The organism is Bacillus sp. FSL K6-1003 (assembly GCF_037964945.1).
GTDB lineage: Bacteria > Bacillota > Bacilli > Bacillales > Bacillaceae > Bacillus > Bacillus mojavensis.
On sequence record NZ_CP150176.1, the window covers coordinates 1324070 to 1381050 of the forward strand.

60 protein-coding genes, 1 pseudogene and 1 riboswitch (2 of these 62 running past the window's edge) are annotated in these 56981 nt (G+C 44.5%); of the genes and pseudogenes, 47 read left to right on the forward strand and 14 right to left on the reverse strand.

The window, feature by feature from the left end:
* The 20 genes and pseudogenes from NSU16_RS06865 to NSU16_RS06960 form a co-directional block, all read left to right on the forward strand.
* Nucleotides 1-1143 carry the 3' portion of a phage tail sheath family protein gene (locus tag NSU16_RS06865; RefSeq protein ID WP_326191926.1) on the forward strand. The gene continues 258 nt to the left of window position 1, outside the view, so the window shows 1143 of its 1401 coding nt (coding positions 259-1401); its start codon lies beyond the left edge, outside the window; the stop codon is at nt 1141-1143.
* Between the two features lies 1 nt (nt 1144).
* Nucleotides 1145-1588, forward strand: a complete 444-nt coding sequence (locus NSU16_RS06870; protein WP_003220592.1) for a phage tail tube protein — start codon at nt 1145-1147, stop codon at nt 1586-1588.
* A gap of 89 nt (nt 1589-1677) precedes the next feature.
* Nucleotides 1678-2124, forward strand: coding sequence for a phage portal protein (locus NSU16_RS06875; RefSeq protein ID WP_003327445.1), 447 nt, complete (start codon nt 1678-1680; stop codon nt 2122-2124).
* Between the two features lie 41 nt (nt 2125-2165).
* Nucleotides 2166-2306 carry a hypothetical protein gene (locus NSU16_RS06880; RefSeq protein ID WP_286059952.1) on the forward strand — a complete coding sequence of 47 codons (141 nt, stop codon included), beginning with the start codon at nt 2166-2168 and terminating at the stop codon, nt 2304-2306.
* A complete protein-coding gene (locus NSU16_RS06885) occupies nt 2307-7541 on the forward strand; it encodes a transglycosylase SLT domain-containing protein (protein WP_339192400.1) in 5235 nt (1744 codons plus the stop codon). It begins immediately after the preceding gene.
* Nucleotides 7534-8193, forward strand: a complete 660-nt coding sequence (locus NSU16_RS06890; protein ID WP_010333907.1) for a LysM peptidoglycan-binding domain-containing protein — start codon at nt 7534-7536, stop codon at nt 8191-8193. The genes NSU16_RS06885 and NSU16_RS06890 overlap by 8 nt, the downstream gene beginning before the upstream one ends.
* Nucleotides 8194-8208: 15 nt before the next feature.
* Nucleotides 8209-9186 (forward strand): phage portal protein, encoded by a 978-nt coding sequence (locus NSU16_RS06895; protein WP_286059950.1) that lies wholly within the window; start codon nt 8209-8211, stop codon nt 9184-9186.
* Nucleotides 9186-9452, forward strand: a complete 267-nt coding sequence (locus NSU16_RS06900; protein WP_168747512.1) for a DUF2577 family protein — start codon at nt 9186-9188, stop codon at nt 9450-9452. The genes NSU16_RS06895 and NSU16_RS06900 overlap by 1 nt, the downstream gene beginning before the upstream one ends.
* Before the next feature lie 57 nt (nt 9453-9509).
* On the forward strand, nt 9510-9935 hold the full coding sequence (locus tag NSU16_RS06905) for a DUF2634 domain-containing protein (RefSeq protein ID WP_286058662.1): 426 nt from the start codon (nt 9510-9512) through the stop codon (nt 9933-9935).
* The gene (locus NSU16_RS06910) at nt 9928-10974 is read left to right on the forward strand and encodes a baseplate J/gp47 family protein (RefSeq protein WP_286058661.1); all 1047 of its coding nucleotides are present in this window, start codon (nt 9928-9930) and stop codon (nt 10972-10974) included. Before NSU16_RS06905 ends, NSU16_RS06910 begins: the two co-directional genes overlap by 8 nt.
* A complete protein-coding gene (locus tag NSU16_RS06915; RefSeq protein ID WP_339192401.1) occupies nt 10958-11536 on the forward strand; it encodes a YmfQ family protein in 579 nt (192 codons plus the stop codon). The genes NSU16_RS06910 and NSU16_RS06915 overlap by 17 nt, the downstream gene beginning before the upstream one ends.
* Nucleotides 11533-11805 (forward strand): hypothetical protein, encoded by a 273-nt coding sequence (locus NSU16_RS06920; RefSeq protein WP_339192402.1) that lies wholly within the window; start codon nt 11533-11535, stop codon nt 11803-11805. Before NSU16_RS06915 ends, NSU16_RS06920 begins: the two co-directional genes overlap by 4 nt.
* A 2-nt stretch (nt 11806-11807) precedes the next feature.
* Nucleotides 11808-12071, forward strand: a pseudogene (locus NSU16_RS06925) (terminase); the annotation flags it as partial.
* 1859 nt (nt 12072-13930) lie between these two features.
* Nucleotides 13931-14260, forward strand: coding sequence for an XkdW family protein (locus NSU16_RS06930; RefSeq protein ID WP_198097780.1), 330 nt, complete (start codon nt 13931-13933; stop codon nt 14258-14260).
* Entirely contained in the window at nt 14257-14421 is a 165-nt protein-coding gene (locus NSU16_RS06935; protein ID WP_339192404.1) for an XkdX family protein, read from the forward strand. The genes NSU16_RS06930 and NSU16_RS06935 overlap by 4 nt, the downstream gene beginning before the upstream one ends.
* A gap of 43 nt (nt 14422-14464) precedes the next feature.
* Nucleotides 14465-15304 (forward strand): phage portal protein, encoded by an 840-nt coding sequence (locus tag NSU16_RS06940; protein WP_339192405.1) that lies wholly within the window; start codon nt 14465-14467, stop codon nt 15302-15304.
* A gap of 55 nt (nt 15305-15359) precedes the next feature.
* Nucleotides 15360-15629, forward strand: a complete 270-nt coding sequence (locus NSU16_RS06945; RefSeq protein WP_010333918.1) for a hemolysin XhlA family protein — start codon at nt 15360-15362, stop codon at nt 15627-15629.
* A gap of 11 nt (nt 15630-15640) precedes the next feature.
* Nucleotides 15641-15904 (forward strand): phage holin, encoded by a 264-nt coding sequence (locus NSU16_RS06950; protein WP_010333919.1) that lies wholly within the window; start codon nt 15641-15643, stop codon nt 15902-15904.
* Between the two features lie 12 nt (nt 15905-15916).
* Nucleotides 15917-16813, forward strand: a complete 897-nt coding sequence (locus NSU16_RS06955; RefSeq protein ID WP_339192406.1) for an N-acetylmuramoyl-L-alanine amidase — start codon at nt 15917-15919, stop codon at nt 16811-16813.
* A 75-nt stretch (nt 16814-16888) separates the two neighbouring features.
* Nucleotides 16889-17980 (forward strand): acyltransferase family protein, encoded by a 1092-nt coding sequence (locus NSU16_RS06960; protein ID WP_326217304.1) that lies wholly within the window; start codon nt 16889-16891, stop codon nt 17978-17980.
* Here NSU16_RS06960 and spoIISC read toward each other — a convergent pair.
* The 6 genes from spoIISC to steT all read right to left on the reverse strand — a co-directional run bounded on the left by spoIISC (nt 17977) and on the right by steT (nt 22464).
* Complete coding sequence (gene spoIISC, locus NSU16_RS06965; protein ID WP_268448623.1) at nt 17977-18129, reverse strand: three component toxin-antitoxin-antitoxin system antitoxin SpoIISC; 153 nt, start codon at nt 18127-18129, stop codon at nt 17977-17979. The genes NSU16_RS06960 and spoIISC overlap by 4 nt on opposite strands.
* An 84-nt stretch (nt 18130-18213) precedes the next feature.
* Nucleotides 18214-18384, reverse strand: coding sequence for a type II toxin-antitoxin system SpoIISB family antitoxin (locus NSU16_RS06970; protein ID WP_024121090.1), 171 nt, complete (start codon nt 18382-18384; stop codon nt 18214-18216).
* On the reverse strand, nt 18384-19130 hold the full coding sequence (locus tag NSU16_RS06975; protein ID WP_268471127.1) for a type II toxin-antitoxin system SpoIISA family toxin: 747 nt from the start codon (nt 19128-19130) through the stop codon (nt 18384-18386). Before NSU16_RS06975 ends, NSU16_RS06970 begins: the two co-directional genes overlap by 1 nt.
* Nucleotides 19131-19239: 109 nt before the next feature.
* Nucleotides 19240-20241: an inorganic phosphate transporter gene (locus NSU16_RS06980; RefSeq protein ID WP_010333925.1), complete on the reverse strand. Its 1002-nt coding sequence runs from the start codon at nt 20239-20241 to the stop codon at nt 19240-19242.
* Between the two features lie 12 nt (nt 20242-20253).
* Entirely contained in the window at nt 20254-20871 is a 618-nt protein-coding gene (locus tag NSU16_RS06985) for a DUF47 domain-containing protein (RefSeq protein WP_010333926.1), read from the reverse strand.
* Nucleotides 20872-21147: 276 nt separating this feature from the next.
* Nucleotides 21148-22464 carry a serine/threonine exchanger gene (gene steT, locus NSU16_RS06990; protein ID WP_168747524.1) on the reverse strand — a complete coding sequence of 439 codons (1317 nt, stop codon included), beginning with the start codon at nt 22462-22464 and terminating at the stop codon, nt 21148-21150.
* Nucleotides 22465-22858: 394 nt separating this feature from the next.
* Here steT and NSU16_RS06995 point away from each other — a divergent pair, with 394 nt between their 5' ends.
* The 3 genes from NSU16_RS06995 (at nt 22859) to NSU16_RS07005 (ending at nt 27229) form a co-directional block, all read left to right on the forward strand.
* Nucleotides 22859-23809, forward strand: coding sequence for a ring-cleaving dioxygenase (locus NSU16_RS06995; protein WP_339192409.1), 951 nt, complete (start codon nt 22859-22861; stop codon nt 23807-23809).
* Nucleotides 23810-24089: 280 nt separating this feature from the next.
* On the forward strand, nt 24090-26246 hold the full coding sequence (locus tag NSU16_RS07000; RefSeq protein ID WP_339192412.1) for a glycosyltransferase family 39 protein: 2157 nt from the start codon (nt 24090-24092) through the stop codon (nt 26244-26246).
* Between the two features lie 11 nt (nt 26247-26257).
* Nucleotides 26258-27229: a glycosyltransferase family 2 protein gene (locus NSU16_RS07005; RefSeq protein WP_168747529.1), complete on the forward strand. Its 972-nt coding sequence runs from the start codon at nt 26258-26260 to the stop codon at nt 27227-27229.
* Nucleotides 27230-27331: 102 nt separating this feature from the next.
* Here NSU16_RS07005 and NSU16_RS07010 read toward each other — a convergent pair whose 3' ends face one another.
* Both NSU16_RS07010 and htrA read right to left on the reverse strand, forming a co-directional pair.
* A complete protein-coding gene (locus NSU16_RS07010; RefSeq protein WP_339192415.1) occupies nt 27332-27523 on the reverse strand; it encodes a hypothetical protein in 192 nt (63 codons plus the stop codon).
* 155 nt (nt 27524-27678) lie between these two features.
* Nucleotides 27679-29034, reverse strand: a complete 1356-nt coding sequence (htrA, locus tag NSU16_RS07015; RefSeq protein ID WP_339192662.1) for a serine protease HtrA — start codon at nt 29032-29034, stop codon at nt 27679-27681.
* Nucleotides 29035-29215: 181 nt separating this feature from the next.
* Here htrA and proG point away from each other — a divergent pair, with 181 nt between their 5' ends.
* The 10 genes from proG to NSU16_RS07065 all read left to right on the forward strand — a co-directional run bounded on the left by proG (nt 29216) and on the right by NSU16_RS07065 (nt 39587).
* Nucleotides 29216-30034, forward strand: a complete 819-nt coding sequence (gene proG / locus NSU16_RS07020) for a pyrroline-5-carboxylate reductase ProG (protein ID WP_339192416.1) — start codon at nt 29216-29218, stop codon at nt 30032-30034.
* Between the two features lie 127 nt (nt 30035-30161).
* On the forward strand, nt 30162-30986 hold the full coding sequence (dppA, locus tag NSU16_RS07025; protein ID WP_339192417.1) for a D-aminopeptidase DppA: 825 nt from the start codon (nt 30162-30164) through the stop codon (nt 30984-30986).
* Between the two features lie 15 nt (nt 30987-31001).
* Entirely contained in the window at nt 31002-31928 is a 927-nt protein-coding gene (gene dppB, locus NSU16_RS07030; protein ID WP_339192418.1) for a dipeptide ABC transporter permease DppB, read from the forward strand.
* Between the two features lie 5 nt (nt 31929-31933).
* Nucleotides 31934-32896, forward strand: a complete 963-nt coding sequence (gene dppC / locus NSU16_RS07035; protein WP_339192419.1) for a dipeptide ABC transporter permease DppC — start codon at nt 31934-31936, stop codon at nt 32894-32896.
* A 4-nt stretch (nt 32897-32900) separates the two neighbouring features.
* A complete protein-coding gene (locus NSU16_RS07040; RefSeq protein WP_339192420.1) occupies nt 32901-33908 on the forward strand; it encodes an ABC transporter ATP-binding protein in 1008 nt (335 codons plus the stop codon).
* A gap of 18 nt (nt 33909-33926) precedes the next feature.
* Entirely contained in the window at nt 33927-35558 is a 1632-nt protein-coding gene (dppE, locus tag NSU16_RS07045; protein WP_326201977.1) for a dipeptide ABC transporter substrate-binding protein DppE, read from the forward strand.
* Nucleotides 35559-35665: 107 nt separating this feature from the next.
* On the forward strand, nt 35666-36601 hold the full coding sequence (locus tag NSU16_RS07050) for an LD-carboxypeptidase (RefSeq protein WP_339192421.1): 936 nt from the start codon (nt 35666-35668) through the stop codon (nt 36599-36601).
* A gap of 2 nt (nt 36602-36603) precedes the next feature.
* Nucleotides 36604-37704 carry an L-Ala-D/L-Glu epimerase gene (gene ykfB / locus NSU16_RS07055; RefSeq protein ID WP_339192422.1) on the forward strand — a complete coding sequence of 367 codons (1101 nt, stop codon included), beginning with the start codon at nt 36604-36606 and terminating at the stop codon, nt 37702-37704.
* Complete coding sequence (locus tag NSU16_RS07060; protein ID WP_339192423.1) at nt 37701-38591, forward strand: C40 family peptidase; 891 nt, start codon at nt 37701-37703, stop codon at nt 38589-38591. The genes ykfB and NSU16_RS07060 overlap by 4 nt, the downstream gene beginning before the upstream one ends.
* Before the next feature lie 12 nt (nt 38592-38603).
* Nucleotides 38604-39587: an oligopeptide/dipeptide ABC transporter ATP-binding protein gene (locus NSU16_RS07065; protein ID WP_339192424.1), complete on the forward strand. Its 984-nt coding sequence runs from the start codon at nt 38604-38606 to the stop codon at nt 39585-39587.
* Nucleotides 39588-39625: 38 nt separating this feature from the next.
* Here NSU16_RS07065 and NSU16_RS07070 read toward each other — a convergent pair whose 3' ends face one another.
* Complete coding sequence (locus NSU16_RS07070; protein WP_339192425.1) at nt 39626-40675, reverse strand: lactonase family protein; 1050 nt, start codon at nt 40673-40675, stop codon at nt 39626-39628.
* A gap of 89 nt (nt 40676-40764) precedes the next feature.
* Entirely contained in the window at nt 40765-41625 is an 861-nt protein-coding gene (locus NSU16_RS07075) for a dimethylarginine dimethylaminohydrolase family protein (protein ID WP_339192426.1), read from the reverse strand.
* A 186-nt stretch (nt 41626-41811) separates the two neighbouring features.
* Here NSU16_RS07075 and NSU16_RS07080 point away from each other — a divergent pair, with 186 nt between their 5' ends.
* Nucleotides 41812-42330, forward strand: a complete 519-nt coding sequence (locus NSU16_RS07080; protein ID WP_010333945.1) for an acyl-CoA thioesterase — start codon at nt 41812-41814, stop codon at nt 42328-42330.
* Between the two features lie 252 nt (nt 42331-42582).
* On the forward strand, nt 42583-43785 hold the full coding sequence (gene hmpA, locus NSU16_RS07085; RefSeq protein WP_339192427.1) for an NO-inducible flavohemoprotein: 1203 nt from the start codon (nt 42583-42585) through the stop codon (nt 43783-43785).
* A 76-nt stretch (nt 43786-43861) separates the two neighbouring features.
* On the opposite strand, the gene NSU16_RS07090 is transcribed toward hmpA, so the two are convergent.
* On the reverse strand, nt 43862-44086 hold the full coding sequence (locus tag NSU16_RS07090; protein ID WP_326197173.1) for a hypothetical protein: 225 nt from the start codon (nt 44084-44086) through the stop codon (nt 43862-43864).
* 159 nt (nt 44087-44245) lie between these two features.
* Between NSU16_RS07090 and NSU16_RS07095 the strand changes: the two genes are divergently transcribed.
* The 9 genes from NSU16_RS07095 to NSU16_RS07135 all read left to right on the forward strand — a co-directional run bounded on the left by NSU16_RS07095 (nt 44246) and on the right by NSU16_RS07135 (nt 51239).
* Nucleotides 44246-44977, forward strand: a complete 732-nt coding sequence (locus tag NSU16_RS07095) for a DUF421 domain-containing protein (protein WP_339192428.1) — start codon at nt 44246-44248, stop codon at nt 44975-44977.
* Nucleotides 44978-45088: 111 nt separating this feature from the next.
* Nucleotides 45089-45613, forward strand: a complete 525-nt coding sequence (locus tag NSU16_RS07100; protein ID WP_339192430.1) for a DinB family protein — start codon at nt 45089-45091, stop codon at nt 45611-45613.
* Complete coding sequence (locus tag NSU16_RS07105; RefSeq protein ID WP_229148011.1) at nt 45603-46118, forward strand: GNAT family N-acetyltransferase; 516 nt, start codon at nt 45603-45605, stop codon at nt 46116-46118. The genes NSU16_RS07100 and NSU16_RS07105 overlap by 11 nt, the downstream gene beginning before the upstream one ends.
* 32 nt (nt 46119-46150) lie before the next feature.
* A riboswitch (guanidine-I (ykkC/yxkD leader) is annotated at nt 46151-46263 on the forward strand.
* Between the two features lie 74 nt (nt 46264-46337).
* On the forward strand, nt 46338-46676 hold the full coding sequence (locus tag NSU16_RS07110; RefSeq protein WP_339192431.1) for a multidrug efflux SMR transporter: 339 nt from the start codon (nt 46338-46340) through the stop codon (nt 46674-46676).
* Nucleotides 46676-46993 (forward strand): multidrug efflux SMR transporter, encoded by a 318-nt coding sequence (locus tag NSU16_RS07115; RefSeq protein ID WP_010333953.1) that lies wholly within the window; start codon nt 46676-46678, stop codon nt 46991-46993. The genes NSU16_RS07110 and NSU16_RS07115 overlap by 1 nt, the downstream gene beginning before the upstream one ends.
* Nucleotides 46994-47063: 70 nt before the next feature.
* Nucleotides 47064-47966 carry a formyltetrahydrofolate deformylase gene (gene purU / locus NSU16_RS07120; protein ID WP_168747561.1) on the forward strand — a complete coding sequence of 301 codons (903 nt, stop codon included), beginning with the start codon at nt 47064-47066 and terminating at the stop codon, nt 47964-47966.
* A gap of 361 nt (nt 47967-48327) precedes the next feature.
* Nucleotides 48328-49425, forward strand: a complete 1098-nt coding sequence (proB, locus tag NSU16_RS07125; RefSeq protein WP_339192432.1) for a glutamate 5-kinase — start codon at nt 48328-48330, stop codon at nt 49423-49425.
* 11 nt (nt 49426-49436) lie between these two features.
* Nucleotides 49437-50684 carry a glutamate-5-semialdehyde dehydrogenase gene (gene proA, locus NSU16_RS07130; RefSeq protein ID WP_326197171.1) on the forward strand — a complete coding sequence of 416 codons (1248 nt, stop codon included), beginning with the start codon at nt 49437-49439 and terminating at the stop codon, nt 50682-50684.
* 129 nt (nt 50685-50813) lie between these two features.
* Entirely contained in the window at nt 50814-51239 is a 426-nt protein-coding gene (locus NSU16_RS07135; protein ID WP_010333956.1) for an organic hydroperoxide resistance protein, read from the forward strand.
* A gap of 29 nt (nt 51240-51268) precedes the next feature.
* Here the strand turns inward: NSU16_RS07135 and NSU16_RS07140 are convergent, their stop codons facing one another.
* Entirely contained in the window at nt 51269-51712 is a 444-nt protein-coding gene (locus tag NSU16_RS07140) for a MarR family transcriptional regulator (RefSeq protein WP_326197169.1), read from the reverse strand.
* Between the two features lie 141 nt (nt 51713-51853).
* On the opposite strand from NSU16_RS07140, the gene NSU16_RS07145 reads away from it, so the two are divergent.
* Entirely contained in the window at nt 51854-52264 is a 411-nt protein-coding gene (locus NSU16_RS07145; protein WP_339192433.1) for an organic hydroperoxide resistance protein, read from the forward strand.
* Nucleotides 52265-52386: 122 nt separating this feature from the next.
* Nucleotides 52387-53490: a glycosyltransferase gene (locus NSU16_RS07150; RefSeq protein ID WP_339192434.1), complete on the forward strand. Its 1104-nt coding sequence runs from the start codon at nt 52387-52389 to the stop codon at nt 53488-53490.
* 4 nt (nt 53491-53494) lie between these two features.
* Here NSU16_RS07150 and NSU16_RS07155 read toward each other — a convergent pair whose 3' ends face one another.
* Entirely contained in the window at nt 53495-53965 is a 471-nt protein-coding gene (locus NSU16_RS07155; protein ID WP_268448652.1) for a nucleoside deaminase, read from the reverse strand.
* A 130-nt stretch (nt 53966-54095) separates the two neighbouring features.
* On the opposite strand from NSU16_RS07155, the gene NSU16_RS07160 reads away from it, so the two are divergent.
* Nucleotides 54096-54722, forward strand: a complete 627-nt coding sequence (locus tag NSU16_RS07160; RefSeq protein WP_339192435.1) for a histidine phosphatase family protein — start codon at nt 54096-54098, stop codon at nt 54720-54722.
* Between the two features lie 36 nt (nt 54723-54758).
* Here the strand turns inward: NSU16_RS07160 and metE are convergent, their stop codons facing one another.
* Nucleotides 54759-56981, reverse strand: the 3' portion of a protein-coding gene (metE, locus tag NSU16_RS07165; RefSeq protein ID WP_339192436.1) for a 5-methyltetrahydropteroyltriglutamate--homocysteine S-methyltransferase. The gene runs 66 nt beyond the window's last position; 2223 of the gene's 2289 nt are visible here — the last part of the coding sequence; its start codon lies off the right edge, out of view; its stop codon occupies nt 54759-54761.

A 56981-nucleotide genomic window follows, 5' to 3' on the forward strand; every position in this document is an offset into this window, starting at 1 on the left:
TTGATGTACCGCCTCACTGAAGGCGTCAGAGCATCTGCCGATATTGCCGAAGGCGTTAAAGCAACTGCTTTATACGGCGGATCAAAAGGGAATGACATCATCATCCGCATCAATGAAAATGTACTGGATGCAGCGGCATTTGATGTTACAACGTATATGGATGAATCAGAAGTGGATAAACAGACTGTCAAAAAAGCTGAAGAGTTAACAGCGAACGGCTATGTGACATTTACCGGAACAGGAGATCTTTCCTCTTCAATTCCGCTGACTGGATCAGAGGGAGACACGGCTGCCGAGACGCTGAACGCATCTGCGGGAATCCGTTTATCCGGCGGTACAGATAAAGCCCCGGTCAACTCAGACTATACCGATTTCTTGGCTGCGGCTGAAACGGAGAGCTTTGATGTCATCGCTTTGCCGGTTGCCGAAGGAGATCAGCTGAAGGCGACCTTTGCCGCATTCATTAAGCGTCTGCGTGACGGCCAAGGGCAAAAAGTCCAAGGGGTTACAGCTAACTACAGCGGTGACTATGAAGGCATCATCAACGTGACAGAAGGCGTGCTGTTGGAAGACGGAACAGAAGTGACACCGGACAAAGCAACAGCTTGGGTAGCAGGCGCAAGTGCGGGAGCAACCTTTAACCAATCACTTACATTTGTGGAGTATGAAGGAGCCGTTGATGTCTTAAACCGCCTTGACCACGACACGATTGTGGAACGCTTAGGCAAAGGCGAATTTTTATTCACATTTGACGCCCGTGATAAATCGGTAAGCGTAGAAAAAGACATTAACTCACTTGTCACGTTTACGGCTGAGAAAAACAAGAAGTTTGCGAAAAACAAAATCGTCCGTGTCTTAGACGCCGTCAATAACGATTTAACACGCGAGCTGAAAGCCTTAATTAAATCAAGAAAAGGCAGCGGAAGCGATATTCCGGCGTCAGAAGACGGACTTCAGTATGTGAAAACGATGATTACGCAATACATGACAACGCTTCAGGATGCGGGCGGCATTACCGGTTTTGATTCTGATGAAGATATCACAATTTCAATGAATGAAGACCGAGACGGCTTCTTGATTGACCTGGCTGTACAGCCTGTCGACGCAGCAGAAAAATTCTACTTTAATGTGGAGGTAAACTAATATGGCATTAAAAGCACAAAACACGATTTCAGGTAAAGAAGGACGCTTATTTCTCGATGGCGAAGAAATGGCGCATATCAAAACATTTGAAGCAAATGTGGAGAAAAACAAGTCTGAAGTAAACATTATGGGCCGCCGCATGACAGGCCATAAAACAACAGGCGCAAACGGAACAGGCACAGCGACATTCTACAAAGTCACATCAAAATTTGTCATTCTGATGATGGACTACGTCAAAAAAGGCAGTGATCCTTACTTTACGCTGCAAGCTGTGCTGGATGATAAGTCCTCCGGAAGAGGCACAGAACGAGTCACACTTTACGATGTAAACTTCGACTCCGCCAAAATCGCCAGCCTCGATGTTGATTCAGAAGCATTAGAGGAAGAAGTTCCGTTTACATTTGAAGACTTCGACGTGCCTGAAAAGCTTTCTGACACGTTTTAATCAAAACTGAACAAGCCATACGCAGACCTTTCTCAGAAAGGTCTGTTTTTTAATGATGAAATTAATTTAAAGATAAGGGAGTTTTTTACATGAGCGAGAAGAACGAAAACGTATATGATCTTTCCTTTTTTATGCCGGGAAAAACAATCGAAGCCGAAGAAATCAAAGTGCCGATCTCTAAGCGTTTTGTTGATAAAAAAGGGGACATCGTACCATTTATATTTAAAGCGATCACGACGGAGCGCATTGATGAATTAGAGAAAGAAACAACAACTTATAAAAATGTCAAAGGCAGAGGCCGTGTAAAAGATTTAGACAGCCAGCGCTTTTATGCCCGAATCGCAGTTGAATCAACCGTTTATCCGGACTTCCGTTCAAAAGAGCTTCGAGAAGCTTACAAAACGGCCGACCCGGTAGAAGTTGCGAAACGCGTCCTCTCAGTTGGAGGCGAATACGCAAACTGGCTCAACAAAGCGATTGAGATTAATGGTTTCGAAGATGAATTAGAGGATCTGGAAGAAGAAGTAAAAAACTAATCAAGGATGGGCATAAAGAAGCCGTGTATCTCTACTATGCGATGCACGAGCTTCATTATTCTCCATCGGATTTATTAGAACTGTATGAAGCGCCCAGAAACTTTAAGGCGTTTTTGTATGGACTGATTGGATATAAGCTGGATCTCCTTGAAAAACAAGCTAAGAAAGGAGGGGCATCGTAATTGGCAAAGCTGACAGCAAGATTTGAAATGGAAGACCGTGTAAGCAAAAAGTTAAGAAAGATACAAAATGGGTTCAGAGCACTTGAAAAGTATAGAAAAATGGCACAGCGAAATAGCGCTATTGATATACGAAAAGAAAGCAAAACTGTGTTAAGTACAATTGATCGGATACAAAAATCAATAAAGAAAAAGCTTGGGGCCCAAATGATATCCATTTCAGCTGAGGATAACGCCAGCACTGTCATTCAGAAGGTTCAAACTCAATTGCAGGGATTGCCGGCATCGGTATCTATTAAAATTGGCGCTAATGATCAAGCAACAGAAAAGTTTGAGCGATTAAGAGAGTTCGTTGCGGGTTTCAAAGGCTTTACGATTATGCTGAGTGCGGAAGATCAAGTTTCGCCAGCTGTGCAAAAAATACAGCGTTATATGGAAACCGCACTTAAAAATGGTTACTCTGTTACGATACGCGTGATTGATCACGTCATGAAAACAGTCGGCCGCATTTCAGCAGGCATTGATGCACTTACACAAAAAGATAATCTAATTCAGCTTACTTTGAATGATCAGGTATCAAAAAAGCTGGATGAACTTCAGAAGAAAATTGATAGCTTTGGAAAACTAAAGACAGTTGAGAAAACAGCTTCCCCATCAGCTAAGAAAGCAGAGAGCAAAAAGGGAGAGGAAAAAGAAGGCGGTTCCTTCTGGGGAAACCTCGTTGAAGAAGGCAAAAAGAAGATCAAAGAAAAGCTAGATGAAAAAGTAACTGAATATAAAGAAGCCGTTATTGATCGTGTTACCCAAAAGTTTGAAAAATTTAATCCAGAAAAAATACTGGATGATAAGTTTTATGCATTATTAGATAAAGTGTTCGGTCCCGAAGAAAAAACTCCGACAGAAAATGCGTGCTGCTGCAACGGATTGAACCCAGGAGCTGGAGGAGCCGCAGAATCAGGAGGCGGAGGCCTTTTAGATTCATTTATTAGTGAAGGTACAGTCGGTATCAGCAACGCGATTGAGGAATTAAAAAATACCTTTTTGAAGGAATTTGAACACTTTACACCCGAATCGATCACCTCAAAATTAGAATCATACACAGAATCCATTACATCTAAAATGACTGCACTAGCTGAGAAGTTCAGTCCGGATACGATTTTAGCAGAGCTGGATAAGTTTACAACATCGTTCATGGGAAAAGTGGATGAGATCGCGACGAAGTTCAGTCCAGAGACGATTTTGACAGAGCTGGATAAGTTTACAACATCGTTCATGGGAAAAGTGGACGAAATCGCGACGAAGTTCAGTCCAGAGACGATTTTGACAGAGCTGGATAAGTTTACAACATCGTTTATGAGTAAGGTGGATGCGATTGCGACAAAGTTCAGTCCAGAGACAATTTTGACAGAGCTGGATAAGTTCACAACATCGTTTATGAGTAAGGTAGATGCAATTGCGACAAAGTTCAGTCCAGAAACGATTCTGGCACAGCTGGATAAGTTCACAACATCGTTTATGAGTAAGGTGGATGCAATTGCGACAAAGTTCAGTCCAGAAACAATTCTGGCACAGCTGGATAAGTTCACAACATCATTCATGGGTAAAGTGGACAAAATCGCAAGTAAATTTAGTCCTGAAGCCATTTTTAAGCAGCTTGACAAGTTTACAGGCTCCTTTATGAAAAAAGTAGACGAAATCGCAAGTAAGTTCAGCCCTGAAGCCATTTTTAAGCAGCTTGATAAATTTACAGATTCCTTTATGAAAAAAGTGGACGATGTCGTAAGTAAATTCAGCCCAGAAACCATTTTTAACGAACTGGATAAGTTTGCAGATTCCTTTATGAAAAAAGTGGACGATGTCGTAGGTAAATTCAGCCCAGAAACCATTTTTAACGAACTAGATAAGTTTGCGGATTCCTTTATGAATAAAGTGGACGATATCGTAAGTAAATTCAGTCCAGAAACCATTTTTAACGAACTGGACAATTTTACAGACTCCTTTATGAAAAAAGTGGATGATATCGTAAGTAAATTCAGTCCGGACGCAATTTTCACTAAAGCGGAAGACTTTGTAACAAATATTGTTGACAAAATCTCTGAAAAATTCGATTTCCTCAACCCAGATAAAATCGCGAATAAAGCAGAAAAGTTTTTTGATAATATTGTCTCAAAAATCGCGAAAAAATTTGAGAAATTCAGCCCTGATAAAATTATTGAAAAAGCGGCGGAATTTTTTGAAAAAATGATAAAAGGCATTGCTGAAAAACTGGGGAATCTGGATTTTGGAGGACTGTTTGGCGGCAAATCCAGCGGAAGCAAAGGCAAACAAAAAGCCTCAAAAGCCAATACAAATCATTCAACTTCAAACAACTCAAACCGCACTAAAAAACCTTCGATGAACCAAAAAGCGTCAGGTTCTAAATCGAAGAAATCAGGCGGCAAATGGGGCGGAACTTGCGGATGCTGTTGTGCCGGTATCAGTACAGGCAAAAGCAAAAAAGTCAAAAATAGAAACGGTTCATCAAAAAAAGGCAATCAATCAAATCCTGTGAATACGCCTAAATCGGCAAAAGCAGCTAAAGGCGGATCAGGCAAAGGTTTTTCAGGCCTTCTGAAAACATTGGGAGAATCAAAAGGTTTGAAGGGCGGACTGAAGGGTTTAAAAGGAGCCGCAAAAGGAATACCGGGATTAGGCGAAATATTGTCTCTAACTGACTTAGCTGGAATCAATAAGGATAATGCCGGTGAAAAAGTAGGTTCAGCCGGCGGAGGTTTAGCCGGAGCAGCTGCCGGAGCGGCTATTGGAAGCGTTGTGCCTGGAGTCGGAACCGCTATTGGCGGTGTTGTAGGAGGAATTGCCGGCACTTTCGGTGGTGAAAGTTTAGGGAAGGCATTTGATGGTTCAGAAGCGAAAGAAAAACTAAATGATACGTTATTTGATGAAAAATGGTGGTCCGAAAAATGGTCAGGTATTAAGACAAATGCTAAGGATACTGTTAGTGGAATGGGGGATACGTGGTCTAATGTAAAAGACTCAGTCAAATCCACTTTGTTCAATAATGAGTGGTGGTCTGAAAAATGGGAAGGTACAAAAAGCTGGGCGAAAGACAAATGGGACAGTGCATCAACAGTTTGGGAATCAGTAAAAGGAAAGATGAAATCTACCTTGTTTGATGAGAAATGGTGGTCTGGGAAATGGGAAGGTGTAAAAGGCTGGGCGAAGGATAAATGGGATAGTGCATCAACAGTTTGGGAATCAGTAAAAGGGAAAATGAAATCCACCTTATTTAGTGAAAAATGGTGGTCTGGAAAGTGGGAAAGTGTAAAAGGCTGGGCAAAAGATAAATGGGATAAAGCAAAGTCAATATGGACCAATTTTAAAAGTTCTATTTCTGATACTCTTTTTAACAAAAAATGGTGGAGTAATAAGTGGTCCAGCGTTAAAGAATTAGGATCCAACATTTTAGGTGGAGTAAAAGAAGTTGGTGGTAAAGTAGCGTCAGGTGCGAAACAAGCTGCCAATAAAACATGGAACTTTGTAAAAAGCGGAGCAAATTATTTATTTGGGACTGATGAGAAAAAGACACAGAAACATGCCACAGGCGGCTACATCACCAAACCAACCATTTCATGGATCGGTGAAGCCGGCAAGGAATTCGTTATCCCAGTTGATAATAACCGAGGCAGAGGTAAAATGCTTCTCTCACAAGCGGCGTCTAAACTTGGTATGCAAGTCGTAGACAATATGGGAACCGCTTCGTCTTCTGCTGGAAGCCCGGTATCTGTATCAAGAGGAGCTGCTGCCAGTCCGTTATCAGGATCAGCCTCTCCATCAATGGACACTGCAAATCTGACAGGGCAAGCGTCCACACTCGGACAGCAATTTTCAGAAGGCTTTGGTAAAGGCATCAGCAATCAGCCGGTCAAAATGGAAGATTGGAAAAAGAAAAACATCAATACGCCATTTACACAAATGATTTCTTCTTCACCAAATTACGGAAAACAGATGGTAAGCGGCTATGCTAAGGGGCAAAACGGCACAGCAACCGGAACAGACGGCTTTTTACAATCAAAAGTCAAAACACCGTTCCAAGCTACTGTAAATAAATCTTCATCATGGGGAAGCGGTACAATCAAAGGGTTTGCTTCAGGACAGAATAGTTCCCAAACCGGTACTGATCAATATGTAAATACACATGTGAATAAGCCGTTTTTGCGATCTAAAGAATCATCAAATGGCTGGGGAACCGGTATGATCGGGAATTTTGTATCAGGTATGACTTCAAAAGCAAGTGAAGTCCATGAAGCCGCCAAGGAACTCGCGAAAAAAGTTGAGAAGGCTTTCCGTGAAGAATTAGATATCCATTCGCCTTCTCGAGTTATGATGAGTCTTGGCCGCTTTGCCTCAGTCGGTGTTGTAAAAGGCCTGGATTCTGTCGATGTGAAAAAATACGCTGAAAAGCAAGCTGGTTCACTGGCTGCTGCTTATTCCGGAATGGGAGCAGTGGGAGGAAATGTGAAACAGTGGCTTATGGCTGCAATGATGGCCACAAAAACACCATTGAGCTGGCTCTCGGGATTAATGACGATTGCACAGTATGAATCAGGGGGCAACCCGAACTCTATTAACCTGTGGGATAGCAATGCGAAGGCGGGAAATCCATCCCAAGGGCTCATGCAGACAGTCCCGACCACTTTTAATGCACATAAAGCGCCAGGCATGGGTAACATTAGAAACCCGATTCACAACGCTGCTGCAGCGATCGGCTACATTAAAAGCAGATACGGCTCAATTGACAATGTGCCTGGTATTAAAAGCTTGAGACGTGGCGGACCGTATGTTGGATATGCCAACGGCGGACTGATCACAAAAGAACAAATCGCCCGTGTCGGTGAAGGAAACAAGCGGGAATGGATCATTCCGGAGGAGCGGGGCATTCGCGGCCGCTACCTCCTTCAGAGAGCAGCCCAAGCTTTAGGAATGGAAGTAACAGATCCATCACAAACTCAGCAGTCTGAGCTTTCATCAGGACAAGTTTCAGCAGCCGTTACTTCCGGATCCCGGCAAACGGTACAAACAGCCGGAACGAAAGAAATAAAGATTGAATTCAATGGCGACCAGCATTTTCATAACGGACAGGATGCTGACAGTCTAGTAGCTAAAATCAGGCAAGCATTACTTGATGAATTACAAAAAGACATTAACACCGGAACAAAGGGGGTCGTGGCTTTTGACTAAGTCTGTCTATGAATTTTGGATATCACAGGGGAAGGAAAAGCTGCGATTTCCCGTTCTTCCCGAGACAATTGACGTATCTAATAGCTTACAAAATGACTCAGTAAAAATAACAGGGCTGGGTGAAATCACATTTATTGAAGAGCCCGGAGCTAAAGAAATCTCTTTTTCTTCTTTTTTTCCAAAAAGGTATAGCCCGATAGCTGAATATCAGAATATCCCTTCTCCAGAGAACGCCATTGTTAAAATTGAAAAATGGATGAAGGCGAAAAAGCCTGTCCAATTTTTAATTACGGGAACAAAAATCAATATGACATGCAGCATTGAAAGTCTTAAATACAGTGAAGGAGACAAAGAGATAGGAGATAGGGATTTTGATATTGTACTGAAAGAATACAAAACCGCTTCCCCCCGAAAAATCAAGCAGAAGAAAAAAACAAAGGCAAAACGCCCGTCGAAGGCGTCTCCGAAAACCTATACAGTGAAAAAGGGAGACACGCTTTGGGACATTGCCGGCAGATTTTACGGGAACAGCACGCAATGGCGCAAAATTTGGAATGCCAATAAAACAGCCATGATTAAACGAAGCAAACGAAATATCAGGCAGCCGGGCCACTGGATTTTTCCCGGCCAAAAATTAAAGATACCGCAATGAGACAGGTGATGTATGATGATAGAATTGTTTGTCATTAAGGATACAGAATGGCTTGAGCTGGTAGCGGAAAGCGTGTCGCTGGAGGGGCACCGCTTTCAGGCGCCGCGCTCCATAGAAGCGACCATCGTCATCAAACAGGGCGACCAGACGTATTACAGCGTCACAGAAGGAGATACCGTCTTGTTTAAATGGAAGGGAAAAGAGCTTTTCCGCGGGACCGTCTTCGCCCGAACGCCTGATGAACATACGCTTGCCTTCAGTGCTTACGATATGCTGCAATATCTGGTCAAAAATCAGGATGTGTACGTGTTTTCCAACCAGCGTGCTGACCAGATGATCAGGAGGATTGCCAATGATTTTCAGATACCGACAGCCTCGATTGCGAACACAGGCCATACGATCAAAAGCCTTGTCATTAAAAATGATACGACCCTGTATGACATCATCTTAAAAGCGTTGAAACAGACGAAAAGCCAGACAGGACGGAATTATCAGCTGTATTCGGAAAAAGGAAAGCTCGGCCTGCGCGCTTGGCCAGATCCGGCAGAGGTATGGGTGCTGGAAACCGGAGTCAATATTACGGGCTACCAATACAGCACGTCTATAAATGATACCGCTACACGAGTCGTACTGCGCCGCCAGAAGGATAATAAGACGTATAAAGCGTCTGCGAAGGACAGTTCAGGCTTAAACAAATACGGCGTGCTTCAATATACGGAGACTGTAACAGACGAAATTAACCAGGCGCAGCTTCAGCAGAGAGCTGACGTACGCCTTGCCGAAAAAAAGGGCGTGAAAAAAGAACTGAAAAATATTCAGGCAGTCGGCATTCCGGAAGTGCGGAGCGGCTTGCCTGTCTATATTTCCATTCCGGAGGCCGGAATCAAGAAAACCTATTGGGTAGATACGGACCGGCACGAGTTTAAAGGAACGAAACATACGATGACCATTGATGTAGTCGAAAAGAATACGATGCCGGAAGGGGTTTCCTGATGAGATTGAGTGAAGCCATTAAACATTTGGCCGTCGGTGCGGTTGATGCTGAATCTCCGGTGGAGCTGCTCCCCGCTGAGGTGGTTTCGGTTTCTCCTGTTGAAATCAAATTAAAAGAAAACAGCAAACTGATCATACCGGCTGACGCCCTCATCATCCCAAAACGGATGCAGTCCGGAGGAGACGATGCACTCGAGCCGGGGGATCGCGTCATGGCCGCGGCTCTGACTGGCGGGCAATCGTTTTTTATTTTAGATAAAGTATAGACAAACCGCTTCGGCATGAAGGGGTTTTTATTTAGCTTGTAAAAAGGAGTGGGCATCATGGCCCTGACACCAGAAGTGGAGTTTGAGGATATCGAAGATGACAGCGAAGTCATTGAAACCTCTAAAACATACAAAATAGATTTTGAAAACAGAAGAATTACAAATGAGCTGATTACCGGGCTTGAAGCGATCAGACAGTTTGTGTATATCGCCTTACAAACAGAACGATATGCGTACTCCGTATACAGCCATAATGTCGGAAATGAGCTGCAGGACGTGCTTACAGATCATGAGACGACTGAAGCATACAAAAAAATGGAGATTCCAAGGCTCATAGAAGAGGCACTTGTTTATGATGACCGGATTTCCGCTGTAACAGATTTTGAGATAGAAAAACAAGGCGATGCGTTTCATGTTTCCTTTGTAGTCGAGACAGATGAAGGATCGCTTGAGATTGAGGAGGTGATTGGCGCAGATGTTTGAAAATCAGACCTTTGAAGAGATAATGGAGCGTATGCTGAACAGCATCTCCGCAGATATTGACACGAGAGAAGGCAGCGTTATTTATAACGCATTAGCCCCAGCGGCAGCCGAGCTTGCGAAGTCGTATATATGGCTGGACACCGTGCTCGAGCTTGTGTTTTCTGATACCGCGCAAGGAGAGTTTTTGGACCGGCGCGCTGCGGAAGCGGGGATTGAACGGACAGCTGCAACAAAGGCAGTGAGAGCAGGAGAGTTCACAGCTGGCGTCAGAATTCCTGAAGGCTCCCGCTTCTACGTGGATAATCTTTATTTTCAATATACAGGAGACGGGACGCTAGTCTGTGAAACGCCGGGAGAAGCAGGAAACGCCAATCTGACCGGACGCAATCTGTTGTCACTGGATACTATCCCGGGATTGGAAAAAGCGATTGTCAAAGAAATTCTAATTCCCGGGCGTGAAGAAGAAGGAGACGATAGTTTAAGAGAACGGTATTTTACGAGGGTTCGTCGCGAGGCTGTCAGCGCTAACAAAATGCATTACAAAGAATGGGCTGAAGAAGTGGACGGAGTAGGGAAGGCGAAGATCTTTCCGCTTTGGAACGGAGACGGGACGGTTAAAATTGTCGTCACGAATGCCAACCTTGAGCCGGCTTCTGAAATCTTAATTCAAAAAGTGAAAGACTACATTGACCCTGAGCCCGGTCAGGGCGAGGGGCAGGCGCCAATCGGAGCCGTTGTCACAGTGGAAAGCGCGGTCTGGAAGGAAGTTGAGATTTCTGCCGAGGTGCTGCCAGAGATCAATCACTCAATTGATGAAGTGAAGTCAGAAATTGAGAAGGGCGTTTTAAATCTCTTTAAGAAAATGGCGTTTGAAGACAATGTCATCCGCCTTTCTCAAATTAATAATATCGTCTATAATTCGCCGTCTGTCAGTGATTATTCCAATATTAAAATCAACGGCACTTCCGAAAATTTAGTGCTGAGCGACGTAGAAATCCCTAAGCTTGGGCAGGTGAAGATCATTGAGCAAACAAGATGACATGACAGCCTATCTGCCTCCGTTTCTCACCAGCCTTAAAGAAATGTCGGAGCTCCTGAAAGCGGAAGCGCCTGAGTTTGAACAACAAAATAACAGCATATTTGATCTGACAGACCAGTTATTCGTGCCAACAGCAACATGGGGGCTCAGCCGCTGGGAAAAGATTTTAAACGTGCCGCGGGAATCGGGAGACACCGATGAAATCAGGCGATTGAGGCTCATTTCAAAAATGTCGAACATTCCGCCAATCACATACCGGGCCATTGAGCAAGCGGTGAATCGTTTCTTAAAAAACTCGTCGGCACAAGTCCGCCTGCTGCCCGGTGAATACCGCTTTAATGTAGACATCAATATTGATGATCTCCAGCACATGAATGAGCTGATCGAAGCATTGGAAAATATGAAGCCGGCACATCTGGCGTATACGCTCAGAGGCGGATTAAATGAGACGCTCCAAATAAAGGACACAGTCATCCTGAATCATCGAAGATACCGAACAGCCAGTGAGCTGAAGGTCGGTTATTCTGTCACCCTTAACAATAATGAGGTGGTCTTAACTTGATTTCAACCATATACAGAGAACGCACAGCTGCCGATCTGAAAAGCAGGATTCATCACGTGCTGCTTAACGGCCACGAAACAGAAATAGTGGAGCTCACCATTGACGGTGCAAAAGTGACTGTTCTGACAAAACGTGAGGAAGATATTAAACATATCGAAACGGTACAAATTGTTGACGAACTGGGCAATGTCATTACAGAAAGAAAAACAGACCTGGACGTCAGCGAAAACAGAACACTTGATTTCAGATTTACCTTTGAGGTGGTGTAAACATGGCATACGAAGAAAAAACAGACTGGCTTCCGGACGATCCCATTAACGAAGATGACGTCAACCGCTGGGAAAAAGGCATAAAAGACGCCCACACAGACCTGGCCGCCCACAAAAACGACATGAACAACCCCCACAACACAACAAAGGCGCAAGTCGGGCTGGGGAATGTGGATAATGTGCAGCAGGCGTCCAAGACGGATTTTGATGAACATGAGCAAAATCAGGTGCGGCATATTACAGAAGATGAGCGAATGAAATGGAATGGTGCGCAGTTGTCAAAAATATCTGATGACAATGGTCAGCCGATGTTTAACTTAACGACTGATTTTCACACTGAGCTTCAAAATTACCCGACATTGACGTATTTCTCATATGATAAATCAGCAGCTAATGCTCCCCCGAGTGGAGGACGAGGATTCTGGACGTGTAGTGTGGGCAAAACATATGGGCACGTAATAGTAATGACTAATGATAATAAAACGTTTCGTAAATCGCTGGCTAATAATAAGTGGTCAGATTGGGTTGAATTGGAGAATACAGAAGGAGCACAAGAGAAAGTTAATGTTCATGCGGGGAAGTCGGACATACACGTTACACAAGCAGAAAAAGATAATTGGAATAATAGCCAGCTTTTTAAAGTAACAGCAGACAATGGTCAAGCAAAGATAAACTTAAGCGAAACAGATGATTTCCATGAAATTGTTCCGAAGAACACTGGAATGGTTCATTTCACCTCGATGTCAAAAACGTTAAATGGTCCAGGTGCTTCGGTCAGGGGCATATGGACAATCAATGCTGCCGGGAATTACGGTCAGATTATCGCTTTTGATAACGCTAATAAAACGTATCGGAAAACGATATCAGGAGGAAACTGGTCCGAGTGGATTGAATTAGAGACAACAGCTGGGGCAGAGGCAAAGGTATCTAACCATGCTAAGGATTCAGTTGCACATATAACTGCTGAAGAGCGGACTAAATGGAGTAACGCCCAATTATTAAAAATAACCAATGACGTAGGCGGAGTGCTAGTTTTTATTGAAGACACCGATGATTTCCTCAATAAAATTGTGCAAGCCGGAAAGACGTTCGGAACATTCTATTCCACTGGTAAAGCATCCAATGCTCCATCTGCATATTCTACCCGGGGTTTCTTTCATTTTACATCACTTGACGATAAGGGATTAGGTACATTTGGTTATGTTATAGCTGTTGATTATAAAAATAACATGTATTCAAATTACTTGGACTTTAATCTTGGTTGGCAAGGGTGGAACAAGATTGAGACGGATAGCAAGTCACAAATCAAAGCGGATAAAGCACTAGCTGATGCAAAAAACTATGTTGACACAAATTATACAAATCAAAAATTAACTGTTTTAACAGGAACAAATGCAATCCAAGATGCGAGAACAAGCGGAACTGATTACCCATCCGGAATCACTTTTATGGATATAGGAGCTAATAACACTACAGGATACCCGCTCACTTATGGATTTTTAAAAAATGAAAAGCATAGTAATAATCGCTTTACTCAGTATTTCTATGGAAATGCAGACACAACTAATGGAAGTTATGATCATGTCGGTTCTTGGATCCGCCATTGGTGGGCCAATACAGGCTGGACGGCTTGGCAGAAAATTTCAGGATTTGCTCACGCAAATATTGGTACTACTGGAAAACAGTTATTAACAAAAGGCGTGTCTCAAAAAGTTAATTTCAATAGGAAAATAAAAGACAGCCATAACTGCTTTGATACTACAAACAACCGTTTTGTTGTACCGAATGACGGAATGTATTTAGTCAATGCTGGTATATATATAGAAAATTATTTAGAATATGCAAACTATGAAACATCTATATATATAAATGGGAGTAGATATAAAAACATCGCGCATTATAGAATAAGCCCTTCGAGTCCCGAAGATAATACGAACATTAATATAGGTTTATATGGTGCAGCTACAGTATCTGTCAACAAGGGAGACTATATTGAGATTTATTTGTATGTCGGATATAACGGGCAGACACAACGCTATATCACAGATAGTTTAGGTTGGTACAACTACTTTGATATAACAGAAATAGGTGGCCAAAATTACCCTGTACGATAGGAGGTACAAAAATGATATTATACGACGCAATCATGTACAAATACCCTGACGCTGTGCCAAGAAAGGATTTCGAGCTGCGGAATGACGGAAATGGTTCCTATATTGAAAAATGGAACCTGCGTGCCCCGATCCCGACGCAAAAAGAGCTGGAAGCCTGGTGGGAGGAATCGCAAGAAAACCCGCCGTACGAGCCGCCTGATCAGGTGGAGGTACTTGCTCAGGAATTGTCGCAGGAAAAGCTGGCACGCAAGCAGCTTGAAGAGCTAAACAAAACGTTGGGGAGCGAGCTGTCAGATATAAAGCTTTCTTTATTATCTTTGAAAGGAGAGAGTGCTGAATGAATTATTGGGTGCTTGCCTTACATTATGATTGGGCGACGACAGATATGGTGAAGCAGGCCATACAATTCAAAGATTGTTCTAATGAGGATCTGGCAGAAGGCGTGAACAAAAAACTGATCACTGTTGACCAATATGAAGAAATAACCGGTAAAGCCATATAGGCTTTTTTATTTTGCTCGTTTTTACATGAAAAGGAGGATAAAAATGGTCAAGTATCAATATGAGTTTCCTCTCGATAAGACTGGAAAAGCTGGAGCTGTGAAGCCGTATAGAGGAGAGAAAACCGATTTTGTCACACCTGTTTCGAATCTGTCAGGTGTAGCGGAGATTTTAACAAATGCCGCGCTAAAGGCTACTGAGGCATACAGTCAGCTCGGACAAGACCGGCTTGGCGCAGTTCTGATTTCGAAAGTAAAGGGCTGTGCGTATACAGATCGTGAAGGTACGCTCTTTATAGAAGAAAGCGACAATAACAATGTTTGGACAACGACGGCAGCTGTCTATGTAGCTGCGGGTGTTCTGACAGCGACAGACTGGGTGTACCTTTCTAAACGCTATTACCGCTTCCGATATGTGAACGGAAATCTCCAGCAATCGGAGTTTGTGTTATATCAATCAGTCGGCGCAGGTGAATTGGACGTACGCTTAAATGAAAATCTTCCTTTGCAAATTGATTTCAAGGAAAATCAGACAGATGACGGACGGCTGAAAGTGGAGGCCGGCAAAACAATTGATTTTGTTTTTCATGAGAATGCCGAGTCGGCTGGCGAAGGTGCTGCCTTACCCGTAGAAGGCGCCTCGCATTTACTGGTTGAAGTATTCGGCACAGCGGAAACGAGTGAGGTGAAATTTTGGGGAAAATCTTTGTCAGGACAGAAACTTCCAATTAAAGGTGTGAAATCGGATGATGCTTCTGCCGCTTGCAGCACCTTAGGCAAGGATGAGGCTTGGTCCTTTGATATTAAAGGCTTTAAGGAGATCGTGATGGAGATTGCCAGCATGACCGGCGGGAGCCTATCAATTAAAGGAACCGCGGTCTCTTAACCATTGCAATTGGCCTCGGGAAGGAGGTGATTCGTATGTAAAGGAGGAGTGAATGATGCAGCAAGACATAGATGTTAATGTCTTTCAGCAGGATTTAGCAGACATAAAAGGTGGACAAAAAGCGCTGGAGCAGAGGGTCTCCGCATTAGAACGAGTGTCTGACCGGCAAGACCAGCAAATCATGACGCTGAACGAAAAATTGAACAAAATTGAAGAGAACACAACATGGATTAAACGCACCATCACAGGTGCCATCATCACAGCAGTGTGCACAGGGATCATCGGCGGAGCCATCGCCATTATGTACAACCTGCTGCAGCATTAAGGGGGATTATCATGAAAACGTATGATAAAGGCACGGTCACTAGGACGGTGCTTCTTTTGCTTGCGCTCATCAACCAGAGCATGCTGATGCTTGGCAAATCACCATTGGATATACAGGAAGAGCAGGTGAATCAGCTTGCAGATGCTCTGTATTCAGCAGGATCAGTGATCTTCACAATTGGGACAACACTAGCAGCTTGGTTTAAAAACAACTATGTAACAGAAAAAGGGAAAAAGCAACGCGATTTGCTAAAGGAAAATAATCTGACGAAATAAGGAGAGATGAAAATGGTTAACATTATTCAAGACTTTATTCCGGTCGGTGCCAATAACCGCCCAGGCTACGCGATGACACCTCTTTATATTACCGTACACAATACAGCGAACACGGCAGCAGGCGCCGACGCCCAAGCGCATGCTCGCTATTTGAAAAACCCTGATACGGCAACAAGCTGGCATTTTACAGTTGATGATACAGAGATTTATCAGCATCTGCCGTTAAATGAAAACGGCTGGCATGCAGGAGACGGGAACGGAAGCGGCAACCGGGCTTCTATCGGGATTGAAATTTGTGAAAATGCGGATGGCGACTTTGCAAAAGCAACTGCTAATGCTCAGTGGCTCATTAAAACATTGATGGTTGAATACGCTATCAGCCTCGCTAACGTGGTGCCTCACAAATATTGGTCAGGGAAGGAATGCCCTCGCAAACTGTTGGATACGTGGGACTCGTTTAAAGCTGGGATTGGCGGTGGCGGCAGCCAAACTTATATCGTGAAACAAGGTGACACACTTACATCCATAGCGAGAGCGTTCGGTGTCACTGTAGCTCAGCTGCAAGAGTGGAACAATATCGAAGATCCAAATTTCATTCAAGTAGGTCAAGTGTTAATTGTAAGTGCCCCCTCGTCCGCTGAAGAGCCAGAACTCTATCCGCTCCCTGACGGCATCATTCAACTGACAACACCATATACCTCAGGCGAACACGTCTTTCAGGTGCAACGAGCGCTGGCGGCTCTCTACTTTTATCCTGATAAAGGAGCTGTGAACAACGGGATTGACGGCGTTTACGGGCCGAAAACTGCTGACGCGGTTGCGCGTTTTCAGTCTGTTAACGCTCTAACCGCCGATGGTATCTACGGACCTGCGACGAAAGAAAAGATCAGTGCTTTATTAGTTTTGTAGAAAAAGAAACATTGACAATGCATGTTAGTAAAACCATACTGAATATGATGAATTTGTATTTTGGGTGGTTATACTATGCAAAAAGATATGAAACTAAATAATGTCAAAGGCGTATTGATATTTTTGGTTGTATTTGCCCATCTGCTGGGTGTTAGTAAAAGCGGGTTGGAAAATATGATTGAATTCATTTATTCATTCCATATGCCTGCTTTTATTTTTTTAAATGGTTATTTTTCCAAAAGGCCATCAATCAAAAAAGTGATCAATCTCATTCTGTTATATGTTATTTTTCAAACCTTTTACTGTGTGTACCGTTACTACGCAGGTAATTTTTCTGTCATTCAATTTACTTACGGCAGCCCGCATACTCATTTATGGTATATTGTCAGTCTGGGTAGCTGGTATACGTTGGCTATTATTTTAAAGAAAATAAACAGGAGAAAAATCTTAAAGCTGGCTTTACTGATCTTGTTGTTGGGGTTAAGTTTTTATTCCAGATTTTATGCAGATCAGTTTATAGAATTGATCAAAATATATTATAGCAATATGCATACGCAAACGCTCTCTATATTAAGGACTTTTGTTTTCCTTCCATTTTTCCTGGCTGGTTTTTATTGTTCAAGAGATCTGATGGGGAAAATATACAGTTCTTTAGAAAAATTTAAGTTTAAATTGTTTTCAACTTTAGCTATCTCTGTATTGGTATTCATTATATTAGATTTTCATCATGATAAATTTAATCAGCTGTTTTTTGGTTTTCTTGGCTATCAAAAGTTCCATATAGAGAATCACAGCTATACTGGTATTGTATTTTTTCATTATTCCTTAGCTGTATTAGGCATTTTCTTGTTATTGAATATAGTTGGGGCCGGCAAAAATAAGTTGACCCAATGGGGAGAAAACTCTCTTGCGATCTATTTATTTCATATGATCTTTGTCTTCCCGCTATTTACTCATAATAGCTGGCTAAATGAGCAAAGCCCTGACACCCGATTGATATTATGTTTTACGATGGCATTAGGAATAACGTATCTATTTGGATCGCGTGTTTTTAACCGGATCGTGAAATATCTAATCTATCCAATGAAATATTTAGAAATCATTTATGCACGGCTCTTTAATCAAACAGATAAAAATAATGAATATAAAAAGCGACATATTGTTTAAGTGTCGCTTTTTTTTGTCCGTTTTTTTAAATGTTTCAATATTGTGGCACTCCGCTCTCTCACCCGAAGCGAATACCCGGAAAGACCAAATCTTCCGTAATCAACAAACTTCACACGCCGCACCAATTTTTTCACTGTATCACCTGACATTATCCTCTGTTTGTTTTATTATATGTAGCCCCTTAAGAAAAGGAATAAGGACAAGAGCTGTTTTCCCTTGTCCTTTTAGTGTGATCATGCTTTTTTTCGTTTATACTCATCAATCAGCCGTTCGTTTTCTTTGAAGATTCTTGCTGTGTGCGGACTGACTTGATAGCTTGCGACACTGGTGGTTGAACGTTTTTTCAGGATTTTGAACGGTTTCTTTGCCCGTGGATGGCATCCGTTTTGAAACGCGTTTTCCATTATCCTTCACCTTCCTCCTCAATTGGCAGCACCAAATCATATATGCTCGTTAATGATGTGAAAAGCAAATAATCAAATTCTGTTACAATGCTGTCAGACGTCAGTTTGATGACATAGCTCTGTGTCTCGATTGTAAAGGGAATGAGCACTACTTTCCCATACTGGTCGTAATAGACATCCTTTCGATCCAGCCTCGTTTGTACGTCAGCGGGATCCTCCATATGCTCTGTTAACCGGTCTTTATCAGACTGTGTCGAATAGTGACAAAGACTGGCTGTCAGATTCATTTTATCAGCATAGGTTTTCAGCAGTTTATCAATTCCTTGAGCATATGCTTCTATACTTCCATAATAAACATGAATCGGTTCGTTTTTCAATAGATATTGGTATGTTTTCAGCCGATCAAGATACATGTGGAGCATTTCGTTGTTTTCTTCGAGAATTTCTCTTGTGTCTGTTTCCAATTCACTGCCGGCCAGCTTTTTAACATAAGCACTCAAAAAGATAAACGCGTCAATTAAAGCAAAGCTGACAGCGACAATCACATACCGCTCCCAGTTTGTGAACAGGGAAGAGGGATCATATGTCCAGTATATCATGGCACCAAAAACAAACAGCAAATACCATGTTTTTCGGATGGCGGACATTTTTTCTTTGACCTTCGCTTCGAACCGCCACGTGGCGTATACGTAAAAGCCTAAAGCGGCCATAGTGCACCAGACCATGATTTGAAAGAATAAAAGCATACATCAATCCCTCGCATCTGAAATAGGTTCTGATTATTGTATTCTAGAAATGCGGCTGGTTTTCCTGTTTCATCAAAAAAACCGCTCCTTAGACAGAAGCGGTGAGACATTAAAAAATCATATTTAAGATAAAGTAGGCGATGGCACCAAGTGTCGCTGAAATTGGAAGCGTGATGACCCATGTAATGAGCATCCGCTTAGCTGTGCCCCAGTTTACGCCTTTTACCCGGTGTGATGCACCGACGCCAAGGATTGATGAAGAAATGACGTGGGTTGTACTGACCGGCAAATGAATAAATGTGGCGCCGAAAATAATGGCTGCCCCGGTTAAGTCAGCGGATACACCGTTTACCGGACGAATCTTCATGATTTTTCCGCCAACGGTTTTAATGATTTTCCATCCTCCGATTGAAGTTCCGAGACCCATGGCTGTCGCGCAGGCGAATTGCACCCAGGTTGGAATATCATTAGCAGAAGTATGTAAATTTGCTGTGATGAGAGCCATTGTGATAATTCCCATTGCTTTTTGCGCATCGTTTGTTCCGTGTGTATACGATTGCAGGGCAGCAGTTATAATCTGCACTCTGCGGAATTGCTTGTTCGTTTTCGCCAAATTGCTGTCCTTGAAGATCAGCTTGACGATGGTGTAAAGAATATAACCAAGGACAAAGGCAATAATTGGTGATAAAATGAGTGCCTCAATGATTTTAATGAAGCCCTTATAATTCAACGCAGTAAATCCGGCTGCCGCAACGGCTGCACCGGCAATCGCCCCGATGATGGCATGGGATGAGCTGCTTGGGATGCCGTAATACCAAGTGAGCAGGTTCCACGCTATTGCTGCGATTAAAGCAGCCAAAATAACAACAGAGCCATTTTCCAAAGTATAAGGGTCTACAATATCTTTCGTTATGGTTTTGGCAACACCTGTAAACGTCATTGCTCCGACAAAGTTCATCACTGCCGCCATTATAATGGCATGGCGCGGTTTTAACGCTTTTGTTGATACTGAAGTCGCAATTGCGTTCGCCGTATCATGAAACCCGTTGATGAAATCAAACGCCAGAGCAAAAATGACAATTAGTATCGTTAATATAAATAGAATATCCATTTTTATCCCTCGTTACGCGTTTTTCATAATAATGGTTTCAAGATTATTGGCAACACTTTGGCAAGAATCGGCAATTTCCTCAAGCGTTTCGTAAATTTCACGATATTGAATGACTTTAATTGGATCTGTTTCATTTCCGAAAAGATTCTTTAATGATTTTCTGTGCAGGTTGTCACAGCTGTGCTCATACTCTTTAATTTTGATCGCGTGAGGCTGAATATCCTTTAAGCGGTTTTCTGCCAGAAGCTCAATGGTTATCAAAATTTCTTTCGCGCATTCTCTGATGTAGCCGCTGAATTTATCGATATGCTCGTCTGATGAAGTAATTGAGAAAATCTCCATCATGGCAGAGAAATGTTCGATTCCGTCAAGCACATCATCAAGGCTGTTTGTCAGCTGAAGGATATCCTCGCGCTCAATAGGAGTGATGAATGCTTTGTTAAGCTCTTTGATCATGACATGAACATGATTGTCACCTTTTGTTTCATATTCCTTTAACGTATCTGCAAACTCTTTAAGCGTCGTTTGGTTAGTGACCTTAAAATTCAAAAAATATTCTGCAGTTTCGTCTATGTTCTTTGCAATTTCTGTTAAAAGGAGTGAGAACTTATCTTTTTTTCTTCTTATCATTAAAAACCCTCCATAGTTTGAATGAACAATGCACACATCAAATTATTATATAGCCTTTTGTCGAAAAAAAACAGGAAAAGTCGAAAAAAACGCGGCTTGACTTTTTCAGTAAAACGTGTCTCCTTATTTTGGCCTACTTCATCTCAAAAAAACGAACCAAGTTTGCAAAATCTTTCTGGTTAACGTAAAAAGTATATCAAAAGTTGTGTTTTTTTTGTCAACATTTATCTTCTGATTCACCAAAAAACGATTCCCTAAACAAGGGAACCGTTTTTTTTAGCTGGCTTTTCGTTTTTGCATCCAATAATACAAAGGGAGTCCGGCCAGGCCGATGAGAATTGATAATCCGCAGCTTAATGTGTCTGTAATGAGTGTGCTTCCCAATACAAAGAATGAACCTGCGATCGCCAATATCGGCATGAACGGGTAAAGCGGGACACTGTAAGCACGCGTTTTTCCCTTTGTTTGTTTCCGAAGAATAAATACTGCAAAAAAGGCCATTACGTAAAAGATATAGATCATAAAAATAGAGATTTCAGAAAGCTTATCAGGGTTGCTGATGAGCATCAGGATAATCGCTACAGCAATTTGGAAAGAAATTGCAATCCATGGTGTGCGGAATGTCGGGTGCACGCGGGACAATCTCTCAGCAAAAGGCAGCTGTTTTCGTTCAGCCATTGCAAAGGTCACACGCGGGAAAGAAAGAATCTTTCCGTTTAAACAGCCGAAGATGCTGACAATAATTCCGATACTGATCAGCTTTCCGCCGATTGAACCGAACAGCATACTGGCAGCAGTGCTTGTTGCATTTTCTCCAAGTGTCACAATCTCGTTCGCAGACAGGATGTGAAGCAATGCAAAGTTAATGAAAATATAAATTGCTGTTACAATTAATAATCCGCCCGTCATTGCGCGTGGCAGCAGCTTTTCGGGATTTTTCATTTCTCCGCCGAGAGCCGCGAGCAGGATCCATCCGTCATAAGCAAACAATGTAGCCAAAATGGCTGCCCCGAAATTCATATCAGAAATGCTTTCGTTTACTGCCGTAAAGATATGCTGATCGCCTTTCCAAAGACCGAAAATAATGATACAGGCAATCGGAATCAGCTTTCCGACCGTAGTCAGTGTTTGAACAAAACCGCCGTATTTTGTACCAATAATGTTAATCACACATAAAAAAATAACTGCTATAATACCGATTACCTTTGATAGTCCTGAACCCCAGCCAAAAAGATTTGCCATTAAAGATCCAAAATATAAACCGAGTGCACCGATAATCGCCGGGCCGTAAATAATAATCTGCACCCAGCCGCATAAAAATCCCCAAAACTCGCCGTAAACTTCTTCAAGGTACGTGTAAAGTCCGCCTGTTTTCGGAATCTGCGTACCGATTTCTGCAATCGTCAGTCCGCCTGCCAACGTTAATATACCGCCTAACAGCCACGCAAATAGCGCAGTCTTTGAGTCTCCTGAATAAGCGAGCACAGCGCCGGGCTTCATAAAAACGCCGGAACCGATAATGGTTCCAATAACAAGAGTAAGGGCAAACAAGAGGCCTATCTCTTTTTTCAAACCGTTTTCTTCATTATGCATGTCCTTAACCTCCTATGATGAAGCTTCGTGATGAAGAATCTATTTTTCATATTGTAAACCCTATTTTAGAAAACTGAAATAAAATAAATTTTCTGATTTTCGATAATTGCTATATTTTCATTCGTTAAATCTGTGAAAACGTCTATTTTTTATCTCTTTAAACGAATAAATATGAGTATAATCTTTTATATTGTTCGTGTTTTATGAAGGGTGTTCAAGTGGAGAATGAACACAATAAATGGCTGGCGGCGGGACTTAGCAGGATGCCGGACCCAGATGAAGCTGATATGTTGACTTTCGTATGTGAATAAAATATCTTGTAATTAGGAAAATAAATAGACAGCTTTGATATAATATCTCGAAATCGAGATAAATTGACCTGGAGGGACAGCATATGAAAGTCAACGGCATTCACCACGTGTCCGCATTAACAGCTGACGCGCAAAAAAACTTGGATTTCTATAGTAAAGTATTAGGATTAAAACTTGTCAAAAAATCCGTAAACCAAGATGAACCGACGATGTACCATCTATTCTACGGAGATGAAGTGGCAAATCCGGGAACGGAACTGACGTTTTTTGAGATTCCCCGCATTGCGCCGTTTCATGTGGGAACAAACAGTATTTCTTCGATTGGATTACGTGTTCCAAGCACAGACGCGCTGCATTACTGGAAAGAACGTTTTGAAGAGCATCAGGTGGCGCATAGTGGCATCGCCCAAAGAGCCGGACGTGACATATTGGCGTTCGAAGATCATGAAGGACAGCGCCTTGTGCTGACTGCTGATGAGAAAGGCAAAGGTTATGGTCTGCCTGTTAAACAAAGCGGCATTCCGGAAGAATTTTCATTTCGCGGGTTAGGGCCTGTTGAACTGACAGTGCCATACGCTGAACCAACCTTACACGTATTAACCAATATTCTTGGATTTACAGAGATCAGCCGAGAGCCGGTAGAAGGACAGGGAACAGCGGTCATTTTAGAATCTGGAGAAGGCGGTGCGGCCACAGAGATCCATTTAATTGAAAGAAATGATCTTCCGCGCGAACGTCAAGGAAAAGGAAGTGTCCATCATGTCGCATTTCGCGTGAGAGACGAAGAAGAGCTTGCCGGATGGCACCGCATCATCAGCCAGGAAGGCTTTAGCAACTCAGGCATCGTTGAGCGCTACTATTTCAAGGCGCTGTATTTCAGAGAACCGAACGGCATTCTGTTTGAGTTATCTACAGACGGTCCGGGCTTTATGGTTGATGAAGAAATTGATGAGCTTGGCCAAACCATCGCTCTTCCGCCTTATCTTGAGCATAGAAGAGAGGAAATCGAAGCAAGACTGAAGCCGATTCAATAACGATATATTGTGATTCTTTGCCTTCCGGCGTCACCGGAAGGCTTTTTTTGTTCAAAAACGGGTGTGTTTTTATTAATATTTTAAATTTTGACATATACCGCATGCTGATTAGGTAGAAAATATCAGATTTGAATCAGGATAAAGACTCAAAAACCTTTGTTTTTATGGACAGATCGTATGAATTGGTTTCGGCAAAACTATTGCCATTGTTTATTAATAGTTTTTTCACATTTGCTTGTTACACTATTTCAAAGGTAGACGAAAAGGAGTGAAGACACACGTGGAAACGAAAAAGCGCGAGCTGGACATCTTCCTGATTCTCATTTTGCTCGCATCTGCATTCTTAAATATCTATAACATCTGGAATGACGATACGGTGAATCCTTATTACACCGCTGCCGTCACAAGTATGATGCAAAGCTTTCATAATTTTTTCTATGCCTCATTCGACGCGGCGGGGTTTATAACGGTTGATAAACCGCCTATTACGTTCCAGATACAAACCATCAGCGCCCTTATATTCGGTATGCACGGCTGGAGCGTCATCCTGCCTCAGGCACTTGCTGGAGTAGGTTCTGTCCTTTTAATGTATCTGTTAATAAAACCGACATTCGGTAAGACGGCAGCAAGGATCGCCTCTTTCACCATGGCATGCACACCGATTGCGGTGGCTGTCGCCCGGACAAATAATGTTGATGCGTTACTGGTATTTTTCTTATTGCTGGCTACATGGCTTCTCTTTAAAGCCATCAGAAAAGGAAAGCTGATCTGGCTGTTAGCAGCATTTTTCGTAGTTGGTGCAGGTTTCAACACAAAAATGCTTCAAGCTTATATGATTTTACCGGCTTTCTTATTGTTCTACCTGATTGCGGCAAATGCCACAATCAAGAAAAAAATCATTTCACTAGGAAGCGCATTAGTCGTATTAGCGGCAGTTTCGTTATCATGGCCGCTCATCGTTGACAATATCCCTGCCAGCAAACGTCCTTATGTCGGAAGCAGCCAGACCAACTCTGTTTTGGAATTGGCTTTCGGATACAACGGAATTCAGCGGCTGACAGGACAAAATTCCGGCGGCGGTCAGGACGGGTCAAGCAAAGACGCAGCAAAAGAAATGCCTTCTTCGGAAAACAGTTCATCTGACGCTCAGGCACCGCCTAATCAGTCAACAAGCAGCAGCTCATCAAACGATGACAAATCTGCAAATGGCAATATGACGGCACCGCCATCCAATGGGGAAATGCCAAGCGGCGGTCAAGGAGGCCCTCCAAACGGCGGAGGAGATGACGGACAAGGCGGACCTGGCGGCGACGGAGGTAAGGGCGATTCAGGCGGATCGGAAATGCAATCAGGTACAGGAATGTTCGGAACGGGAACACCTGGCCCGCTTCGGCTCTTCCAACAAGAACTATCTGATCAAATCAGCTGGCTGCTGCCATTTGCGATTTTTGGAATGGCAGGCTTGCTGATTGCAGGCGCGAGAGAAAGAAGAAGATTATCTGTTGAGCAGAAGGAGACGGTGTTCTGGGTTGCATGGCTTGCGCCGATTGCCGGATTCTTTAGTGTAGCAGAATTTTTCCATCATTATTATCTCATTATGCTGGCGCCGCCGATTGCAGCACTTGTCGGAGCTGGATGGGTTGCGCTCGTTCAGTTATACCGAAGCCATACAGGCTGGAAGTCTTGGCTTTTGCCGGCAGCGATGGCTGCCACAACGGGATTTGAATTGTTTATTCTGAGAAACTACAACGATCAAATCAGTGTTGGATGGAGTATCGGCGTTGGAGTTATCGGTGCGTTATCTGCCATTGCTCTTCTGATTTTAAAACAGCGCCAAAAATCGCTCACATATTATATATCACTTGCAGGGCTTCTTGTATTGCTTGTGATGCCGATTTATTGGGCAAACACACCTCTCCTGTACGGAGGGAACAGCTCTCTTCCTGAAACAGGGCCGCAGCTCGCTTCAAGCAGTGGAAAAGGCATGGGAATGAACGAGTCGAGTGTAAATGAAAAATTGATTGAGTATTTAGAAGAAAACAACTCCGGAGCGGAATATTTATTCGCCACCACTGATTCAAACACAGCGGCTCCGTATATTATCAAAACGAAAAAGGCCGTCATGACGATCGGCGGATTCAGCGGTTCTGACCCGGCCATCACGCTGACTCAATTTAAAAAGCTCGTAAAAGAAGGAAAAGTGAAATACTTCTTGGCTTCAGGAATGGGGAAAGGCGGAAACAATGAAATTGTCGAATGGGTTCAAGAAAACGGCAAGAAAGTTTCTTCTGATAAATGGCAGTCAAGCTCTGATCAGACTGATTCATCAGGTACGGCAAGCAAGAGCAACGCTTCAGGCCAAACCGGCAAAATGAGCGGCGGGCCTGGCGGAATGAACCAGTCAGCTACATTATACGAACTAAATGCTGATGAATAGGAGGAAAAAACATGAGCAGACATATTCAATATTCAATTGTGATACCTGTGTATAATGAAGAGCTTGTCATTCATGAAACCTATCAGCGCTTAAAAGAGGTCATGGATCAAACGAAGGAAAACTATGAGCTGCTTTTTGTCAATGACGGCAGCAAAGATCGCAGTATTGAGATTTTAAGGGAACACAGTCTGATTGATTCGAGAGTGAAAATCATTGATTTTTCCAGGAATTTTGGGCACCAGATCGCGATTACAGCGGGAATGGATTATGCACAGGGGAATGCAATCGTCGTTATTGACGCCGATTTGCAGGACCCTCCTGAGTTAATTTTAGACATGATTGAAAAGTGGAAGGAAGGCTATGAGGTCATATACGCCGTGCGGACAAAACGAAAAGGGGAAACCTTTTTCAAAAAACAGACAGCGGCCATGTTTTACCGGCTTCTCAGCAGCATGACAGATATTGATATCCCGATAGATACCGGGGATTTCCGTCTCATGGACAGAAAAGTCTGTGATGAAATGAAAAAATTAAAGGAAAAAAATCCTTTTGTCCGAGGCCTCGTCAGCTGGGTAGGCTTCAAACAAACGGCAGTTGAGTATGTACGTGATGAAAGGCTTGCCGGAGAAACGAAATACCCGCTTAAGAAAATGCTGAAGCTTTCAATGGATGGCATTACGACATTTTCACATAAACCGCTGAAGCTGGCAAGCTATGCCGGGGTCTTAATGTCAGGCGCAGGTTTTCTGTATATGTTTATCGTGCTGTATTTGAAGCTGTTCACTGACAGCACCATTACCGGCTGGTCATCGCTTATTGTCATCCAGCTCCTGTTCAGCGGCATCGTGCTTTTGATACTGGGGATGATTGGTGAATATATCGGCAGAATCTATGATGAAGCCAAAGACCGGCCGCTTTACATCGTACAGAAATCGTACGGGATTGAAAATAAAAGACTCTATAGGGACCAGCATATGTCCTGACCAGAAGCCCCTGTCCTTTACGGACAGGGGTTTTTATGTATCAAAGTGCTGATATGGAAGGGAGAAGGAGAGAAGAAGGGATTGTGAGCTTGCACTGCCCGTTCAGGCAAGCTGAAAATAGCTGTTAGATTGAGAAGTTTTTAAGAAACGCATGAGCACAGCCGTACCTGTAATGTTTAATAGAATACTGGCCCCCAGTGTAACTCCCCATGCCAATGTTGATGCAGGAAGGAGATAGCTCAGCATCAGAAAAGCCAATCCTGCGCAAATCATGCTCAATCCCATGGTTTTCATGTCATACCTCCTTTTAAACAATGCTTCAAGCATCTGATTAGAATCAAATCAGCCTGTATCATATACGGGTGTATCGGTAGAAAGTTTCATAGAGTAGATCGTTCTTTTGTCTAACAAAAAGCCTCAGACCGCTTTTGCGGCCTGAGGCGCTTTTCTTAAGAAGGTGTTTCTTCTTTTTGATCGAGTTTGATTTTTTTCGTCATTTCTTTGCCGTTTCTGAGAATTTTCACTTCGACGGTGTCGCCGATATTTGCGTCTTTGTATAGGATATTGCGCAATTCGCTGCCTGTGTTGATTTTTTTGCCTTTTAAGCTGATGATAATATCTTCGGCTTTCAGCCCGGCCTTTGCAGCAGGGGAGCCTGAAGCGACTTCACGGATGTATACGCCTTTATTCAGCTGGCTGCCGAATAAGCCAAGTGTGCCTTCTTGATAGTTTTGCGGCACCTGTTCCAAATCGAGCATGCTGACACCGATATATGGACGTTCAATTTGCCCTTTAGACAGCAATTCTTCAGCTATCGGTTTGACGTCGTTGCTTGGAATGGCAAATCCGATGCCCTCAACATCATCTTCACTGATTTTCATGCTGTTAATGCCGACAATTTTGCCGTCTGTATTTAACAACGGACCGCCGCTGTTACCCGGGTTAATTGCGGCATCAGTTTGAATCACGTTAATGCTTGTTTGACCGGCTGATGTTGACATTGAAACTGTTCTATCCACGCCGCTTACAATTCCTTGTGTTACTGTGCGAGACAGGTCTTTACCGAGCGGATCTCCAATTGCAATGACGGTTTCGCCTGTTCTGAGATCTGATGAATCACCGAAGTTTGCTACCTTTGTTACGTGGTCATCACTGATTTGAAGAACCGCTAAATCTGTTAAAGAGTCACTGCCTACAAGCTTTGCTGTCACATCAGTGCCGTCGTATAAAGACACTTTAAGTGAAGTTGCGCCTTCTACAACGTGGTTATTCGTAATGATATAAGCCTTGCCGTTCTCTTTTTTGAAAATGACACCTGATCCTGAGCCGCTTTCTGTATCTTCGCTAGAATCAGAGCCGGAACCAAACAAAGAGCTATTTGACTGAGCCTGAAGGTTTGTGATACCCACAATCGCCGGTGATAGATCTTCCACCATATTTGAGATTTTAGAAGAATCCTCGCTCTTAAATGCAGATGAGCTGCTTGAGCCCGTCGAGCTTTTGTTTGATTCAGAGGAGGTGCTTTTAGCTGTAACAGATTGAGTTTGCTGCTGGCTGGACGTCTGTTTCGCTGCGTCCTGAGAATCGTGGTCGCCAAGCGGTGTGAACGTATAAATGCCAAGGGCGAGACTTCCGCCGATGACTCCGCCAAGCAGCGGCCTGAACCATCCGAATCCGCGTTTTTTCTTCTCTTGATCATGAATCACATTGCGGGCTGAGTAAGAAGGGTTTTGATCATTCTCTTTCGTTAAAAAAACCTCATTCTCTTGTCCTTCTGTTCTATTTTCGTCACGATAGTTATCCATCATGTTCACTCCGTTTCTCTCTATTTTCAACTCATTACATCTTGATTATGGCAGTTTTATGACTTGATTTTATCATAAACAAAAACTGTGGGATAAAAATGAAAACTTTATGGGAAATTGTGAAAAAGTACGAAAACCGGTACACTTTATAAGGAATATTGTACATGAAAGGGCTGAAACGATGGAACCAATCGGATTGATCGGATATGGCAGCATGGCGGATATGATCGCCAGACAGCTGCTGAAGCATAAACAAATAGAGGAAAATGAGCTGTTTGTTGAGACAAGAACTAAGGGCGATCGGCTTCAGGCATTGCTCGCTGACTATCCAGACGTTTCGGCAAAACCGCTTGAGGTATGGGCGGAAAAGTGCGCGTTGATCTTTATATGTGTCCCGCCGCTCCATGTCATTGAAACAGTGCGCCGGCTGCATCCGTATGTGAACCGGAATACTCATATTGTATCCGTTGCGGCTGGTGTGCCTCTGCGGCTTTTAGAGGCTGAAACGGCAGCTGGAATATCACGGGTGATCCCGGCCATTACATCTGAAGCAGAAGCCGGCATCTCACTGGTTGTTCACAGTGAAGCTCTGGCGGCACAGAAGAAAGAACGTTTGGATGAACTGTTATCGGCTTTCAGCAGTGTGCGAGAAATAAAAGAATCCAATTTGGATGCCGCCAGTAATCTGACGAGCTCTGCTCCGGGCTTCATTGCCGCAGTGTTTGAAGAATTAGCGCTGGCAGCTGTGAGAAACAGCAGCCTGACAAAAGAAGAAGCCTTTGATTTCCTGATACACTCACTGTATGGGACAGGCAAGCTGCTGATTGAAAAGAAGATGTCCTTTGAGGAGACGCTGAACCGTGTTGCAACGAAAGGCGGAATTACAGGAGAGGGAGCGGCGGTGATACGTGCCTCCGTGCCGCATGTATTTGATCAAGTATTTGAAAAAACACTCGAAAAATACGAGCAGCTGACAGAACAGGCAGCAAAAGAAACATGAATCCTTGAAAGAGGATTCTTTTTTATCTCTGACCGTTAGTGATTTTTCCCAGCTATATTGCATTTTTCCTCTTTTTTTAATATAATCTGTTAGAATATTCATAATTTAGTAAAAAAGGAGGAGCGCTATGAAACTGTACATGTCAGTAGATATGGAGGGTATTTCAGGTCTTCCGGATGATACCTTTGTTGATTCCGGCAAGCGTAATTATGAACGCGGACGGCTGCTCATGACCGAGGAAGCAAACTACTGTATTACCGAAGCGTTTAACAGCGGGTGTACGGAGGTGCTGGTGAATGACAGCCATTCGAAAATGAATAATCTGATGGTTGAAAAGCTTCATCCGGAGGCAGATTTGATTTCCGGCGATGTTAAACCATTTTCGATGGTACAGGGGCTGGATGATACTTTCACGGGCGCGTTGTTTCTCGGTTATCACGCAAGAGCTTCAACTCCCGGTGTCATGTCCCATAGCATGATTTTCGGTGTTCGTCATTTTTACATAAATGATCAGCCTGTTGGTGAGCTTGGATTAAATGCTTACGTTGCCGGTTATTACGATGTCCCGGTATTAATGGTAGCCGGTGATAACCGGGCGGCCAAAGAAGCTGAAGAGCTCATCCCGAATGTCACGACAGCTGCTGTTAAACAAACGATTTCAAGATCTGCAGTTAAATGTCTGTCGCCTGCGAAAGCCGGCCGGCTGCTGACAGAAAAAACCGCATATGCCCTGCAGAACAAGGATAAAGTTAAACCGCTTACACCGCCTGACAGGCCTGTATTGAGCATTGAATTTGCCAATTACGGCCAAGCTGAGTGGGCTCATCTAATGCCGGGTACAGAAATCAAACCGGGAACCACAACCGTTCAATTTCAGGCGAAGGATATGCTTGAAGCCTACCAGGCTATGCTTGTCATGACTGAACTGGCGATGCGAACATCATTCTCCTAAAGGGGTGTAAAGGCTTTGGCAAGATATATAATGAAGCGTTTTTTGGCAATGGCAGCTACGATTTTGGTCATTACCACCCTGACTTTTGTTCTGATGAAGGTCATTCCCGGGTCTCCTTTTAATGAGGAGAGGGGTACAAATGAAGCGGTTCAAAGAAATCTCGAAGCCTACTATCACTTAGACGATCCTCTCATTATCCAATACATCATCTATCTAAAATCCATCATTACATTCGATTTTGGCCCTTCTATTAAAAAACCGTCAGACAGTGTAAATGATATGCTGGAGCGCGGATTTCCCGTTTCCTTCGAACTAGGGATGGCAGCGATTATCATTGCTGTGATCTCAGGGCTGATACTTGGCGTAACCGCCGCGCTGCGCCGCAACGGCTTTTTGGACTACGCCGCGATGAGCCTCGCGGTACTCGGCATTTCCATCCCGAATTTTATTATGGCGACGTTGCTTATTCAGCAGTTTGCCGTCAATTTTAAACTATTTCCCGCCGCTACGTGGACGAGCCCGATCCATATGGTGCTTCCGACCGCAGCGCTTGCAGTTGGACCGATGGCGATTATCGCCAGGCTGACAAGATCAAGCATGGTCGAAGTCCTGACACAGGATTATATCCGCACAGCGAAAGCGAAAGGGCTGTCTCCGCTCAAAATTATCGTAAAACACGCACTCAGAAACGCGCTCATGCCCGTCATTACCGTACTGGGAACACTCGTTGCCAGCATTTTAACAGGAAGCTTTGTTATTGAAAAAATCTTCGCCATTCCCGGAATGGGAAAATATTTTGTCGAAAGCATTAATCAGCGGGACTATCCCGTGATTATGGGAACGACCGTTTTTTACAGCGTCATTTTGATCGTGATGCTGTTTTTGGTCGACTTGGCCTACGGTCTGCTGGACCCGCGCATTAAACTGCATAAGAAAGGGTGAAGCGTATGAATCTCCCTGTACAAACAGATGAACGCCAGCCGCAGCAGCACGTTCAGGTGCCGGACGAATGGTTTGTTACGAATCAGGAAAAGACCCAAGAGACCGATTCAGTCAAACGGCCGAGTTTGTCCTACGTGCAGGATGCCTGGAGGAGGCTGAAGAAAAATAAACTAGCGATGGCCGGGCTTTTTATTCTTTTATTTCTATTTGTGATGGCAGCAGTCGGTCCTTTTTTATCCCCTCATAGTGTCGCGCGCCAATCGCTGACAGAACAAAACCTTCCCCCTTCTGCAGATCATTGGTTCGGTACAGATGAGCTTGGCCGGGATGTGTTTACACGAACATGGTACGGAGCGAGGATTTCATTATTTGTCGGAGTGATGGCTGCACTGATTGATTTTTTGATCGGTGTCATTTACGGAGGCATTGCCGGCTATAAAGGCGGCAGAACAGACAGTGTTATGATGCGGATTATTGAAGTGCTGTACGGGCTGCCGTATCTTCTTGTTGTCATTTTGCTGATGGTCTTGATGGGTCCGGGGCTTGGCACCATTATCGTAGCGCTGACTGTGACGGGATGGGTCGGCATGGCGAGAATTGTAAGAGGCCAGGTGCTGCAAATAAAAAATTACGAGTATGTGCTCGCCTCGAAAACCTTTGGTGCGAAAACCTTTCGCATCATTCGCAAAAATTTGCTGCCGAATACAATGGGCGCGATCATCGTACAAATGACTTTAACTGTACCTACCGCCATATTCGCAGAATCATTTTTGAGCTTTCTCGGTCTCGGCATTCAAGCGCCGTTTGCCAGCTGGGGTGTGATGGCGAATGACGGCCTGCCGACCATTTTGTCTGGGCATTGGTGGCGCCTGTTCTTTCCTGCCTTTTTCATCTCATTAACGATGTACGCGTTTAATGTGCTGGGGGACGGATTGCAGGATGCACTGGACCCTAAGCTAAGGAGGTAGCTGTATGGAGAAAGTTCTGTCAGTCAATGATCTGCACGTTTCTTTTACGACTTACGGCGGGACGATTCAGGCGGTCAGAGGCGTGAGCTTCGATTTGTACAAAGGCGAAACCTTTGCCATTGTCGGTGAATCGGGCTGCGGCAAGAGCGTCACCTCTCAGAGCATTATGGGACTGCTCCCGCCCTATTCAGCGAAGGTGACAGACGGCAGCATTTTATTTAAAAACAAAGACCTTTGCCGTCTCTCTGACAGAGAAATGAGGAGCATAAGGGGAGCGGACATTTCAATGATTTTTCAAGATCCGATGACGGCGTTAAACCCGACGCTGACTGTCGGAGACCAGCTGGCAGAAGCGCTTCTTCGTCACAAGAGGATGAAGAAAAAGGCTGCTGAGAAAGAGGTTCTTTCTATGCTGGCATTGGTCGGCATTCCAGATCCTGAAGCACGCCTGAAGCAGTATCCCCATCAATTCAGCGGCGGCATGAGACAGCGGATTGTCATTGCGATGGCGCTGATCTGCGAGCCTGATATTTTAATAGCGGATGAACCGACAACTGCCCTTGACGTCACCATACAGGCGCAAATTCTGGAACTGTTTAAAGAGATTCAGAGAAAAACAAAGGTTTCTGTCATTTTGATCACACACGATTTAGGGGTGGTTGCCCAGGTTGCTGACAGGGTGGCAGTGATGTATGCCGGAAAAATAGCTGAAATTGGCACGAGAAAAGATATATTTTACAAGCCGCAGCACCCTTATACAAAAGGGCTGCTAAATTCCGTCCCGCGGCTGGATCTTGAAGACGCGGAGCTGATTCCGATTGACGGCACGCCGCCGGATTTATTTTCACCGCCGCCGGGCTGCCCATTTGCAGCCCGCTGTCCGAGCAGAATGATCGTGTGCGACAGGGTATACCCTGATCAAACCGTTCGATCCGGCACGCACGCTGTTCACTGCTGGCTTCAGGATAAACGGGCTGAGCACGCGGTGCTGCCGGGAGCGAAGGATGAATAACGAAAAAGGGGGAAGAGGATGAAGAGAGTGAAGAAGCTATGGGGAATGGGTCTTGCACTGGGACTTTCATTTGCGCTGATGGGATGCACGGCAAATGAGCAGGCTGGAAAAGAAAGCGGAGAAGATAAGGCAAAGACAAGCGGAGAAAAGGTACTGTACTTAAATAATGAAAATGAACCGACTTCGTTTGACCCGCCGATCGGTTTTAATAATGTGTCTTGGCAGCCGTTAAATAACATCATGGAAGGGTTAACGCGCCTCGGTAAAGACAATGAACCGGAGCCGGCGATGGCAGAGAAGTGGTCTGTGTCGAAGGATAAAAAAACGTACACATTTACGATTCGGGAAAATGCGAAATGGACGAACGGAGACCCTGTGACAGCCGGAGATTTTGAATACGCTTGGAAACGGATGCTTGATCCGAAAACAGGAGCATCTTCCGCGTTTCTCGGCTACTTTATTGAAGGCGGCGAAGCCTATAACAGCGGAAAAGGGAAAAGAGACGATGTGAAGGTGACGGCAAAGGATGATCATACCCTTGAAGTGACACTTGCCGCGCCGCAAAAATATTTCCTGAGCGTGGTGTCAAACCCGGCGTATTTTCCGGTTAACGAAAAAGTCGATAAAGAAAATCCAAAGTGGTTTGCTGAAGCTGATACATTTGTCGGCAACGGCCCGTTTAAACTGGCGGAATGGAAGCATGATGACAGCATCACAATGGAAAAAAGCGATACGTACTGGGATAAAGAAACCGTTAAGCTTGACAAAGTGAAATGGGCAATGGTGAGTGACAGAAATACAGATTACCAAATGTTTCAGTCTGGAGAATTGGACACCGCATACGTACCGGCTGAGCTAAGTGACCAGCTGCTGGATCAAGACAACGTGCACATCGTTGATCAGGCGGGTTTATACTTTTACCGCTTTAATGTCAATATGGAGCCGTTTCAAAATGAAAACATCAGAAAAGCCTTCGCAATGGCTGTTGATCAGAAGGAAATCGTAAAATACGTCACGAAAAACAATGAAAAACCGGCACACGCTTTTGTTTCGCCCGGGTTTACACAGCCTGACGGCAAGGACTTTCGGGAAGCGGGCGGAGACCTGATCAAACCAAATGAAAACAAAGCGAAGCAGCTGTTAGAAAAAGGAATGAAGGAAGAGAAGTATGACAAGCTGCCTGCGGTCACGCTTACTTACAGTACGAAACCGGAGCATAAAAAGATTGCTGAAGCCATCCAGCAAAAATTGAAAAATACTCTTGGCGTCGATGTGAAGCTGGCCAATATGGAGTGGAACGTGTTTTTAGAGGAGCAAAAAGCGCTTAAGTTCCAATTCTCACAAAGCTCATTTCTGCCTGACTATGCGGACCCTATCAGTTTCCTGGAAGCCTTCCAAACAGGAAATTCGATGAACCGCACAGGCTGGACCAACAAAGAATATGATCAGCTGATGAAGCAGGCGAAAAATGAAGCGGATGAAAAAACGCGTTTTTCACTCATGCATAAGGCGGAAAAGCTTCTCATCAATGAAGCACCTATTATTCCGGTTTATTTCTATAATCAGGTCAATCTGCAAAACGAACATGTAAAGGACATCGTCCGGCACCCTGTCGGCTATATCGATTTAAAATGGGCCGATAAAAACTAACACTGCGATTGAGAAAATACTGCTCTCTTTATGTGAAGGAGCGGTATTTTTTCTCTTATTTGTACGTATACGTAGGGTGCAGAGCAAATGAAGGGAGCTGATCGGAGTTGAACCACAAGCCGAACACACTGAAAAAAGGCGATACAGTCGGTGTCATCGCACCAGCAAGCCCGCCTGATCCGAAAAAGCTTGAAACGGCGCTTTTGTTTTTAGAGGAGCTCGGCCTTCAGGTAAAGCTGGGCAAGGCGCTGAAAAACCAGCACGGCTATTTAGCGGGACAGGATGATGAGCGGCTGGCTGATCTGCACGAGATGTTCAAAGACCAGGAGGTGAAAGCGGTGCTGTGCGCATGCGGAGGCTTTGGCACGGGACGGATCGCCTCAAGCATTGATTACAGCTTGCTCCGCAAACACCCTAAAATCTTTTGGGGATACAGTGATATTACGTTTTTACATACCGCCATCCATCAAAACACGGGCCTCGTCACTTTTCACGGGCCGATGCTCAGCTCAGATATAGGCCTGGAAGACGTTCATCCCCTGACAAAAGCGTCGTATCAGCAGCTGTTTCAAGAGACGGCATTCACCTATACAGAAAAACTTTCACCGCTGACGGTGCTTGTCCCGGGAAAAGCGGAAGGGGAGCTTGTCGGCGGCAATCTATCCTTGCTGTCATCTACACTCGGCACGCCGTTTGAGATTGATACGAGGGGAAAGCTCTTGTTTATTGAAGATATTGACGAGGAGCCTTATCAAATTGACCGGATGCTGAATCAGCTGAAAATGGCAGGGAAGCTGTCGGACGCAGCCGGCATTCTTGTTTGTGATTTTCATAACTGCATCCCGGTGAAACGGGAGAAATCTTTGACACTTGAGCAGGTGCTCGAAGACTATATTGTGTCCTCCGGAAGGCCTGCTCTTAGAGGGTTTAAGATTGGCCACTGTTCGCCGAGTATTGCCGTTCCGATCGGTGCGCACGCGGCCATGGATACAGCTAAAAAAACGGTCGTCATTGAGGCGGGCGTTTCTGGAGGGGCGCATTGAGTATGAAAATAATAAAAATAGACACAAAACGGGTCGCTGTGCCGCTGACAAAGCCGTTTAAAACGGCGCTTCGCACAGTGTATACAGCTGAATCTGTGATCGTAACGATCACTTATGACAATGGCGCAATCGGATGGGGAGAAGCGCCTCCGACGATTGTGATTACCGGAGACAGCATGGACAGTATCGAAAGTGCGATACACAACGTCTTAAAGCCGGCACTGCTTGGAAGAAGCCTGTCCGGGTGCGAGGCCATTCTGCATGACATCCAGCATCTTCTGGCAGGAAATCAAAGCGCAAAAGCAGCTGTGGAAATGGCTGTATACGACGGCTGGGCGCAGATGGGCGGGCAGCCGCTTTACCAAATGCTCGGCGGATATCGAAGCACGCTTGAAACGGACTACACCGTCAGTGTGAACCCGCCTGAAGAGATGGCGGCGGATGCTGAGCGTTTTCTTAAACAAGGCTTTCAAACGCTAAAAATAAAGGTTGGCAGAGATGACATTGAGACAGATATCGCCCGTATTCAAGAAGTCAGAAAACGGGTCGGGCCTGGGGCGAAGCTTCGTTTGGATGCCAATCAGGGATGGGCGCCGAAAGAAGCGGTAACCGCTATTCGGAAAATAGAGGATGCCGGCCTGGACATTGAGCTTGTCGAACAGCCTGTCCATAAGGATGATCTTGCCGGGCTCAAGAAAGTGACGGATGCAACGGACACGCCAATCATGGCTGATGAAAGTGTATTTACTCCGCGACAGGCATTCGAAATCCTTCAAACCCGCAGCGCCGACCTGATCAATATTAAATTGATGAAGGCAGGAGGAATCAGCGGAGCAGAGAAAATCAATGCCATGGCAGAGATTTGCGGGGTGGAGTGCATGGTCGGCAGCATGATCGAAACAAAGCTCGGCATTACAGCTGCGGCGCATTTCGCGGCAAGCAAAAAAAACGTTACGCGCTTTGACTTCGATGCCCCGCTCATGCTGAAAACGGATTTGATCAAGGGCGGAATTGTATACAGCGGCAGCACGATTACGTTGCCAGACAAACCGGGTCTTGGCATTACAGGAGTTGTGCTTCAGAAAGGAGAAACGGAGACATGAACCATACTGTTATATCAGCAGTTGCCAACATATGGACGGCGCCTGATTCACCTCGTCCATTTGATCACACAATGCTCGATCCAACCGTGTCGATCAGAGAATGGCTCAAGAGCATGACCTATGATCAGCGGCTTGGGTTATGTAAAGATAATGTGATCCAAACGCAGGTTCTCTTTGGCGAGGAGGTGCTGGTCACGGCGGAACAGGATGAATGGGTGTCTGTCATTGTGCCCGGCCAGTCATCCCGCAAGGATAAACGCGGATATCCGGGCTGGATGAAAAAGAACCAGCTGATAAACACAAATCTCACACAATCGAATCACACCGTGTCGATCAGCAAACCAACAGCTTTTTTGTATGGGGATACCCGAGAAAAGGAAATTGAACTGAGCTTCTTAACTGCTCTGCCTCTGATTGGTGAAGAGGACGGCTTTTTCAAAGTAGCGACTCCTATTGGAGATAGGCTTCTGAGACAAACTGATGCGGAGCTTGTTCAGCATAAGAAAGGAACGGCCGAAGACATCATTCAGACAGGGGCATGTTTTCTCGAACTTCCTTATTTATGGGGAGGTATAAGCGGATTTGGATTTGACTGCTCTGGTTTTATGTACAGCTTATTTAAAGCCAATGGGTACAGTATTCCCCGTGATGCGGGAGACCAGGCGAAAACAGGGAAGAAAGTGCCGCTTCACGACATCGGTGCCGGTGATCTGCTATTTTTTGCATATGAAGAAGGAAAAGGAGCAATTCATCACGTGGGTCTGTCCATAGGAGACGGAAAAATGCTTCATTCTCCTAAGACAGGGAAATCGATCGAAATCATCACGCTGAAAAATACAGAATATGAAAAAGAGCTTTGTGCGGCACGCCGCTGTTTTTCAGAATGAGGAGGGAGACACATGACACCACTGCTAGAGGTCAGTCAGCTGAAAATGCATTTTGACGCAGGGAAAAAGCGAACAGTCAAAGCGGTCGACGGGGTAACCTTCCAGGTTCATGAGGGGGAGACGTTCGGGCTTGTCGGGGAATCCGGCTGTGGGAAATCAACCTTGGGAAGAGTGCTGATGCGTCTATACCATCCCACAGAAGGAAGCGTCAAATACCGCGGAACCAATCTTCACGCCCTCAGTGAGAAAGAGCAGTTTGCCTATAACCGCAAACTGCAGATGATTTTTCAGGACCCTTATGCATCACTCAATCCGAGGATGACAGTTCGAGAAATCATTCTAGAGCCGATGGAAATTCACAATCTTTACAATACCCATAAAGCGCGGCTCCTCGTTGTGGACGAGCTGCTTGAGGCAGTAGGGCTTCACCCGGATTTCGGCAGCCGTTACCCGCATGAATTCAGCGGAGGCCAAAGGCAGAGGATCGGGATTGCCAGAGCGCTGTCATTGAATCCGGAGTTCATCGTAGCGGACGAACCGATTTCTGCGCTTGATGTGTCGGTTCAGGCGCAAGTGGTCAACCTGCTGAAGCGGCTTCAAAAAGAAAAAGGGCTCACGTTTCTGTTTATTGCCCATGATTTATCAATGGTAAAGCATATCAGCGACAGGATCGGCGTTATGTACTTAGGCCACATGATGGAAATTACAGATAGCGGCACATTGTATCGTGAACCGCTGCACCCGTATACGAAGGCGCTGCTGTCTTCGATTCCGATTCCGGACCCTGAGTTAGAGGACAAGCGTGAGCGCATTATTTTAAAAGGGGAGCTGCCGAGTCCGGTTTATCCGCCGAGTGGCTGTGTGTTTCGGACGCGCTGCCCGGAGGCGATGCCTGAATGCGGGGAATCACGCCCTTTGCTTCAAGAAATCGAAGCCGGCCGTTTCGTTGCCTGCCATTTATATCGAAATGCTGAAACGAAAGAAAAGGTGAGATAAATAAAAAGCTGGCTCCGTTGTTAGGAGCCAGCTTTCTTTTATGATTGCTGTAAAAATTTCACGCACACCGGATAAGGGACAGAAACGGTTGAAGGAAGCAGTGTCAGCCGGCCTGTCTCTGTGTCTCTTTCAAACAATACGAGATTGCCTGTTTCTTCGTTTGAAACGACAAGGAAGGACTCCGTTGGATCCAGCACAAAGTCACGAGGCCAGTTTCCTTCAGTCGACACTCTTTCCACAAATGCCAGCTCGCCTGAATATTGATTCACTTCAAACACAGCGATACTGTCATGGCCGCGGTTTGCTACGTAAACAAAACGGCCGTCCTGAGTGACATGAATGGCGCTTCCCTGGCTGTTATCAGTGAAATCATCAGGAATGGCAGAGACGACTTGAAGTTCTCTGAATTCGCCGGCTGTCGGATTGTATTCAAGAGCAATTACTTCATTGCTTAATTCTGTCATGACATAAGCGTACTTTTCTTTTGGGTGAAAAGCGATATGACGAGGGCCTGCACCTGGAGCGAAGGAATGACTACCAGATTCCTTCAATTCACCGTCTTTTAGTTGATAGGTGTACAGCTTATCTGTCCCTAAGTCAACCGCTACAACATAATTATGTTCAGGTGTAAAGCCCGCATAGTGTGTATGCGGCTTTTCCTGTCTTTCATGCGGACCCTTTCCTGTATGGGCGGCTTCTGAAGCGGGGGACTGCAAACCTCCGTCTTTTTGAACCGGAAAAGCGTGCACCTTCCCGCTGTGATAGTTGGCTGTCAATACGTATTGCTGATGATCATCGACGCTTACATGACATGGCGATGGGCCATCGATTAACTGATGATTCAGAAATGTTAATTCGCCGCTGTTTTTATCGATTTGATAGGCAGCAACACCGCCTATTCCGTCTGCTTTTTCAATTGAATAAAGAATCGTGTTGTCTTTATTCGGCGTCACATATGTGGGGTTTCCCAGCTTTGCAGCAAGCTTTGGCTCGCTGAGTGTTTTTGTGTCAGTATCCAACTCAAATGAATAAATGCCTTCACTTCCGCCTTTTGTATATGTTCCGACATATCCTATGTACTTTGTCATGCGATTTCCCCCTTAAAAATGATGTCATCTCTATATTAACGTATCTTAGTGAAATACGCTGTTTAAAACATGAAAAAGGGGAATATTCTTCATTCGCCTCGAATGAGCGGCATCGTACAGCATCTGAAGGCACCGCCTGATTTGATAATTTCTGACAAGTCAATTTCGATGATGTGATAGCCTCTTTTGGATAATTCACGATTGACATGACGATTGCCCGGAAGGCTGATGATGGTCTTTCCGCCGATAGACAGGACATTGGTGCCAAGTGTAAATTGTTCGTTTTCCGATACCTCAATGAGATTGTAACGGTCTGCCAGCATATCGACTTCCTGCTGCGGAAGGGCTTTAGGGTAGATTAACGCTTCGCTTTCAGAAATAATATTAAATACGCAGTCCAAATGAAGAAATTTTTCATGGAGCGGAACTGGGATAATGGTGTATTCAGGAAGCTCTTCTTGCAGCTGGCCGACCGCTGAGATGTCCGTCCGCTGGCTGATTCCGACATAAACGGTATCACCATCTATGACGACGTCACCGCCTTCAATGCTAGTATCGAGCATCCGGGTATAAGGAATCCCTTGATTGTGGAAAAATTCTTTTATCACAGCTTCTTCCCCTTGGCGAATGGGCTCAGTCATGCTGGAAAGAAAGGCTTTTTCCCCGATGACAAAACCGATATCCCGTGTAAATACCTGCTCAGGCAGTCCGTGTTGAACAGGCAAAAGGATGACCTCAATACTGTGTGACCTGAGCTCTTCTACTAAGCGGCTGTGCTGCTCTTTGGCGGTTTTGACCTGAATATTGTCATCTTCAAACTGTTTTTGGGTTTCATTAATTACGTCCTTAATTGTCATATGCTCGGGTTTGCATAAAATAACTTTCTTCAAGGTGCCATATTCTGTTTGGCATACGGTTTTGTGCTGATGTTTTGGTACGGATACATCCATTTGTTTCTCCTCCTGACCGTGTGAAATACGTATATTATTCCCTCATCATCCTGATCATTAAACATTCCAGAAAGAAAACCTCACAGACAAACCATTTTAAATTTTAGACAAATGGATGAGAATATTGTTTAATAGGAGAATATGAGTGCATTTACTAATCGATCAGACATCAAAGGGGAGAAAGGTATGGAAGCACAGGAAACAAAATTTTGTAAAGAGTCAAAGGTTGTAAAAACCAGCAGGGTATTCCCTCTTGATACAAACAATCATAATACGCTGTTTGGCGGAAAACTGATGAGTTATATCGATGATATTGCGTCTATTTCCGCAGCGCGCCATTGCAGACGTGATACGGTAACGGCTTCGATGGACTCTGTCGATTTTCTGAAACCGATCGGGCAAAGGGAGTCTGTCTGCTTGGAATCTTATGTGACGTGGGTGGGCACATCTTCCATGGAGGTGTTTGTGAAAGTCATCAAAGAGCATCTGATGACTGGTGAAAGGGAACTCGCCGCGACATCCTTTTTGACCTTTGTCGCATTAGACTCCAACGGCAAGCCGGTGCCTGTGCCGAGAGTTGTACCGGAGACAGAAGAGGAAATCATGCTGCATAACACAGCGGTTCAGCGTGCAAGTGAACGGAAAAACCGAAAAAAACACAGTCAAGCGCTGGCAAATGCGCTTGGAACAGACAAGCCTTGGTAAACATGAAACCCAAAACAAATTTGTTTTGGGTTTTTTTGTGCCTTCGGATTATTTCGCTGCTGATGCTGATAAATCACAAAAATTAGTCCGTTTTTGCTAGGGAATTCTATACAAAAGCAACAATTGTCACGTTAAATTGATAATTTTGTGGCAACTTTTTTAAAGATTCATTTAAAATATATCTTTTAAAGGCGAGATCATGTATTTTAAAGGTATATTTAAAATACATCTTTTTGGAAGGGTTGTTAAACGATGTTAGATAATAAAACAATCGAAATCATAAAAAGTACTGTGCCAGTATTACAGCAGCACGGTGAATCCATTACAGGACGTTTTTACGACCTCATGTTCCAAAATCATCCTGAGCTTTTAAACATTTTTAATCAAACAAACCAAAAGAAAAAAACACAGCGTACTGCCCTGGCGAATGCTGTTATTGCAGCTGCCGCCAATATTGACCGGCTTGGCCATATCATTCCGGTCACCAAACAAATCGGCCATAAACACCGCAGTATCGGCATTAAGCCTGAACATTATCCGATTGTCGGCAAATATTTGCTGATTGCCATTAAAGATGTTTTGGGAGATGCAGCGGTTCCTGACATAATGCAGGCGTGGGAGAAAGCGTATGGGGTAATAGCTGACGCATTTATCAGAATTGAAAAAGAAATGTATGAGCAGGCAGAACATCAAACCGGCGGATGGAAGGAGTATAAGCCTTTCGTCATAGCGAAAAAAGTGCGTGAAAGCAAAGAAATTACATCCTTCTATTTGAAACCGGAAGACGGCAAGCCGTTATGTGAATTTCAAGCAGGGCAGTATATCAGCATCAAAGTCCGGATTCCTGATTCTGAATATACGCATATCCGTCAATACAGCCTGTCCGATATGCCGGGAAAAGACTATTATCGAATTTCAGTTAAGAAAGACGGTGTGGTGTCTTCTTATTTACACAATAAGCTGCATGAAGGGGATTCATTAGAAATCAGCGCACCGGCAGGGGATTTTGTTTTAGATTTCTCATCCCGTAAAGATCTCGTTCTGCTTAGTGCCGGAGTTGGCATTACGCCGATGATCAGCATGCTGAAAACGTCTGTTTCCAAACAGCCTGAGCGGCAGATTGTGTTTATCCATGCCGCGAAAAATAGTGAATACCACGCGCTACGCGATGAAGCAGAAGAGGCAGCAGAACATTCTTCTGTTAAAACGGCATTTGTGTATCGCGAGCCAACAGAAAAAGACCGAGCAGGTAACATTCAATTTCATGAAGGGCAGATAGATCAGCAGTACCTCAAAGCTCTGATTGCCAATACAGATGCGGATTATTACATTTGCGGTTCACCGTCATTTATCACTCACATGCATAAGCTTGTATCGGAACTCGGATCAGCGCCAGAGTCTATCCATTACGAACTGTTCGGTCCTCAATTAAGTATGGCGAAGTCTATTTCTTAACATATACGCGGCTCTTCTCAAATATTGGGAAGAGCCCTTTTTAGGATAATAGAAGAAGGCGGACGAGCGCCTTCTTCTACATCCGAACAATGACTGATCCGCCTCCGCTGGTGCATACGCGATTTTGCTGCTCTTGAATCGTTCTCAGCAATTCATTGTTCACCTCGATGGCTCTGATCAATTGTTCCATTTTAAGCTCTAAACCGGCCAGCCTGTCAGCTGTATGGTATGGCTGATAGGCTGCGGATTTTTGCTGTATGCTTTCATAGTGCCAATCGGCACTCTTATGCTGATGTTTCATGCTGTCCCTCCAATCAACATGGCTTTCTACTATGTTATGTGCCTGCATTCTGCACGTTCGCCTATTTAGATGCTGGATGAAGAGGTAAAGATATGCATAGCGTTACGGTCCCAGGGAACAATATCTTCATTATGGCTAGCGGATGGAGGGCAATGATCAGTGTTATGGATGGTATGGGCATTTTTACTCAAGCCTGTTATCGTGTTTTCGATTGCTTATATTTTGTTTCGGCTTGCCGGTAAAAAAGCCGTGTCACAAATGAACAATTTTGATTTGCTTTTGACCTTCGCAATCGGAACCATTATCAGTGAGCCGATTCTCACATCCAAACTGCCGATGTCTATTTATTACGCGTGCTCCTTTTTATTGCTTTATCTTCTGATGAGCAAGCTTGCTCTTTCTAATAAGTGGAGGTGGCTGCTGGTGGTCAGTCCGACAGTGTTAATCCGAAACGGGGATATCGATGAGCGCGGACTCAAAAAAGAGAGGCTGACCGTCAATGAGCTGCTCGGAAAACTGAGAGAAAAGGGCTATGCTGATCCGGCTGATATTGATCTTGCCATCATTGAAGAAACGGGAGAAGTAAGCGTAATCCCGACAGAAGAAGCGAGAGCAGTGCAGATGCGGGATTTGGATATGGAGGCTGAGCGGAACTTTATCCCAATTCCCCTCATATTGGACGGTGAGATCCTTGATCACAATTTGAAGTACCTTCAAAAAAACCGAAGCTGGCTGTATGAAAAGCTTGAGGAAAAAGGCCACAGCCCAAAACAGCTGTCTTTGATCACGCTCGGCACGTTAAATGACCGCGGTGACATCTCACTCGATTTGAATACAGCCAACGATTCGCACCATGATCCGTATTTGTACAAGCCTGGAAATAACAATTAAATGTGCTGCCGACATTCTTTGGCGCTTTTTTGATAGATTAGATTGTGCCTTCTGCAAAGGAAATGTTCCCCCTTACGTCAAATGTACACTTAGGTAAGGAGGGAATGGAACATGAGGGACTTATTCATTAGAAAAGACATGGCGCCGACAGTCAGTCTGCTGTATTCCGCAGTGGAAGAAAACAGACTCCGTTTGGCATCTATTGTTAGCCACATGACTCACAGAGAGCTATATGATAAGGGGTCTCAAACGAAAAACAGCACGGCCCAGCTGCTGCAGCATATCGCAAATGTTGATATCAGATGGGTGTGGCGCATAAAGGAGAATCGGGTCCCTGACCATATTGATGACATTTACGGCCCAATGACAGATGAAAGCGGACGATTGCCTGAACCAAAGAATCAGCCGGGATTAGAAGAGCTTTTGACAAGGCACCAACATGTCGTAAACGAGCTGAAATCGGTATGTAAGACCTTGACCGAGAACGATTTGCATCAAACGCTTTCTTACAAGGGTGACAAGGCAACAGTAAGATGGGGCATCTGGCATATGGCGGATCATAATCGCTATCATCAAGCCCATATTGAAGCCCTAAAAAAAGAATGGAAGCAGGATATAATCAAAAATGCGCGCTGAAACGAAGCTTGAGACCGAACGGATTCGTTTACGCTGTATGGAGGACAGGGATCAAGAAGCTTTACTTGAGCTTTTCAGCGACCCTGAAGTGATGAAGTATTATTCCGGTTTAAAAGATAAACAGGAAACCCGCGAGTGGATCGCTTGGAACAAAAGAAATGAAAAAGGGTACCGGGTCAGTCTCTGGATCGCCGAGGACAAACAGTCGGGGGATTTTTTAGGCCAATGCGGAATCGTACCTCAGCAAACTGAAAATGAAACGGCGATGGAAATCGGCTATATGTTTGCACGCCGGCACTGGGGAAACGGCTATGCGCAAGAAGCGGCCAAAGCCTGCCTGGACTATGGCTTCAATCACCGGCAGTACGGCAAAATTGCGGCTTTGATTGACCCGGATAACAAAGCGTCTATACGGGTGGCGGAGAAAATCGGCATGCTTTACAGCCGGACGATCAGAAAATGGAATAAACCGATCGCTGTGTATGAAAGAAAATCTTACAATTGAAGACAGCATTGAGGTGTAGTATCATAAGACCAGATAAAGTTTTCTAGGGTTCCGCATGTTAATTGACATGGACTGGTCCGAGAGAAAACACATATGCGCATCATAACAGCGCATATGCACACGGAGGGAAAAAAGCCCGGGAGAGTCAAGCTCATTAGAGTCGACTGTCCGGGGTTTTTTTGTTTTCGGACAATAATAGGAGGAAAGGAATGATGTGATATGAAATGGGGATTGGTTGTGATGGCCGCCGTGTTTGAGGTTGTTTGGGTTGTGGGCTTAAAGCATGCTGACTCACTCTTAACATGGAGCGGCACTGCCGTCGGTATCATATTTAGCTTTTATTTATTAATGAAGGCGACAAGCAGCCTGCCGGTCGGTACTGTATACGCCGTCTTTACAGGTCTTGGCACAGCAGGAACGGTGATGAGTGAAATGTTTCTGTTTCACGAACCGGTCGGATGGCCGAAGCTTGTGTTAATCGGTGTGCTCTTAATCGGTGTGATCGGATTGAAGCTTGTGACACAGGATGAGGCTGATGAAAAAGGAGGCGAGGCATAATGCTTCATTGGATCAGTTTATTAGGCGCGGGCTTTTTGGAAATGGCAGGCGTCGCACTTATGAATCAATTTGCGAAAGAAAAAAGCGCGAAATGGGTGGTGCTGATCATTATCGGTTTTGCCGCCTCATTTTCCTTATTATCGTTTGCTATGGAAACCATTCCGATGGGCACCGCTTACGCCGTTTGGACAGGCATCGGCACCGCGGGCGGGGCGCTTATCGGCATTCTCTTTTACAATGAGCAGAAAGACGCCAAACGGATCTTCTTTATCGCTTTAATCTTGTGCTCGGCCGTCGGTTTAAAAATTCTGTCATAAATTGATTTTTATCAAATCTTCAGTATAATGGATAATTAGTCTAGACTTACAAAGATAAGAGGGATTATTCATGAAATCATATATGACCCAGCGGTTAAATGAATACCGTGACGGAAATGAAGATAAAGGGCGCCTCTTGGTCAGCTGTCCCGACCAGCCGGGAATTGTTGCTGCGGTTTCTGCGTTTTTATTGGAACATGGCGCCAATATTATTGAATCCAATCAATACACGACAGATCCTGAAGGCGGGCGTTTTTTCCTGAGAATTGACTTCGATTGCAAGGGCATTCAGGAGAAAAAAGAAAAACTCCAGGACGCGTTTTCGTCTATTGCGGATACATTCGACATGACGTGGAGCTTAACGATGGCCAGCGAGCTGAAGCGTGTCGCTATTTTTGTATCAAAGGAGCTTCACTGTCTGCATGAGCTCATTTGGGAATGGCAAACAGGCAATCTCATGGCGGAAATCGCGGTTGTCATCAGCAACCATGAAGATGCGAGAGACCTTGTTGAACCGCTGAATATTCCATTCCACTATTTAAAAGCGAACAAAGATATCAGAGCGGAAGTTGAGAAACAGCAGCTTGAACTGCTGGAGCAATATGATATTGATGTGATCGTTCTTGCTCGCTACATGCAGATCTTAACGCCTGATTTTGTGTCAGCTCACCCGAATCGAATCATTAATATCCACCATTCCTTCCTGCCTGCTTTTATCGGTGCCAATCCGTATAAACGGGCTTATGAGCGGGGGGTCAAATTGATTGGCGCAACTTCTCACTATGTCACAAATGACCTTGATGAAGGGCCGATCATTGAACAGGACATTGAGCGTGTTGACCACCGCGACAATGCCGACGCGCTGAAAAATATTGGCAGAACGATCGAACGCAGCGTTCTTGCCCGCGCTGTGAAATGGCACTTAGAAGACCGTGTCATCGTTCACGAAAATAAAACAATTGTCTTTAACTAGACTGCCAGACGCCCGCGTAATGCGGGTTTTTTTGATGTGTAAAAAACCTTGACAAGAAGCTTTTTTCTTTGCATAATATAAAAAAATCATTGAGCGTTGAAGAGGATTAGTAAGCAGATCTTTCTGTGACAGAGAGCAAAATGAGTGGCTGAAACATTTTGCCGCATGAAACCTGCCGAACCTGCCTTGGAGTCTTAGGGGGAAAACCTAGGCGCATAACCTGGCGTTACAGGGAAGCGGAACGTGCTGAAGTGCGTTCAAACAAGGTGGTACCACGGAAACCCATTTCGTCCTTATCAATAAGGATGAAATGGGTTTTTTTATTGTAAGTTGGCTGGCGAAAAGCCGCGGAGGAGAATAAATGAAAAAACAAAGAATAGTAGTGAAGATAGGAAGCAGTTCGCTTACAAATAGCAACGGAAGCATTGATGAGGTAAAAATCAGAGACCACGTTCAGGCAATTTCTCTTTTGAAAAAAGCGGGGCATGAACTGATTTTGATTACCTCGGGAGCAGTAGCGGCGGGGTTCTCCAGTCTCGGTTATCCGTCCCGTCCCGTCACCATCAAGGGAAAACAGGCGGCAGCCGCGGTCGGACAAACACTGTTAATGCAGCAATACATGAATCAATTTAAACAATACTCACTTACCCCGGGACAAATCCTTTTGACGAGAAATGATTTTTCGAAAAGAGAGCGGTATCGAAACGCGTATGCAACGATAATGGAATTACTGGAGCGCGGCGTCATTCCGATTATCAATGAAAATGACTCTACATCTGTTGAAGAATTGACATTCGGGGATAATGACATGCTTTCTGCGTTGGTCAGCGGTTTGATTCATGCGGACCAGCTCATGATTCTCACTGACATTAACGGGCTGTATGATGCCAATCCGAATGAAAATCCTGATGCGAAGCGATTTGATTACCTGCCGGAGATCACCCCTGAATTGCTGGGATACGCGGGTTCAGCTGGATCAAAGGTCGGCACTGGCGGTATGAAATCAAAGCTGCTGGCCGCACAAACAGCACTGTCTCTTGGGGTCAAAGTATTCATCGGAACAGGCAGCGGTGAACAAAAGCTGGCGGATATTCTAGACGGCAGGGGAGATGGGACTTATATCGGCGACAAGGAGCTATCCTCAGTCAACAATACGAGACAATGGATTCAATTCCACTCGCCGATATCAGGAGAAATTGTCATTGACGCGGGTGCCCAAGAGGCGATGGTTTATAACGGAAGCAGTCTTTTACCAGCTGGCGTAGTGGGTGTGAACGGAAGCTTTCCAAAAGGGGCTGTCGTGGAAGTCCGGGGACCGGGCGGTGTGATCGGCAAAGGCCAGACCCATTATTCATCTGAGGAAATTATGGAGGCAAAAGGCAAACGAAGCAATGAGCTTGATTTTGACAAAACGTTTGAGGTCATTCACAGGAATGACTGGGTCAACTTAAAAGACTAGGGGGCGGAAAAATGAGTGAAGTTTCTGTAAAAGCGAAGCTGGCAAAAGAAGCAGCAGCTGAAATGATGATGAAAACAACGGCTGAAAAGAATGAGGCGCTCAGTCTCATTGCAAACGGACTCCGGAAAGAATTGGATTTTCTCTTATCGGAAAATGCAAAAGACATAAAGAACGGAAAAGCAAATGGGTTAACACCCGATGTCATTGACCGTCTCACGCTGGATGAGAAACGCATACGCGACATCGCGGACGCGGTAGAGCTATTGATTGATCTGGCTGACCCAGTCGGCGAATCTCTTGAAACAATTGAAAAAGAGAACGGCCTATTTATTGAAAAAATCCGTGTGCCGCTCGGAGTTGCCGGAATGATTTATGAGGCGAGGCCAAACGTCACAGTTGATGCAGCTACCCTTTGCCTGAAAACAGGGAATGCGGTCGTCCTGCGGGGGAGCTCCTCAGCCATTCACAGCAACAAAGCACTCGTCGGTGTTATTCACAGAGCGCTTGAGAAGTCAGTGCTTCCCATCAACGCTGTGCAGCTGATTGAGGATACGAGCAGAGAGACAGCAAAAGAACTCTTTACGTTAAATGACGGCTTGGATGTATTGATTCCGCGCGGTGGCAAAAAACTGATCGATCTCGTTGTTAGAGAATCAACAGTCCCAGTATTAGAAACCGGAGCCGGCAACTGTCATATTTTCATAGATGAAACGGCAAATCCGGAAATGGCAGAAAGGATCGTTGTAAACGCCAAAACGCAGCGCCCTTCCGTTTGCAACGCGATTGAATCACTGCTGATCCACAAAGCATGGGCAGAGCAGCACGGAAAAGAATTGCTGACGCAGCTGGAAAAAGCGGGAGTCGAAATCCGCGGTGATGAATTCGTATGTGGACTTCATTCTTCAAGCAAACAGGCGTCAGAAGAAGATTGGGGAACGGAATACTTAGGGCCTGTCATCAGTGTAAAGACGGTTGAAAGTGTACAGGAAGCTGTACAGCATATCCAGAAATACGGCACTAATCATTCTGAAGCCATTTTAACTGAAAACGATAAGCATGCAGCTTACTTTCAAACGGCTGTCGATGCCGCCGCGGTTTATCATAACGCGTCGACCCGTTTTACCGATGGCTTTGAATTTGGCTACGGAGCAGAAATCGGCATCAGTACACAAAAGCTTCATGCAAGAGGACCGATGGGTCTTCCTGCATTAACTTCTACAAAATATATCATTAAAGGAACAGGACAAATTCGCGAATAGCGGGGCAATGTTCGATGAAAAAGCTTATCTCGTAACGGGATAAGCTTTTTTTGTTCGCTAAAAAATTGACACAATAAATTAGATTTTGTACAATTAAATTGTACAAAATATATTTAGGGGGATACAAAAATGAGTCAGCCATTATTTACAGCGTCTGTTTCAGCGGTAGGAGGAAGAGAAGGAAAGGTGATTTCATCAGACCGCGTTCTCGAGCTCGATGTCGCAATGCCGGGAACACCGAGAGCAAAGAAATTAGAAAAAGCGACAAATCCGGAGCAGCTGTTTGCGGCAGGTTACGCAGCTTGCTTTGACAGTGCACTTCAGCTTGTAGCAAGAACAGAACGAGTAAAAGTGGAGACAGAGGTTACAGCGCATGTCAGCCTGCTAAAGGATGAAGCAGATCAAGGCTACAAACTGGGTGTGACGCTGCAGGTGAAAGGAAAAGGTGTCAGCGCATCAGAATTACAGGCACTTGTCCAAAAAGCGCACGGTGTCTGCCCTTATTCAAAAGCAACCTCCGGCAATATCGATGTCACATTGGAAGTCGCTGAATAAAAAATGAGGATGCCTCACATAGGGCATCCTCATTTTTTTTGGTGCAGGGTTTCAAGCAATGTATATAGAGCCGATTTTAAGTGTTTTAATTCCTCGCCGGACTGGCCTGAGAGTGCCAGAATCGTTCCCGGAATATCAGCCGCTTTTTCTTTTAATAACGTTCCGTTCTCTGTCAGGCTGATCATCACCAACCGCTCATCCTCTTCAGCTCTTTTTCTTGTAATCAAGTCCTGCTGCTCCATCCGTTTCAGCATCGGTGTCAGCGTTCCGGAATCCAAATACAGAAGCTCGCCCATTTTTTTGACGGAAAGTGTTTCGTGTTCCCACAATAAAAGCAAAGCCAAATATTGAGGGTATGTCACATTCAGCTTTTCAAGCAGCGGCTTGTACTGCTTTGTCATTTCCCGCGAACTCGCATAAAGCAAAAAACAAAGCTGATTCTCTAATTTCATATGATCAAATCCATTTTCCATCTGTGTTCACCAACTCTTTCTGACATTACATACTATTGTAGCTGAAAAACACCACTTTTCCTATTCTCGGCAAACAAAACATGTTTAAAAAGATGTGTATGGGAAATATAACAACTAAAGACAAATAAGGAGGCTGAAAAAATGGCATTATTTACAGCAAAAGCCACTGCTCGCGGTGGACGTTCAGGACATATTCAATCAGATGACGGGGTTCTCGATTTTGACATTGTCATGCCCAATGCAAAAAAAGAAGGACAAACCGGAACAAACCCGGAACAGCTCTTTGCCGCAGGCTATGCAGCATGCTTTGGCGGCGCGCTTGAACACGTGGCCAAAGAACAAAATATTGACATTGATTCAGAAATAGAAGGCCAGGTCAGTCTCATGAAGGATGAGAAAGACGGCGGCTTTAAAATCGGAGTCACACTAGTCGTCAATACAAAGGGATTGGATCGGGATCAGGCCCAAAAGCTTGTCAAGGCTGCTCATGAATTCTGCCCTTATTCTAAAGCAACAAGAGGAAATGTTGATGTGAAATTGGAATTAAAATAATTTGCGGCATCCTGAGAGTTCTCAGGATGTTTTTTTGCGGATAATAACGGATTGGTTATGATCTTTTCGAAGTGTGAATACATGTAGTATAGGTGGATTCAGACTAGAGAAAAGGTGAGCAAATGAAAAGACCGAAGCTGTCAGTTTGTATGATTGTTAAAAATGAAGAACGTCATATTGTCCGCTGTTTAGAAAGCGTGGAGCATATTGCTGATGAAATCATTGTCGTTGATACCGGATCAAACGACCAAACAGAAGAAATTTGCAGAAGTTTTCATGCTCAAGTCTATCATCATCAATGGACACAGGATTATTCGCAGGCAAGAAACATCAGTTTACAGCATGCCAAGGGTGAGTGGATTTTGATTTTGGATGCAGATGAAGAGTTAGACTTGGATACGGGAAGCTTGTTGCGTTCAATGCTGAATGACTGCAGGCAGTCCCTTGGTTACGTAAAGGTTATAAACTATACGGGAAAGCAATGGGGTGAAAACGAAGCATTTGAACAAATGCAGATCAGGCTGATACGGAATCAGCGGAAGATAACTTTTAAGGGAAGAATTTGCGAAAAGCCCGTGGGTGAGGAGGCAAGCGGCGCTTTCTCTCTCCCTTGTGTTATTCACCATTACGGCTATCTGGAGCAGGAGGCAAAGTGTAAGCATAAACACAATGTAAGCATATTGAATACAGAATTATCGTCGTCATATGCCGACCCGCTTCTCATTTATCAAAAAGCAGCTGAGTACGACAGAGGCGGCGAACCGAGCAAAGCCATCCGTCTGGCAATGAATTTCATAAATGAATGTAACAGCAAAAAGCAAATTCCTCCAGCTATTATATATTATATCAAGTTTAAACTCCTCATTGATACTGAACGGTATGAAGAAGCTGAACGGGATATTGATGAAGCGCTGCGGCATTATCCGGATTACAGCACCCTTTACTACTACAAAGGGATAATGATGTATCAGCTTAAAAAAGTCAGAGAAGCCATTACAGCATTTGAATCCTGTCTGCAAACGCAAGGTGAAAACCATCAGTACGTACAGGTGAAAGGAGCCGCTGATTTTCGATCCCTTTGCTGGCTGGGCGTCTGTCACGCTGAATTGAATCAACATATGACAGCAGTTTTATATTTGCAAAAAGCGCTGAAAGCAAACCCGAGGTGTACTCAGGCACAGCAACTGCTCAGCGAATTAACAAAGGATCAGGCCGTACATGCCTGATCCTTTAATATTCTTTTTTATGGTCAACATCCTGCCATGCTTGGAACGGAGACAAATGCTCCGCAAGAGTCACGTGATAAAAGGGGATCGTTCTCTCTTCAGCAGGTTTATCAATTTCTTCATAAATAAATGAATCATCAAATCCTGCTTCAGCAGCATCTGTATGCTCAGCAGCAAAGTAAACGGCTTTCGGCCGGGCCCAGTAGATGGCGCCTAAGCACATGGGGCATGGCTCGCAGCTCGTATACAACATGCAGTCATCCAGCTGGTATGTCCCAAGTGCTTTACAGGCGTTTCGAATAGCAGTCACTTCCGCGTGGGCAGTCGGATCATTGCTTGTAGTGACGTTGTTCTGTCCCTCGGCTATAATAATTCCATCCTTCACGATAACGGCTCCGAAAGGCCCGCCGATTCCAGCTTTCACTCCTTCACGTGCAAGCTCGACAGCCCGCTTTAAAAACGCTTCATGATTCATCCCAAACCCTCCCAGTCGATCGAATGATATAAGTATAGCCGAAAAGAAGTGCAAAAAACATTCTCAAAAAAATGAAAAATAAACAAAATATTTGGGGGATTTGCTAAGATGAAAAAAGGGAGGGGAGCATATGCTGCATTTGTATATTGCCAGGCATGGACAGACGCATTGGAACGTAGACAAAAGGATGCAGGGCTGGCTGTATTCTAGTCTAACAGAACTTGGACTGTACAACGCCCGTGCTCTTGGAAAACGGCTGAAGGATATTGAATTCAATCAGGTTTACATCAGCCCGAGCAAGCGGACAGAAGAGACGGCAAAAGCTATATTGGGATCGCGCCGCCTGCCGCTGTTGAAAGATCGTATATTCAGAGAGATGTCACTGGGGCCTTGGGAAGGGAAAAAACAAGAGGATATTGAAAGAGACGAACCTGATCTTTTTCATGCTTATTTTCATCATCCTGAAGCATATCACCAGCCGGGATGTGAAAGTTTTTTTGACCTTGAAAGCCGGGTAAGACTGGCTCTCCAATCGATTTTAAACAGCCATTCTTCCGGGAATGTTCTTCTGGTTACCCATTCTGTCTTTATATTGATGCTGTTAAATATCATAAAGGGAAGAGGCATTCATGACATATGGAACTCCTCTTACATACATGATACGTCTTTGAGCCTTGTGGCATTTGATAAAAACGGAACAGCCGACATTTTAAAAGAAGGGGATGGAGAGCATCGAAAACCGATTTCCGTTTTCTAAAAGAAAAACCATCTGCATCTGCAGATGGTTTTCATATTAAACAAGCTGTGTCTGCTTGGCTCTTGCCTGTTTTGCCGCTTCAACCATATTTTTTAAGGCTGCGACTGTTTCTTCCTGCTGTCTTGTTTTTAAACCGCAGTCAGGATTTACCCAAAAACGGTCAGTCGGACATACGGCAAGCGCATCAACGATAATGTTGTACATTTCTTCAGTTGACGGGACACGGGGACTGTGAATGTCATAAACACCAAGACCGAGTCCTTTCAAATACGGATGCTCTTTTAAGTAATCCAAAAATCCTCCGTGGCTTCTGCTGTGCTCGATCGTAATAACATCCGCGTCAAGATCATTAATCGTATCGACGATGTCTTCAAAGTTGCTGTAGCACATATGCGTATGAATTTGCGTCTCGTTTTTCACGGAAGAAGTGGTTAATCTGAAGGCTTCTGCCGCCCAAGTCAAATATTCATCCCAATCGTGGGTTTTTAACGGAAGGCCTTCGCGCAGGGCTGGCTCATCGACTTGAATGATTTGAATGCCTGCGTCTTCAAGCGCTTTTACTTCTTTGCGAAGGGCGAGTCCGATTTGGAACGCGATTTCTTTTCTCGAGATATCGTTCCGAGGGAAAGACCAATTTAAAATCGTAACAGGCCCTGTCAGCATTCCTTTTACATGCTTGGATGTTAACGATTGAGCGTATACAGTATCTTTTACTGTCATCGGTTCAATAAACTCTACATCTCCATAAATCACTGGCGGGCGGACACAGCGTGAGCCGTATGATTGAACCCAAGCGTATTTTGTGAAGGCAAAGCCGGCCAGCTTTTCACCGAAGTATTCGACCATGTCTGTCCGTTCGAATTCACCGTGAACAAGAACGTCAAGATCCAATTCTTCCTGAATATCAATCCATCTTTTCGTCTCCGCATTGATAAAGTTTTGGTATTGTTCATCAGACCACTCGTTTTTCCGCCATTTTTGGCGTGCGCTCCGCACTTCAGCAGACTGCGGGAAACTTCCGATCGTAGTCGTCGGCAAAAGCGGGAGGCCGAGAGATTCACTTTGCAGGGATAAACGTTCTTCAAACGGAATCGGGCGCTTGAAGTCTTTATCGCTTAACTGCTCCAGCTCTTTCTTTTGTTCAGAATTGGCGCCTGTTGCAAACTGTTTAAGCGCTTTGATGTCGGCTTTCGCCTGCTGAATTTGCTCACTGATGGCGGCTTTGCCTGATACTAAGCCTTCTTTTAAAGCTGTCAGCTCTGCCAGCTTTTCTTTTGCGTAGGACAATCCGTTCAGCAGATCCTTTTCCAAATGCTCATGTGGGTGTTTCGCTACCGGAACATGAAGCAGGCTGCTGGAAGGCTGAATCCATAGTTCATCAACCTGTGCGAGGCTGAGGATATGAAGCACGGCATCGAGGCGTTCTTCAAGATCCGCTTTCCAAATGTTGCGGCCGTCTATAACGCCGGCTGCCAGCACTTTATCTTTCGGAAAGCCGTGTGCCTTAAGCTGTTCCAGGTTTCTGCCTTTATCATGAACGAAATCAAGCCCGATGCCCTGTACAGGATAAGAAACGAGCTCTTCATAAGCATCAACAGAATCGAAATACGTTTGCAAGAGCACATTCAAGGAAGAAAGCTCATTTGTGATGCTCTCGAATAACTCTTTTACGCCGCGTACATCCTCTGCTGAAGCGGTGACAAGCGCAGGTTCATCAATTTGCACCCATTTTACGCCTTCTTCTTCAAGCTCTTTTAAAAGCTGAACATATAAAGGAACGAGGCGCTTTTGAATTGCTTTAGCTTCAGATGGCTCGTAGCCTTTTGCAAGCGTGACGAACGTATAAGGGCCGACGATAACAGGTTTTGTTTCAACGCCGTACTCCTGTTTGATTCGGCGGTAATCTTCCAGCTGTTTGTTTCTTGTCAGGCGGAACTCTAGGCTCTCGTCATATTCAGGCACGATGTAATGGTAATTTGTATTAAACCATTTTGTCATTTCACTTGATACGGCGTCTTTTATTCCGCGGGCGATGGCGAAGTATGTATCTGTACGGTCAGTCAGGTGTCTGAAGCGTTGCGGGATCCAGTTGAAGCTGACCGCCGTGTCAAGAACGTGATCATACTGTGTGAAATCAGAAACAGGCACAACATCAATCTGCTGGTCAATTTGCGTTTTCACTGCGGATAAGAATAATTCATCGATTTGCTTCAAAAACGTATCTTTATCGCTGTTTCCTTTCCAATACGCTTCAAGCGA

Excerpts from the sequence above, each read along its gene's own strand:
- NSU16_RS06880 (WP_286059952.1), top strand. The coding sequence starts at position 2,166 with ATGCACGAGCTTCATTATTCTCCATCGGATTTATTAGAACTGTATGAA.
- hmpA (WP_339192427.1), top strand. The coding sequence starts at position 42,583 with ATGTTAGATAATAAAACAATCGAAATCATAAAAAGTACTGTGCCAGTA.
- ykfB (WP_339192422.1), top strand. The coding sequence starts at position 36,604 with ATGAAAATAATAAAAATAGACACAAAACGGGTCGCTGTGCCGCTGACA.
- proA (WP_326197171.1), top strand. The coding sequence starts at position 49,437 with ATGAGTGAAGTTTCTGTAAAAGCGAAGCTGGCAAAAGAAGCAGCAGCT.
- NSU16_RS06960 (WP_326217304.1), top strand. The coding sequence starts at position 16,889 with ATGCAAAAAGATATGAAACTAAATAATGTCAAAGGCGTATTGATATTT.
- NSU16_RS06935 (WP_339192404.1), top strand. The coding sequence starts at position 14,257 with ATGAATTATTGGGTGCTTGCCTTACATTATGATTGGGCGACGACAGAT.
- NSU16_RS06995 (WP_339192409.1), top strand. The coding sequence starts at position 22,859 with ATGAAAGTCAACGGCATTCACCACGTGTCCGCATTAACAGCTGACGCG.
- NSU16_RS07060 (WP_339192423.1), top strand. The coding sequence starts at position 37,701 with ATGAACCATACTGTTATATCAGCAGTTGCCAACATATGGACGGCGCCT.
- NSU16_RS06905 (WP_286058662.1), top strand. The coding sequence starts at position 9,510 with ATGGCCCTGACACCAGAAGTGGAGTTTGAGGATATCGAAGATGACAGC.
- NSU16_RS07150 (WP_339192434.1), top strand. The coding sequence starts at position 52,387 with ATGAAAAGACCGAAGCTGTCAGTTTGTATGATTGTTAAAAATGAAGAA.
- NSU16_RS06945 (WP_010333918.1), top strand. The coding sequence starts at position 15,360 with ATGCAGCAAGACATAGATGTTAATGTCTTTCAGCAGGATTTAGCAGAC.
- NSU16_RS07115 (WP_010333953.1), top strand. The coding sequence starts at position 46,676 with ATGCTTCATTGGATCAGTTTATTAGGCGCGGGCTTTTTGGAAATGGCA.
- NSU16_RS07140 (WP_326197169.1), bottom strand. The coding sequence starts at position 51,712 with ATGGAAAATGGATTTGATCATATGAAATTAGAGAATCAGCTTTGTTTT.
- htrA (WP_339192662.1), bottom strand. The coding sequence starts at position 29,034 with ATGGATAACTATCGTGACGAAAATAGAACAGAAGGACAAGAGAATGAG.
- dppC (WP_339192419.1), top strand. The coding sequence starts at position 31,934 with ATGAATCTCCCTGTACAAACAGATGAACGCCAGCCGCAGCAGCACGTT.
- dppE (WP_326201977.1), top strand. The coding sequence starts at position 33,927 with ATGAAGAGAGTGAAGAAGCTATGGGGAATGGGTCTTGCACTGGGACTT.
- NSU16_RS06940 (WP_339192405.1), top strand. The coding sequence starts at position 14,465 with ATGGTCAAGTATCAATATGAGTTTCCTCTCGATAAGACTGGAAAAGCT.
- NSU16_RS06875 (WP_003327445.1), top strand. The coding sequence starts at position 1,678 with ATGAGCGAGAAGAACGAAAACGTATATGATCTTTCCTTTTTTATGCCG.
- NSU16_RS07160 (WP_339192435.1), top strand. The coding sequence starts at position 54,096 with ATGCTGCATTTGTATATTGCCAGGCATGGACAGACGCATTGGAACGTA.
- NSU16_RS06950 (WP_010333919.1), top strand. The coding sequence starts at position 15,641 with ATGAAAACGTATGATAAAGGCACGGTCACTAGGACGGTGCTTCTTTTG.
- NSU16_RS07010 (WP_339192415.1), bottom strand. The coding sequence starts at position 27,523 with ATGAAAACCATGGGATTGAGCATGATTTGCGCAGGATTGGCTTTTCTG.
- NSU16_RS06870 (WP_003220592.1), top strand. The coding sequence starts at position 1,145 with ATGGCATTAAAAGCACAAAACACGATTTCAGGTAAAGAAGGACGCTTA.
- NSU16_RS06970 (WP_024121090.1), bottom strand. The coding sequence starts at position 18,384 with ATGGAAAACGCGTTTCAAAACGGATGCCATCCACGGGCAAAGAAACCG.
- NSU16_RS07100 (WP_339192430.1), top strand. The coding sequence starts at position 45,089 with ATGAGGGACTTATTCATTAGAAAAGACATGGCGCCGACAGTCAGTCTG.
- NSU16_RS07110 (WP_339192431.1), top strand. The coding sequence starts at position 46,338 with ATGAAATGGGGATTGGTTGTGATGGCCGCCGTGTTTGAGGTTGTTTGG.
- NSU16_RS07080 (WP_010333945.1), top strand. The coding sequence starts at position 41,812 with ATGGAAGCACAGGAAACAAAATTTTGTAAAGAGTCAAAGGTTGTAAAA.
- proG (WP_339192416.1), top strand. The coding sequence starts at position 29,216 with ATGGAACCAATCGGATTGATCGGATATGGCAGCATGGCGGATATGATC.
- NSU16_RS06955 (WP_339192406.1), top strand. The coding sequence starts at position 15,917 with ATGGTTAACATTATTCAAGACTTTATTCCGGTCGGTGCCAATAACCGC.
- NSU16_RS07040 (WP_339192420.1), top strand. The coding sequence starts at position 32,901 with ATGGAGAAAGTTCTGTCAGTCAATGATCTGCACGTTTCTTTTACGACT.
- NSU16_RS07005 (WP_168747529.1), top strand. The coding sequence starts at position 26,258 with ATGAGCAGACATATTCAATATTCAATTGTGATACCTGTGTATAATGAA.
- NSU16_RS07145 (WP_339192433.1), top strand. The coding sequence starts at position 51,854 with ATGGCATTATTTACAGCAAAAGCCACTGCTCGCGGTGGACGTTCAGGA.
- NSU16_RS07090 (WP_326197173.1), bottom strand. The coding sequence starts at position 44,086 with ATGAAACATCAGCATAAGAGTGCCGATTGGCACTATGAAAGCATACAG.
- steT (WP_168747524.1), bottom strand. The coding sequence starts at position 22,464 with ATGCATAATGAAGAAAACGGTTTGAAAAAAGAGATAGGCCTCTTGTTT.
- dppA (WP_339192417.1), top strand. The coding sequence starts at position 30,162 with ATGAAACTGTACATGTCAGTAGATATGGAGGGTATTTCAGGTCTTCCG.
- NSU16_RS06910 (WP_286058661.1), top strand. The coding sequence starts at position 9,928 with ATGTTTGAAAATCAGACCTTTGAAGAGATAATGGAGCGTATGCTGAAC.
- NSU16_RS06975 (WP_268471127.1), bottom strand. The coding sequence starts at position 19,130 with ATGCTTTTATTCTTTCAAATCATGGTCTGGTGCACTATGGCCGCTTTA.
- NSU16_RS06980 (WP_010333925.1), bottom strand. The coding sequence starts at position 20,241 with ATGGATATTCTATTTATATTAACGATACTAATTGTCATTTTTGCTCTG.
- proB (WP_339192432.1), top strand. The coding sequence starts at position 48,328 with ATGAAAAAACAAAGAATAGTAGTGAAGATAGGAAGCAGTTCGCTTACA.
- NSU16_RS06930 (WP_198097780.1), top strand. The coding sequence starts at position 13,931 with ATGATATTATACGACGCAATCATGTACAAATACCCTGACGCTGTGCCA.
- NSU16_RS07105 (WP_229148011.1), top strand. The coding sequence starts at position 45,603 with ATGCGCGCTGAAACGAAGCTTGAGACCGAACGGATTCGTTTACGCTGT.
- purU (WP_168747561.1), top strand. The coding sequence starts at position 47,064 with ATGAAATCATATATGACCCAGCGGTTAAATGAATACCGTGACGGAAAT.
- NSU16_RS07075 (WP_339192426.1), bottom strand. The coding sequence starts at position 41,625 with ATGGATGTATCCGTACCAAAACATCAGCACAAAACCGTATGCCAAACA.
- NSU16_RS06900 (WP_168747512.1), top strand. The coding sequence starts at position 9,186 with ATGAGATTGAGTGAAGCCATTAAACATTTGGCCGTCGGTGCGGTTGAT.
- NSU16_RS07065 (WP_339192424.1), top strand. The coding sequence starts at position 38,604 with ATGACACCACTGCTAGAGGTCAGTCAGCTGAAAATGCATTTTGACGCA.
- NSU16_RS06985 (WP_010333926.1), bottom strand. The coding sequence starts at position 20,871 with ATGATAAGAAGAAAAAAAGATAAGTTCTCACTCCTTTTAACAGAAATT.
- NSU16_RS07155 (WP_268448652.1), bottom strand. The coding sequence starts at position 53,965 with ATGAATCATGAAGCGTTTTTAAAGCGGGCTGTCGAGCTTGCACGTGAA.
- NSU16_RS07070 (WP_339192425.1), bottom strand. The coding sequence starts at position 40,675 with ATGACAAAGTACATAGGATATGTCGGAACATATACAAAAGGCGGAAGT.
- NSU16_RS06895 (WP_286059950.1), top strand. The coding sequence starts at position 8,209 with ATGATAGAATTGTTTGTCATTAAGGATACAGAATGGCTTGAGCTGGTA.
- NSU16_RS07135 (WP_010333956.1), top strand. The coding sequence starts at position 50,814 with ATGAGTCAGCCATTATTTACAGCGTCTGTTTCAGCGGTAGGAGGAAGA.
- spoIISC (WP_268448623.1), bottom strand. The coding sequence starts at position 18,129 with ATGTCAGGTGATACAGTGAAAAAATTGGTGCGGCGTGTGAAGTTTGTT.